Below are 57671 nucleotides of genomic sequence, written 5' to 3'. Positions count from 1 at the left end.
ACAAAAGGTCCGCAGGGCCTGGCTCATTCCCTTCATGACCGTGGCCGGAGACCATGTCCGCAACGATATTTCCGGCGACAAGCCCGACAGCTGGAAATCCCTGCTCGCAAAGAACGGGATCGCCTGCGAAACGGTTTTCTCGGGGCTTGGGGAATACCCGGAAGTCGTGGAGGTATGGATCGATCACCTGCGCGAAGCGTACGCGAAGCTGTGATCCCGCCGGAACGTCACGGCAGGTTCGGGGCTTCGTGGCTGCAAGGCACCCCGCACGCGCACTTGCCGCACACATCCACCAGGGGCAGGTCGGCATGATGCTTGTCGTTTTCAAGGCATTGCGCGTAACAGGCCCGGCGATCGAAGGGTTCCGCGCCCAGGGCATCCCGCATGCACTTGGGAACGCACGCCGAACACTCGATGCCCGCCTTTTCCAGGCAGAATTCCCGGTCGGGCCTCGAGGTCGGAGGCAAAGGCATGGTGGTGACCACGCTTCCAAGCCTTCCGCAGCAACCGGCGGACGTGATGAGCATGTGGTGTATCCCGAAGGTGCCCAGTCCGGCGATGTAGCCGAGATGCTTGTGGGACCAGAGGCTCACGAGCTTCACCGCATCGAAGTTGTGCGTGGCCGGCGTTACGGCTGAGCGATGCCCGGCATCGGCGAGATGGTCGGAGAGGCGAAGGCATATTTCCCCGATAAGGCTGTTCGTCGCCACGTAAGCTTCAGCCCAGCCGCGCGCGGCCATCCGCCCGGACGCGTCGTTGGCGTTTCCAACCTCCCGCCGAAACGGCAGAAAGAAGACAATCACCGATCTCGCCCCGGAGAGCAGGTCTCCGGGCATGGCGTGTTCGGGGTCGACCACCCGCGGCAGCAGGGCGAACATCGGGTCCTCGGCGGCGGCAACCCCCACCAGGGGAGAGCGCCAGTAATCGTCTCCGGGCCGCTCGCTCACCCATCGGCCCATGACGGATGCGATCGCGTCCCGCAACGGCTCGTGCTGCCGCTCGACTTCCGGCGCTTCAATCCTTTGATTCATTTCCCACCGTCACTTTCGTTGCCCCGGGATCGTCCTTTTCAGGAAGGCTCCGCCTTGCTCAGGGGTTTGACCCGTTCGGGGGCAGGGAAGAAGCGTTTGTAGAAGAACAGGCTCACCAGGATCGGGATGAAATAATAGGCCAGCCTGTAAATCAGCGTGGCCAGCAGGGCGGACTCGTAGTCGAGGCCCATCCAGTAGAACGATATGGCCATGGAGCCTTCCATGATGCCGATGGATGCCGGGGTGAGGGAGAAGAGCGACGTGAAGATTCCCATCGAAAAGCCCAGCAGCAGGGATTTGCTGTCCACCGGGTAGTGGACCGCCATGAACGAGAGCTTCAGGCAGAGGAACATCAACACCCAGTCCAGCAGGGCAAACGTTGCCGGAACGAGCAGGATGCCGGCTTTCCTCATGAGCAGGTTCATGCTTTCGTTGAAGTTGTCGAAAAAGGCTTCCGCCCGCTCCTCGTTGATCCAGTGAGGATGCTTGAGCGCGAGGCTGACGGCGAGGCCGGACCTGAGCAGAAACTTCCAGAAAACCTTGCGGAAGGCTTCATGCACCAGCGTTTGTATCGTGATCCAGGTGAGCAGAAATGCGACGATCAGGACCACGATGCCGAATTCCTTCTGCGCCGTGCCCATCTTGTATTCGCTGTAGAGGAAAAAAAAGCCCAGGTAAATGAACACCACCGCCACCGTGTTGGTGAGAAACCCGTGCACGATGGAAATGGACAGGGTGTTGCTCGGGGGAATCTTCTCCCTGGACAGCAGGTAGACTTTGGCGGCCACGCCGCTCAGTCCGCCTACGGCCATGAGGTAGTTCATGGTGCAGGAGAGCAGGGAAATCTTGAACGACGACGAAAACGACAGGGGATGCCCCACGCCCCGGAGCAGGCGCTGAAGCACGATGCCGATGCAGATGTAGCTGAGGGCGCTGGCGGCCAGGGCGAGAAAGGCCCAGAACAGGTTGATCTCGCCCATGTTCTGGACGAGTCTTTCCATTCTTGCCTGTCTGAGGGTGTACGCGAACACGAGTAGACCGAAGATTGCGGCCAACCAGAATCTCTTGCGGGTCGTTCGACCGATCAATGATCCTCTCCTCGGGGAGTACCCTCAATCGCTGCTGTCCTACGATCGTGTGGCGTTCAAAATAACAAAATCGGCCCGGAATGTGAAGGAGTAAGGCCCCGATGCGGTATCGATCGCCTCCGGAAGCCGCACGACATCGGCTTCCCGCTTCACGTGGAAAATTGAATCAGGCGGCCTCGGGGCCGGTTTTCATCGTATAAGGGTGTCCCCCCGGGAATGGCCGTTTGAGTGAAAATACCCTCGGCCGGCGCAGTTTCCTCTTTGGCTGTGCGCATCCGTTTCATGGAGGTTTGTGAAAAGTGTGGATTTGTGAAAAGTGTAGGTTTGACCCCGGAGGGCGGTTGCCGCAAACGATCTTTTGAGCTATGGATGGAGGAAAACCGGCCGGCGGGCGTCGTCGGCTTTCGATCACAAGGAGGATGCATTGCTCGAAAAGCTAAGGCGGGGAGTCGTTGCGGGCTTGGTTTTGCTCCTGGTCGCCTTTTGCGCGCTCGGCTTCGCGGCTGCGGCGCCGGGTAGACCGGGCGGAACGGGCGACCAGCCGATTCAGCCCGGCAACGAACTCGTCCTGAACGAGGACACCACCATATTGGACCAATTGGGTCAAATCCGCATTCCGGATCAGACCCGCCGAACGTTCACGGAACTCTACGCCCGGCACCAGGAAGAGCTGGACCGAATCCTGAGCGAGAATCCCGTGCTCCTGTGGGATTCCCTCGACGTGGTGCTGGATGCTCTGCCGGCCTTGCGGCAGGTGCCTCGTGACGAGGGCAGGCTGCACATTCACAAAAGGGTTTATGACAAGGTCGCGCACCTGATGGAACGAATCGTCTCGATGTCCGGCCCTCAGCTGACGCATGATCTCAGGCAATCCCGGAAGTACGTCGAAGACAGGATGACGGAAACCGGGCCCGATACCCTGGAGATCGATCTGAACTGATACCGGGGTGCGTTCAGGATCACACAACGCCTGCCCGGCCGCGGGCGGGTCGCGGGTCGTGCGAATCGACCGGGCCGTTGTCGAAGGGCGGCCCGTACCGTTTTCGATTTTGCTTCCGTTCAATTTCCCTGGAGCTTAAAGCGCTTGGTGATCTCCCGGTCGAGGGTGTCGGAAAAGCGCTGCTTTTCTTTTTGGCCGAACTGTCGGGGGCCGGGAGTGATCCCGCCGGCTTCCCGGAGATCCTGCATGAAATTCCTGATGGACAGCCGTTCCCGGATGTTCTCCTCGGTGTAGAGCTCCCCCCTGGGGTCAATGACGGTGACCCCTTTAGGCACGAGCACCGATGCCAGGGGGATGTCCTGGGTGATGGTAAAGTCGCCCGGCTCAGCGTGCTTCGCGATGTATTCGTCCACGATTTCCGGTCCCAGCTCGACACGGACTGTCGATACACAGGCAGAATCGGGGATGCTGATGAACTTGTTGGCGACGAAAACGGCGGGAATTCGCAGCCTCCGGGCCGTTCTGACGATCAATTCCTTGATCGGCGCCGGGCAGGCGTCCGCATCGACCCAGATCCTCATCTCTTCTCCCGAGTGCTTTGAATTCGACCGTGCCCCCGAAGCATCGCAAATCCTCGGTAGCCATTGTGTCCCTTGCCGACTCTCGAGTTCACAAGACCACCTCCGGGGACGGGTTTTATGCCCGCCCGTCTGTAAAGCCAATAGTGAGATACGCACTCAAATGTCTAAATTCCAGGGGGAGGGCCTCATGCCCGCCCGTCAGCACTGCCGCCTTGAACCCGGGCTCGCATGAACCGCTCACTGACCGTAAGCGTCGCGCAGGATCGCTTCGGCGCTGCGGCCCGACTTGGCCAGCGCCCCGGCCCGCTCCACGGAAAGCCCCCGGCCGTGCCCCCGGCCGATCCCCGTGAAATGCCATGCGTTCCGGGTTGCATCGTGGAGTATGGCGTCGGGGCAGGACGGCAGCTTCAGCCTGTTGCGGAAGACCTCGCAGGGAACGGTTTCTTCCTCCGCCGGATAGACCAGGTGAACCAGGACCGCTCCGCCCCTGGTGCGCTCGCGGCGGATGTCAAGTATCGCCGGTTCGCTCGCAAGACCGCTCAGCTCGACGGCCGGGATCGATTTCTCCCATTTTTCGTCCCCGCCCTTGGAAAACGGCAGCCAGTTCAATCCCGCGCGCGCCGCAAGTTCGTCAAGCCGCGTCAAAAGCCGGGGATCGGTGCGGACCGCCCGCCTGGGGGACTCTTTGGGGGCCATTCCCCGAAACACCATGCAATGCGTGGTGTCGCAGACGGAGGAACTGTCCTCGTGGCGCCTGCCCCCGCGAGTGCCGTTCCAGACGATCACCGCCCGCAGGGCCCTGGCCGCCTCGCCTTCGAGATGCGCGGCTTCGGCGGCCAGCGTCGCATCGGCATAAGTCTCGGGATCCGTTTCGAGCACCACCTGCCGGCCATCGGCGGAGCTTTCGACGATACCCCGGATGAGGCGTTCAGGGCGGCTGCCTGGGACGTTCGACACGATCCTGAACCGCCCGCAGGCGCTCACGCGCTCGGTCCCGCCGCTCCGGCCCGGCCGCTCGAAACTCGGGCATTCATCGAACACCTCCCACGATGCCCGCGGGACCCCCGCGAGCAGCCGCACCCGCACCCGGGAGTATTCGGTGGGATAGCGGGCGGACCATTCTTCGAGGAGCCGGGATGCGCGCTGGAGCGTGGAAGCCCCCTTCAACCCCGGACCGCGAAACACCGCGAGCAGGGTGGGATCGGGTGCCGGCCACGCCACCGCAAGGTGGCCGACCAGCGGGTTCCCCCTGGAGTCGGCCGCCGTGCCCGTCTTGGACATGGCCCTGAGTTTTGCAAGAATCCGCCTGTCCTGTTCGGGTTCCGCGAACAGGGTCGTTTTTTCGGCCCGGCCGTTCATGGAAAGCCCGGCAAAGCGGGAGGGTTTCATGAGCAGGGAGGCGCGCACGAGCCGCGCGAGCTCCCCGAGGTCCGCTTCGAGCGGGAAACCGCCGTCCGGGTCGCGTTCTCCCAGGTATTGGCGCCGGAAACCCTCGTCCCCGGATGCGAATTCTTCCGGCGTGATGTCCCGGGCGAGAACGGTGTTGCAGGACGAGGAAACCAGGAATCGCCAGGCAACCGGGTCGAGCTCGCCCCACCGCTCGAGCAGCCCTTTCGTATCGCTTGCCGCCAGCTCTTCCCCCAGGGGACCGTTGGGCGCGTTTCGGAGCGCGGCGGCGTAAGGTATCTTGAGGAGCGATCCCGGCGGATACCGGCTCTTCATGTCTCCCCCGGATTCGATGGTCCTCCCCGAAAGGAGGCTCACCAGGATATAGCTGAAGCCGGTTTCTGCGACCGCCGGGGGAGGGGTCGCCAAACGCCGGATTTCTTCCGACACCGCGCAGGGACTTTCCGGCCAGCCGTGCGCGGCGACGAGTCGCGCGAGCGTCCGGTAGCTCCGGGCATCCATGTCGGCGCCGAGGCGGATCCTGTTCCTGAGGTGATCGAGGTCGCCCGCGGCGAGAGGGACCGCCTGCGGCGGCGCGGAGGCCTCTCCGCTGAAGGCGATGGCGGCGGCCTCTTCGGCCCAGAGCGGCAGTCTGCCGGAACAGGTACGGAAGCAGGCTTCGTGCATCAGTTCGTGGCGCAGGTAGACTTCGGGGCCGGCGCTTCCCGCCGGGTCTTCCCTCAGGCTGATGATCCCCGGACGCCAGCCCCCGGCATGGGCGGAATCGAACGAGCCGGCGGTGGCCGCCGGGTACACGCGCGCAGGGTCCGCGCCGGTGGGGACGGTGTAGCCGCGCGCTTCGAGCTGCCGGAGCGCGGTCGTCCCCTCACGCGCAAGCTCCGCGTTATGGACGAGCGAGCCGAAAAAGAGGAGCGCCGCGCCGACCTCGAGGACCACGGCGCGACGCCGGAAACCGCCTGCGGATCCGAACATGCCCAAAGCTACTCCACGCGGATGCGTCCCGCTCCCGTGTTCCCCCGGACGCTTTCGTCGTACATGTCGAAGGCGACCGCGGGCGGCACGGCCGCCGTGCCGCCGAACGCCGCCTGCCAGACCTGGTAGATCGTGATCTCGCCGCGCGGCAGGACCTTGGCGATTCTGACCGTCCGGTCGGGATGGCGTTGCGTGTCCATCACCAGGCCCCAGTACGTTTCGTTTTCGAGCCGGATGCCGGCGTCCGCGAGGGCGACCCGGTCGTCGTCCACGGGCCGGGCGAGCGAAGGAACGGAGTCCTCGATCACCAGGAACCGGCTGGGAATGTAAGTGACTTCCTCAACGGGGTTGCGTCGGACCCGGATTTCGCTCACCACCGTGTCGCCCTTGCGGAGCGGCCTGGACAGGTCGAGCGGTTCGCTGCCGCCCGGCGTGATCCGCCGGAACGTGCGTTCCACGCTCAGGCCCGTGCTCCCCGGCGCCGTCGCCTCATACGGAACATCCACGGCCGTGGCGGAATACGCGGAGTCCGTCGGCCCCAGGCCCTCCAATCGTAGCTCCGAAACCTGTTCCGGAGTCCCGGGGTCGGCGAATGTGCCCACGAAACCCGCCGGGATGCGGGCGAGCTCCCCCAGCACCTGTCCGTCGGCTTTGCGCACGACGAGGGCGGGCCGCCCCGTTTTCGCCTCTTCGGCGACGGCTCGCGCCTGCTTTTCGAGGATCTTGCGCGTGTTGAAAATCACCTGCGCCGTGTCGAAAGTGGACGTCCAGTAGCCGTTTTTCATCCGTGCGAGCAGTATCCGCGTGAGCTTGGCCTCGAGCTCCTGCGGGAGCGCGTCGAGCTCCTCCATGACGCCCATTGCGGCCGAGACGATGCTCGGGACCCCGAACCCGAAACCCAGGGAATCGATCGCCTCCCAGTCCTCGCCCGCCGCTTTGAGATACACGTCGGGGTCGAAGGCTTCCAGCGCCTTCTTCAGCTTTTCGATCAGTTCCTCCATGGCCCCGCTGTCCTTGAAGCGCTCGTTGAAACGGTACCAGGAATTCTTCCTGTATCCGGCGAAAAGGGCCAGCCCGTTGACCAGGTCGGGCACGGGCACGGTCTTGTCTCCGAGGAGGTTTTCCACGTAGGCGATCTGTTCCTCGAACTGGGAATCGTAGAAACGCAACTCGGCAAGTCTCGCCAGTTCGTAGCCGACCACCGTGCCGCCCTGCCGCCTGTATTCGGGCGCCCGCCTGGCGTTCCGAAGCCAGTCCAGCGCCTTGAAATACGCGCCCTGTGCCCCTTCGACCTTCAGATCGCCGGCGAATTTGAGCGCGTAGAGCGCCGTCACGGTCACCCCGATGGACGGCTCGGGGTCCGCGGGCCAGAGACCGAAACCGCCGTCGGTCTTCTGGTTGCGGATCAATTTCCTTATGCCGAACACGGCGTTGGATTCAGCCCGTGAGAGGACGTCGGCAAGCGGCCCCAGGTCCTCCCGGGTGAGGCCCGCGCGCCGCACGAGATCCATGAGCACCAGGTTGGGAACGGTGGAGTGGACGAGCTGTTCGGTGCAGCCGTAAGGGTAGGCGACCAGGACCGCGGCCGCGTTCAAGGCCGCTCCCAGCAGGCCCGAGACCACCTGCACCTTCACTTCGCCGACTTTCCCCGCTTTCGGAAGCCTGGCGATCAGCCGGTCCTTGTCCGCGACGCCGGGGAAAACCAGCCGCGTCGATGCGGGCCGGAGCGGGATGTCGAATTCTTCCGCGCCCCCCACGTGAATGTCCTCCCTGGCCTCGGAAGCAACCCGGAGCGTCGCCGTTCCTTGCCCACCCGCGGCCTCGAGAACCAGGGGCGACAGCCGTTCCCCCTGTTTTTCAATCGTGAATTCCTCCTCCTGCCTGCCCTGTTTCAGGGAAACGCCGCCGTCGAGCTCGATCCTGGTCTTGAGCGATACGGTCCGATCCGCCTGGTTGACGGTTTTGAGGTGCACGAGCGCCTCTTCGCCCAGGCGCAGGAACTGGGGAGCGATCACCTCCCGGAGGATGTCCGTGACCGTTCGGAATCTTCCCGTCGCTTCGCCGACTCTCCCCGTCTTGTCCGCCGCGATGGCCGTGACCAGCCATTCGGTGACGTTTGCGGGCAGATCCACGGTGATCGAGGCGCGTCCCATGCCGTCGGTCACCACGTGCGGGAACCATCCGGCGGTGTCCCGCATGGCCTTCTTGGGCAGCTTGCTCCGGCTTTTGAGCGCGCCCAGGCTGAAGTTGGGTTTCTTGAGTAGATCCGCGTATCCGTACCCCTGCAGCTCATCCGAATAGAACGTGGCCAGGTTCAGCCTCGGCAGGGGATAGAAGAAGTCGAACACGCCGGGACGGAGCTCGGACTGCACCGCGTAGACTGCGCGGTCCACGATGGTCACGGTCAATTCCGTGTCGGGAGAAGGTCTGCCTTCGGCGTCCTTCACTTCGAGATCGATGCGGAAGGGCTTCAGAGGCTCCCATTCCTCGCGCTCGGGACGGATATCCACCGTGAGACGCTTGGCCCGGGGGATGATGCGAAATCCCAGGGTCTGCTCCCGGTATTTGCCGCCGCTCACCGGCACGGTGACCGTGTGGTAAAATCCGGTGCCGTATTCGGGCCGGGCTTCCACTTCGAACCACCAGCTTCGGCCCTGGCACTCCCTCGAATTGACCCCGTAGATTTTGCGCCCGGAAATGGTCTCCCAGACGGTGCCTTTCCCGTTCCTGCCCCAGTCGCCGGGAAGGAGCGCGAAGACCTTCGCCTTCTCGCCCGGGCTGAGGATGGTCCCGGCGGTGTAGAGCTCGAGCTCCCGGTTGTCGAGAACGGCTTCCCCCTGCGCTCCGCCGACGACCATCGCCACCGGCTGCGAGGCGGCCGGGTGCTTCATGGGCTTGCCGTCGAGCGTCTCCAGGGTGGCGACGGCGCGCAGCCTGCCGCGGCCGGTGAGCTCGGGCAGCTCGATGTCGCGGTTTCCCCGCGCGTCGGTGGTGAAGGGCAGCTTGACGAACCCGGCCGCCGGATCCCCTCCGCGCTCGATCCCGATATCGAGGACGCCGCCCGCGTTGGGGGCGGGCTTGCCGTCCGGGTAGGTGGATCGCACGGAAACCGTGAGCCCTTTTTCTCCCACCTGCGCGATGGTTTTTGAAAACCGGATCGACGGCTGGGCTTCCGAGACGGTCATGTAGATGTTTTCCGTGAGAATCGCCTGGGAGCCGGCGCGATCCAGCGCGCGCACCATGACCGTGTAGATCCATTCGCCCTGGGCCGCGGAATCGGTTTTGGGCACCGTGAACGAGAAGGAGGTCTCGCCGGATTCATCGATCAGGGGCGCGGAATCCCAGGTGTTCATGCCGTATTCGCGGGCCGCGTCGGCAAGCCGTTCCTCAACGGAGCTGTAAATGCGCCGGGGTTCCGTAAGGGCCGAGGCGGACCGGACCTGGCCGAAATAATCCGTGCCGGTTCCGAGACCCCCGCCGGCTTCGGCCACCCACTGCGGGGCTTCGAATTTCTTCTGGTAGAGATACACCTCGTATTTCACGTCCCTGGGCACGCCTCCGCTGTAGCGCCGGGTGCGGAATTTCACGGCGAAGGGCTCGCCGGGCACGACGGTGGGGCTGCGCTCGATCAGTTCCATGTAGAAGACGGGTTTCACGTAGTCGCGGACCCGGAATTCACCTCCGTAGGGTTTGCCTTCCAGCTCGGCGATGAGGCGGTAGAGCCCCGGGGTCTGGGCTTCATCAAGGCCGAAGCTGCCGCTGAACGAGGCGAAGTCGGTCACCGGAACGGCGGCCTGCAACCCCGTGTCCTTGCCGTCGGACCGGACCAGGGTGATCCGGGCCTGTTTCCCGGCGAAATCGGGGGTCTTGAGCTCCCCGTTCGCGAGCGCCCGTACCATGCCCTTGTAGAAAAAGGTCTCCCCGGGTTTGAAAATCGGGCGGTCGGTGACGATGAAGACCGAATCGTCGTTGGAGACGGCCGGCAGAAAATCTGTATCGGTCAGGGCCTGGCGCCCGTCCCCGGTTTGCGCCCTGACGAGGAGCTTCCCGTCGAGGTTTCCCGCGGGGTTGGAAAAAAAGACTTCCCCGGCCCCGTCGGTCTTGCGGCCGACGTCGATCCACTTGCCCCGGCCGTCCCGGTAGCTCACCGCCGCGCCCCGGACCGGCTGCTGCTCGCGGTCGATCACCCGCACCACCAGCTGCTCCGTGGACTGCTTCACCTGCGCGGCCAGGCTGCTCACCTGCATGAGGCACTGGCCTTCAGCGGTTCCCGACACCGCCTGGATGAGGTACACCCCGTCGGGCAGCGGGTCCAGCGCGATGGTTCGAACCTTGTAGCTGCGTTCCTGCCATCCGCTGTCCGCAAACCACCAGCCGATGTCCTTGGCGTCCGTTCCGGCGTGTTCGAGGTCCACGTAGTACTCACGGACCACGCCGAGACCCGTGGGCGGGCCGTGGACGACCTGGTGCGGCGGCGCGGCGAGGTCCCCCGGCGTGGTGTCGAGCAGGGCCTTGTTGAACGCCGTGTCCTTGAAGTTCTTTCGGAATTCGGCGCTCAGCATGCCTCTCCACGTCTTGAGAGGCGATTCGGCCTGGTTGAGCCCCTTCACGAAGTAGTGTCCCGGGTTCAGTTGCGACACCGGGCGTTCGTAGCTCCGGCTGACGTTGAACTGGCCATCCAGGAACCGGTCGAGATCCTTTGGACGGAGCACGCGCAGCAGCATGGGTTTCGACGGGTCGGTGTAGTCGATCCTGAGCTGCGGTTTTTCGTTGTGGGAGAAGCTGCGGTCGACGGTGAGGTAAAACGGGCTGCCCGCATGGGCCGGCGGCGCGGCAACGACGGGGAGCAGCAATCCGAGGACGGCGAAGAGGAAAACAAGTCGTTCGATCTTCATCGTGATGCCCCCTGTTTGACGATCAGTTCCCGCAACTCGACGGTCGCTGCCTTCGGCGTGGCGTTCCCCGCGTAGGCGACGATGGGGAGGCTGCCGAACACCTTTTCCCCGTCCCGGCGCATCGCTTCCTTGGCCTGTTCGTAATCCTGCTTCCACTGGGGTTCGAATTCCCCGAGCTCCCCGCTCTTGGCCCCGCCGGCGAGGAAGAGCTCCCGCATGGCCGTGCCCGGGTTCGCGAAAAGGAAGCACTGGGCGGATTCGTATTCCTTCGCCCTGGAGCCGCGCTCCCAGTTGAGCACGCTGAGTGACTGGCCTTCGCAGGATTCCTTCATGCGCACCAGGAGATCCCGCGACGTGGCGGCCAGGAAGACCGTTCCGCCGCCGCACGTTTCCGTCAGGTCGGGATCGGTGAAGTACTGCTTGAATGCCTCGACGTCGGCGGGGGTCTTCTGGTTGGCGATGACCATGCCCATGCGGGAAATGCGCTCGCCTTCGGACGCGATGTCCCAGAGCAGCGCGACGCCGCTTTCATCCGGGCCGCCCGTTTTCGAATCGGCGGGGCCCCGGGTGGCGAGCCGGCGCCATTCCCCGGCGCTCATTCCGGGCGGCAGGTGGAAGCTCACGGCGACGGCCGCGAAGGTGTCGTGGGGGATGCCCGCGAGCACGCCCTTGAACAGCCCGGGCTTCAGGTGCTCGGCATACTTTCCCGAGGGAAACCGGAGCTTGCCCGGGGTGTCGGGGGACGTTCCAAACCCGAAGTCCGCGGCCCAGGACCTGCGGCTGAAGAGCACGGGCAGGACATTGTCGAAGAAGGCTTCCGCCCGTACCGTCAGCACCAGCGGCGACTCGGGGAGGTCCCTGCCGGCCGGGCCGATGTTCTCGAGGGTGTTGATCAGCGCTTCGAGGCCGTTGGCGAGGTAGACCCGGTCTTCGTACTGGGTGAGAAAAACGCGCTGCGGGCCCATGCGCATCTCAAGCACGGGATCGCGCATCGCCGGGATCTTGAAGCCGCTCCGGGCAAGGGCCGGCACGATGACGGGCAGGGCCTTCGAGGCGAACGGGCATTCGCTTCTCACGAAGGAGAAGACGAACCCCTTCCTGCCGTGCGCCACGTCGTAGTGGAGCTCGGCGCGCGCCCCGAGCGCCTCCCGGATGAGCCGCGCCCAGAAGGCCCCGGAGAGTCCTTCCAGGTGGAGGTCTTCGGCCCGCACGCCGGCGCCGTGCAGCGGATCGTAGAAGAGTCCCTGGAAGAACCTGGAAGCGAAGAGCTCCTTGACCTGCGCGTTGTTTTCGAACAGGGCCAGGACCTTTGAGGCGTCCCGGAAATGGAGGGTGAACCCGATGGGATGCCGCTTGACCACCCACCTGGCCACCCGCGGGCAGCCCGATGCGGCTTCCTTTTCCTTGGCGGACAGGGCCGGGCTCGCGGCGGTGTCGCCCCCGACCAGCTCGGGGCAGCCTTCCGGGAGAGGCGCCGGGGGCGGCTTCTCGTCCCTGGCGGCGGCTTTTCCCAGGAGCCTCGAATCCTGGGGCATCACGGGATCCCCGTCGAGGTCGATGAATTCCAGCCGCAGCTCGAGCATGGGAAGATCGGCGCGCACGAGCTCGGCGATGCCGGTGGCGTAGAGCGCCCTGTAGGCCCAGAAGACCAGCAGCCCCACGCCGGCGGCCAGCGCGAGGACCAGGATCAGGACGTTTTTCGATTTCCCGGTTTGATGCGGTTCCACTCGTAGACTCCCAGAAAGTGAGGGTTATCGGCGCCGGGGAGCCAGACCGGGTCGGGGGACCGCATGAGGTCGCTCATCCGGACCACCCGGACTTGGGCTTCTTCTCCCCGTTCTCCGTTGTGGTAGACCGCCAGGTTCTCGGGGCGGTCTTCAACGAAAATCATCAGGTGATACGGCTGGTCGTCCTCGAAACTCTTTCGGAAGACGAGCAGGTCGCCGCTCGACGCGGCATCGAGGCTGCGGGCCTTCTTGCGGAAATTGAAACCGACGAGGGTCTCGGCGTCGGCGAACGGTCCGAAGCGCGGTTTCCCGTCGCTTTCGTACCCGGTCTGCCAGATGAAGGGATAGCGGGGGAAAAGCCTTCTCGACAATGGGGATACCGGCGGCAGGTGGAGGGTGGCGGGGATCCCGAGCTTTTGCTGCTGCTTTGGAGAACGGACCTCGATGGCTTCCCGGTAGGCGAAGCGCACGAGCCCCGAGCAGTCCCGCTGCCGCTCCTCCCAGCGCCGGCTGAGTTTTCTTGCCTGGAACAGCGCCAGGCGGGTCACCGACTCGCGGACGGCCCGTTCGTCGGAAGGGGCGAGATAGGCGTACTCATCCTCCTCGCGGGGCTCGCCCCTGCGCTTGTATTCGACCACTTCCGGGGGCATGTCGGATTCGGGATCCTGGGAGGGCACGTAGATCCGGGGGGCCTGGTTGTTCCCGCGGATGACCACGTAGGCGAGGGTCCGGGTTTCGCCGGGGCGGGCGAGCGGGGTCCGCACGCGCTTGCGACTCTCCGAGGGCAGCCCTTCGTCGGTGATGATGTCGAGGTTTGCGAGGGTGTGCTGCACGGCGCCGCCCGGCCAGTAGTTCACGTCGATGCGGAACACGCCCGCGGGTGGGGCCGGGTGCGCGTAGATGTACGGTCCGAAACCGGCGAGATCGAAGGACCCGTCCTGCTGGTTCAGGAAGAACAGCCCGCCGGAGGGGGAGTCGGTCTTGGCCCAGTAGACGTGGGTCTTGTCGGGTTCGTAGACGTGGAGGTCGGTGTACACGGAATCGGTGTCGCTGGTGAGCACGACCTTGAGGGGGATCGGGTTGATCATGGCTTCGACGGAAGCGGTGGCGCGGGCGACGCCCGCCTTGTTCGCGCATTCCACGATGACCGTGTTCCTGCCCCTGGCGGCGGGGAATTTTCGTGAGAATCGGCCGTCCTTCGTGCGGATGTAGTAGCGCACGCCGTTGATGTTGGCCGCGATGGGGTCGGCCGTCGGGTCGGAGCAACTCCCGGCGACCTCGACCTGCATGGAGGTGGTCCATCCGCCTTCGGGCCTGGCGAGCGTGAGCACGGGCATTTCCGTTCCCTCGCCGGCGATGGGCTTTCCCCGGTGCGCGAGGACCTCGGGATCGTCCGACGGGGTCCCGTAAACCGGGGCGGCGAGACACAGCAGCAGCCCCGCGCAGCAAAGCAGGGGTACCAGGGGATTGCATCCGATCAGCGGCTTCAGGCGGCGGAAGCAAGTGGGCCATTTCGGACGCTTGAAGCAAGCCCGCGATTCCAGGCGGTTGAGGCAAACCGGCGGATCCGGGGAGTTGTGACGGTCCCATGGCGGCTTCGGTGCCCCATCCGGCCGTCCGTGGCTGGAACAAACCGGCGATTTCAGGGAGCCATAGCGAATCCGTGATTCTGGGGAATTGTGGTGGATGGATGATTGCAGAGAGTTGCTCATGGCAAACGCCTCTTCATTCTGTGGGTCACATCACGCAAACCGGGGCAGGGGCTGATTCCAGCCATTGCCGTAGGGTGGGATGCGCGACAGCGCAGCCCACGGTCCCAATACCCTTCCTGCCGTCGCAGCCGACATACAAGGGTGGGCACGGCTTCAACGTGCCCGCGCGCGCCCCCGGCGTTCCTGCGAAGGACGGAGGAGCTACCGCTCTCGCCCATTACACCGGCGCAAGACAGGGGGGCCTGCCTCCCCGCGGGTGTCGGCAAAACCGCCGTCCGTTCCATTGAGCCGGGGCAGGGGAGGGTAGACGGTCGAAGATCATCGCCAACCGGCCGTGCATCCTTGTCGCCGGATTCGCCGGACAAGCTCCGGAAACCAAATTTCACGGAACGGAATGCCTTGCGTCATGCGGCGGAAACGAACGCCAACGCCGGACTTCGGATCGGGCGCTGTCCTGCCCGTCGGATGCGGAATCACCCCGGGATATCCCCGGGTCTCGGTTTTCATGTCATGTCGGGCGCAAAGCGCCCACGCGGGAACGTCCGGTTCGCCCGAAACCTCGCCGCCGCCTCACGCCTGGAAACAGGGCGGCGGCCTCGCGCCTCGGCCTTTCGGGCGGTTTGCCCTGCAACGAATACACACAACGAATTCTGCGAAAATTCTCAGGCGCTTCCAGGTTGGTGTCAAGAGGAAAAAATGAACCTCGATGTGGAACTTCCTGCCGGCGAAGCCTCAATCGCCCGAAGGCTCTACGCGTCTCTTCGACGGAGAGCGAAAAGCAATACCGTGTCAGCGACGGCTGTGAGTCTCGCTCTCGGGTCTTGCCCTCAGGATTGGTCCCGGATCCACTTGGCGAGCCAGGCTTCGTTTTCCGTGGAGATGGCGTGTTCGCAGTCGTCCACGAACCTGGCGATGCGGGCCGGGTCCGACCGGTTCGGGTCGCTCGCCCACCGGTCGCGCAGGGCGGTCAGGCGGTCGGCCGTGCCGAAGTAGACGATGGCTTCGTGATCGCAGCGGGAGGCCGCCAGGTGCGCGGTGACCGTGGCTCCGGCCGTGGTCGCCACGGCCACCCAGGGGCCGACCATGGAAAGCTGTGCGCACCCGGTCGCCGCCGCGGCGCTCGCCAGGGCGCCCATGACGAGAGCGAGCACGCCGAGCCAGAACTCCAGGGCGTGAAGACGTTTGGCCGCGAGGGCCTTCCCATGGCCCTTCGGGAGGTAGTAGCGCTCGACCTGGTCGTTCACGCGGGCTTCCACGTATTCGTCGACGGTGAGCGCGCGCGGCCGAGTCTTTTGCGGAGGCTCGACGGATGCGGCGTGCAGGTTCAGATCCTCCACTTTCTTCTTTATCTTGCCGCATCGCGCAACGAGCTCGCCGGGAGAAGACGCCGGCCCGAAGGGGCGGACTCCCACCAGGTACCTGTAGATCACTTCCTTGAGCGCCTCGGACGTCGAGCGGGCGCGAACCCAGTCCTTCACCCGCTCCTTCGTCACTTTCGTCCGCAGGACGTAGGGAACGACCGCGAGGATGATGGCGCCCGCAAGGGCGATGGAGGGGCGAAGCCACCACCACCTTTCGGCCGCCTTGAGCAGCGGCGAGGCGGCGAGCGTCTGGAGGAAGGCGCCCGCCACGCCCGCAATCGCCGCGCGGCCGCGCCACGCGGTGAGCTCGGCCTTGAGACGATCGGCCGCGCGGGACCAGACCGCCTGGTCCCGCCAGGCCGTCTCGACAATCCGTTCTCTGTCGGAGGCTGGCTCCGTTTGGTTCATTGGCGGCCTCCCGGTCGGGCGCGGCGGCGGTCATGGGCTGCGGCGTCCAACCTTTTCGTGACGTTTCGTTCCCTCGCGTGAGCCGCTCCTTTTTCGCGGCTGCGACGGCAGGGGCGAGGGCCGGCCTGCTCGTGGGCACGGAGGAACCGTGCCCACCCTACGGATCCGCACGGTCTCCGGGGCTTGTCCCGCCCGCGTCACTGACAGGCACATCGGTCCGTAAGGGCGGATTTATCCCAGCCCGCGTCGCCTCCCGACGGGCGGGTGTTGTGTCTCATCTTAAACGCACCTCGGCATGATCGCCGCGGGTGGAAGCGACCATCACGTCCGTTCCGCGCCGATTCCCGAATCCTTTAAAAGCCGCCGGCGGAAGCCTGCCTGCACGACCGGCCGGTTGCTCCCGGCTCCGGGGGAATGTCGGGGCACGTGCAATCGTAATCTTCCTTCTCCCCGACGTGATCCACCCATTCCCGCAGGGTGAGGTTGCGACTCACGGCGCGGCAGGCTTTCCGCGGAATGGATTCGTTTTCGACGCGCCAGACATGGACTTGCCCCCTCGTATCGCCCGCCGCAACGAGATCTCCGTCGGGACTGAACGCAACGGAGAGGATTTCCCCCCTGGCTCCTTCCAGAGTTTGGTCCTGGCGGAGGGAAACCCGCGGTTTCGCCCCCTCCCCCCCGGCTCCTTCCAGGGCCTGGTCCCGTCGGAGCAGATCCGGTGGCTTCGCCCCCTTCGAAAAGACCCAGAGGATGATCTTGCCGTCATTTCCCGCGCTGGCGAACACGTTTCCTCGGCACGCGCGGGGTCTTTGCGGTTTGCGCGCCTCCGCTTCGGAAGCGCCGCAAAAAGCGATGGACGTCACCCCCATGATGTGAGCGAAGCTGCGCTGGGAAACCCGCCAGGAGCCTTCCGCCAGGTCCGCGGTCGAGACGGCTCCCACGTAGCCGCCGCCGTTGCCGAAGGCGAGCATGCTCCCGTCCGGGCTCCAGGCGAGGGCCCAGACCGATCCCTGCGGAATCCACGCGGGGTTTTTCAATAATTCGCCGTCGATCCGCCCGGAACCATCGATTGCAAGCCGCCAGATCTCCAGCGCGCCGTCGTCGGTGCCGAGCGCCAGGTATGGAGCGGTCGGGTGCAGGGCGAGCGCCCAGACGCGGCTGCCGCGCGATCCGGGCAGAATCTGGGGGGTTCGGTCTTCGGGCGGGCCCCCGGCTCCGTCGAGCAGCCACAACCGGACCTTTCCCGTGTAATCCCCGCTCGCAATGAGGTCCCGGTCTCCCGTCCATTTCCCTCTCGCCCAGGCGACACTCCACAAACCCTCGGTGTCGGGAACATCCATGATCCAGGGCCGATCCAGGCTGCCGGTGCCGGTTTTCCGGTCGAGATCCATCACCAGGACGGAATGGACGCCTCCGGACGCTGGGGTTCGGCAACCTTCGATCACCCGCCTGTAGTCCTTGGCGACCACCGCCAGGCGCCGCCCGTCCGGGCTCAAGGACATCCTGCGATAGCTTCCCGTGTAACACAGCGCGTTGGAACCCTTGGGTTTTTCGAGAGTCTGCGGATTCACTTCAGGGAAGGTGAGATAGCTGGAACCCCCGGCGACAAGCATGCGCCCGCCGGGCATGAATCCCAGCGTCCAGATCACGTTGTCTTCGGGGCGCCCGTTGTCGAGCTTTACGGGAACCGTGGAATGCAGGTCTTTCACGAGGCCGTTGCGCAGCCACAAACGGGCATTGAGCTCGGCATCGAGCTCGGCGAGGACGCTCCCTCCCTCCAGGGCGCTCAATGCCACGATGGAAGCCTGGGACGGCCTGATCTCGCGGTAGCCTGCGTAGACGCGCGGTGGCGGGTTCGGCCCCTCCAGGTTCACCTGCTCTTTTTCGAAAGGATCGGCATAAAACGACCGGAGGTCCCATTCGCCAAGGAACTTCTCACTGCCGACGGCGAGCAGGCCCTCGTTTCCGATGAGAGCGGCCTCGAGGAACTTGGGAATTCGATGGTGGAACATGCTGGTCCTGCCGACCTGGAAGCCGGACTTCAAAACGGCTATGCTGGCCAGGGTGGGCCAGGCATAGATCATTTGAGGCTTTTCATCGAGGGCATCCGGAATCGGCACGATGCCGATCGGCCCATGCCGGAAAACGGCGATCAGCCGGCTGCCGTCCGGCATCGGCAGGAGCGCTGCGACCCCGTAGTCGAGCCAGCCCCGGAGTCTTTCGAGAAAATCTTTCGCCTCCTCGGGCCAGTCATCGAAAAGGTTCTCGAAGATCCGCGGGCTCTCAGGCTTTCCTGTCTCCAGCGGCAGCACGCTCACCCTGCCTTTTGCGCCTCTCGGCGCCTGCTCTCCCAATGCGACCCACCGGCCCTTGGGGTCGCACGCCATGGCCGTGACGGTGAAGCCGTCGCCGCCGTATTCGACGGGAAAGCCGGCGGGGCATGCCGCTACGTCGCCGACGCTGCGGCACTCGATGCGACCGCCTTCGGTTGCAGCGAAGAGGAGGGAGTCGTCCGCGGTCATGCAAAACGGCCCGCTCGGGGCGGCCGGCAACGGAAAATGGACGTCAGCCTTGATGGACAGGTTCGACTTCCCCGCGCAACGGAGCCTTTCCGCAAGAAACAGCTCGACGCCGGATTCGGTGGCGACCACCAGGTAGCGCCCCGCCGGGCCGGGCGCCAGGGACCGGATGCCGTCGCGGGTTTCGAGCACCGGTCGGGGGCAGTTTTCCCGGTCCCGCCTGAGCGGGAGGACCTCGATTTTCTTCTCGCCCGATGCCGTGGCGATGAGCCACTCATCGGGGAAGTTGGCAAGGAAGGCCGTCTTGCGAGAGTCAACGTGGTTCTTGAGGGCGCCAGGGAGCTGCGGGCTCAGCGTGAAGGGGCGCAGCAGCAGGGTGTTTCGGAGGTGGTTCATGATGCGCGATTTCACTTCCGGGGAAACCCCGATCCGCTCGGAGAATTTTTCGGCCTGGAGGGTCAGAAGGACGGAAAGCTCGTGATCCCAGTCCCGCCAGCGCGCCTGGGCGGCATCGGAGATGAGCCTGTGGACGCGCGCATCGGTCCGGGCCACCAGCGCATTGTGTCCGAAACGCCACAGCCCCGCGGCCGCCAATGCCAGAAGCACCAGGATGGTCCTGACGGCCCAGCGGATCACTTTCGACAGGCGGGCCTTGTCCTGCTCCCTTCTCCTGTTCTCGCGGCAGGCGTCGAGATAGTCTTTCTCCGCGTCCGAGAGCGATTTCACGTTCGCGGCGGCCCAGGTTTCAACCCGTTCGAGCGGTTCTCCGGCGAGGAACCGGCTCTCGGCGAGATCCGATGCCCGGCCCCCTCGCTGGGCCCCGTATCGCTCAGCGCCGTCTCTCAGGAGGCGCATGGATACGTCCTGGGTGCCGTACCACGCGCGGTTGTCGGACCTGACGGCCTCCAGCAGCCTGTCGTGGGCTATCTCGTACCAGATGGTTCCGCGCCGGCTTTCCGAACGCAGGAGATACCGTTCCTCCAGCGCCTCGGCGACCGGGTTGGGCAGGCTTCCCGTGAAGGTGCCTCCTCGCTGCAGCTGGTCGCGCAACCCGGCGGGCGAGATCAGCTCGCGCTCGAACCAGTCCCGGATCCGCTTTTCGTCACACCCCGTCTCTTTCACGGCGTCCTGCCGGAGGGCGCCTTGAACCGCGCTCCGGTAGAACCCTTCGAGGGCTTCGGCAACCGTGCCCGCAGTGTCCACGAGCTTCGGGCCCACCTCGGTCGTGCCGTCGGGCAACCGCTGCCACAGGCGGTCGCACGCCAGTTGGAGGTGGAGTGGTTCCACGTAGGGGGTCTGGTACGGCTCGACACCGGTTTCGCGCACCACCGTGAGCTCGTGGATCAGCCTGTCCAAAGCCCGGGCATGGTAAGCCACTCCGACGGACTCCGCGGGGCCGGCGACGGCTTCCCGCGCCGTTTCGTGGGTCAGCAAATCCAGCCGGTAGCGGGCGGCGAGGCGGGTCGGCACATAGTCGAGACAGGGGTCGAGAGCGGCGATGTGTTCCTCGCGCATGGCGATGACGGCCCACCTGTTGCGGTCCCGCAGCAATATTCCCAGCTGCCGGAAAAATTCGTTCCTGGCATCCCGGTCCAGCGGGTTTCGCGTGATGATCTCTTCGAACTGGTCGAGGATGAGAACCTTCGGGCCGGGATCGTTGCGTATCCACGAACGCTGCGTCAGGTAACCGGCGAGGTCGATGCCGCCCAAATCGTCGATGGGACGGACCTCCTTGGGGCGAGCGTCTTCCCAGTAGTGAATGAGGCTTGCCGCATAAGGGTTCACGACACCGCCGCCGGAACGTTGAGCCGGCGCCCCCGAAACCCTCGCCGGACCGAGCACCTGGAAGCCTTCTTTCTCGAGAAAAGGTGCCAGGCTCGCCGCCAGGAGGGAAGACTTCCCGGCTCCCGACGGCGAATAGAGCAGCACGATGCGCTCGGCCAGGACCAGGTTCAAGAGGTCGCGCGACTCCCGGTCGCGCCCGTACAGCCGTTCTCCGTAACGGTACGCACGGGGGCCCACGTAAGGGCTGTGCTTTTCCATGAGAATCACCCCCCGAATCCATCCCAGCGTCTTTTGAGCTCCTGCAGGAAGTCCTCCGCGGAACCCCAGTAGACGTTGATGTCGGCTTCCGCAAAATCCGAGAAGTAGTTTTCCAGGTAATCCCGCGCGCGCTCCGGATCGACCACCTGGTCGTCATCCGGGTCGATCTGCACGGCCACGTGCATGTGCCTGGAGCGGCGCTTGGCTCCCTCCTGCGACAGGAGGCTGCGAAAGAGCACCCGGAAATCCCAGTGGTGCATCCTGAAACCGAGAAAAATGAGGCTCGTGTTGATCAGCGCCGCGCGCACCATCCGCGGGATGGACTCCTTGTCCTTCCAGAAGTGGATGAGGAAATCGAAGTAGTTGTCTTCCGTGAGCACGGTTTCGCGAAGCCTGCCGAAGTGACCGAACAGGTGGTAGACGAGAGGCTGCTCCGGGGACGGTTCGGACCGGAGCCGAACTCCGGCGGGCTCTCCAAGACCGAGCACGACTTCCTGCGGCGCCTTTCCCGAACGGCGCAGCGCGTCGCTCAGGAAGGAATTGAGGCTTGCCGTGACGTACAGGCGAAAGGGGAGGTCGGCCAGGATCTTGTGCGGCTCGTCATCCCTGCGCCCCAATATCATCTTTCCGACCTCGGTGAGAAAACGGTCGAGGGGGAGCTTGCGATGCTCGGAGTCGATGCGCGCGCCGTAGCGGCGAAGCATGATCTCCCGGATTTTCTGCTCATAATGCGAGTAGACGAAATCCTCCTTGTACATGCTGGCCACGTACTGAGCCACCTGCGGCAGGCTGATCCGCTCGTGGAAAGCCATCGGGTACTGGTAGCTCTCGGCCTAGGCCAGCGCGATCTCCGTGCGGAGCCTGGCGATGGTGCTGTTGAGCCCCGGGCCGATCATGGGTGTGCATTCGCCGTTCCTGATCTTGAGCAGGAGGGTGTCCCAGGTCTTGTCCACCGGAGTACCCTCGGTGAACCGGGGTTCGTACCATATGCGCGGAGTGCGCAGGCAGGAGATCAACACCGGAGCCCACGGTCGACCGGAAGTCTTGAGCGCCGCGCGAGCCGCGTGGAGAGCGTGGTCCATTCGCCCGTTTGGAGCGAGGTTGTCGAGGAACGCCTTGAAAAACGCGTCCCACGTGGAATCATCGAGGACCGCCTGGAGCGTGAGAACGCCGAGGACTCCGGATTGGGCCAGCTCATAAGCTTCACGCAGGATGGAAAACCACGTGGAATGCGATTCCGCCGCCTCGGGACGCCTACCGCGGACAACGGGGCACAGGATCACCATCCGCGGCGGCGTTTCGATGTCCCGGAACGCCTCCGCAATCGGCAGATTCACGAGCCGTGACGCCCACCACTCCACGCCCACGGTTCCCAGCTCGATGGATTCATCGGTTTGGGGAAGGTCGACGCACAGGTAAAGGATGTCGGGCGCGGTCGCCCTGAGCTCGCTCCGGAAGGCGTCGCCGTTCAGGTATCCCAGTGTGTGTGCGGTCGCCAGCCCGGACGCTTCCAGGATGCTTTCGGCCCGCGCGCACTTTTCGATTCCCGGGTCCCCGGCATCGGTGGACCGGACCGAAGGCTTGAACCAGTCCGTCAATCCCGCGACGAGCAAGGCGCGCAGGGGCCGTTTCGGCCTGTGCTGAATGTCGCGCCAGCTGCGGGCATCCGCGGCCGCGTAGCGCGCGAGGCATGTGGATTCGAAGGAGAGATCGTTTTCCCCCGATCCCCCCTGGATCAGGAGCTCCCACCGCAGCCAGTGCAGCTCGCGGGCACAGGCGGAGATCGACATCCGCAGCTGCAGCGGCACCCGGAGCTCCGCGGCGGAGTCTTGCGCCGTTCGAAGAAAATCCCTGTGCGACGGTTCGGCGAACAGGAGATTGCGGAGCCGGCGCGCGTACTCCAGATTGTCCCGGGTTCCGATGAGTTTCGGCAGGTCGAAGGAGACGAAGTGGGTCAGGGGGAGGGGAGGGGCGGAATCGCCGGAGTGGGTGAAGCCGAGCTCCACGCAGTACCGGTCCCACTCCCGGTGGCTCAGCCTGACGTCGAGCAGCGCGTAGGCGTCATGCCGGGCCGCCGGCCGCGTGACGACCCTCTGCCCGGGCGGAGCCGTGACGGGTTTCCTGCCGCCGGGGGGCTGCGGCGCCTCCGGCACAAGAAGATTGGCGATCTCGACGGTGAGGTCGCGGAGGTCCCTTTCCTGGTCCGCCGGGCTTCCGTCCGCCACGGAATCCCGGTGCTTGGGCCGGGGTTCGACCTCGCGCAGGATGCTCTGCCCGTAAGGGCACGGGGTCACGATCAGCGGGAGGATCTTCAGGCTGCCGCTACGCCATCGGTCGATCAGGACAGGCACTTCCTTCTGCATGATGAATTTCGAGCTCGTGAAGTTCGCGGACACGAGAAGCACTGCGATCTTCGCGCTGTCCATGGCCTCGCGGATTTCGCGCGGCCAGTCGTCCCCCGGCCTCAGGTTCTCGTCGCTCCAGGCTCCCACGTCGCCTTCCTGCTCGAGCACGCCGAGGTGAGCCGAAAGTCGGGAGAGCCATTCCCTGTCCTTGTGACTGTAACTGATGAAGATGGATGAGCGAGCCATGGCCTATGACTCCCTGGAGGGTAACACGAACGCCGTTCAACCCCGGGGAGACGGTCGGAACGCGGGCGACTTGTCGGTTGTGAGAATCCGCTGCATAGAATGAGCTTTCGGATGCGGTCGTTCACCACATCCACCCGGGTGATCAATAGACAGGTACTCGAACACCGTTCTGATAATCATATATATAATACACTAAAGCGAATTTGTACACGATATTGGATCAATATTCTCGTTCGTCATTGCATTGTAAATTCAATTTAAGCAAGCCGGATGTCGACAAAAATGTTGACGATTGCGCAAGGATAACCGCGTGTCACCATTTTAGTTCATATTTGAGGACCATTTCGTCAGGCTATGAACCTGCATACGGATTTTCGAATCAAAAACACGAATGCCCAGCCATCGCAAGTGTAAATCCTGAATGGGTTTTTTCTCTTCCGGGCTTCAAGATTTCTATGTCTGATAGCCAAGTGCATTCAAGATGACACAACACCTCTTGCCGGGCATTTGTTGTCTAATCTTGGACGTACCTCAGTATTTGACGATTATGGGGAAAGAAGACACCGGATCGGAGAGCTTCGGATTGAATCCCGAAGCCGAGTTGAGTCCGTCTGTCGGATTGACTCCCGACAGTCGGATTGACTCCCGATTGACACCGTCGGGATGTCCCACTATCCTACCTCCGCGCCGTTCATGCGCGTGGTCCGAAAACGGGCCGGCCGGTTCCAGGTTGGGGGCACCGGAGGCGGGTCCGGGCCGGGACTGCTCCCGTGAGCGGAAGGCAAGATTTGGGACGGCCGGTGCGCGGGGGCTTGAATGGCGGCCATTCTTCCCCGTGCGAACAGGTTTTGGGCCGTGGTGGCATACATCCCGCAACCCAATACCCACTCTTCCCTGCGCGAACAGGTTTTGGGATATGGGGGCAGGAAGGTCCAACGGTCCTTTTCGGGCACCGCGGCCGATGGGTCCACTGCACGAGGCAATCCGCGATCGCTCCCGTGCGGCAGGCGCGTGGAGCGGGACTTTCCGTTCATTTACGATATGGAGAAACCACTATGTCCGATGAGTCTCCCGCTTCGGTTTTTCCCGGCGACGGCATGATTCCGGAGAAGGTTCGCATCCCTTCACCCATCGAGCAGCGCGAGTACCTCAGCGACGGCGTCATACGGGAATGGACCGGCCCGCAGGAGGACGTGGCGTCCCCGATATGCCGGTCAATCGACGGTGTTTTTCGCCGGATGCGAATCGGAAGCTTCCCGTTGTTGACGGAAGCCCAGGCGCTGGAAGCTCTCGACGCGGCCTGTAGGGCCTACGATCACGGACGAGGGCCGTGGCCCACGATGTCGGTGGAAGAGCGGATAAGGCACGTGGAGGCGTTCACCTTCCGGATGCAGGAACAGCGTGAGGAAGTCGTCAAGCTCCTCATGTGGGAAATCGGCAAGACGCTTCCCGACTCCGAGAAGGAATTCGACCGGACGGTCGAGTACATCAGGGACACCATCGACGCCCTGAAGGATTTGGACCGGTTGTCGTCGCGTTTCGTCATCGAGCAGGGCGTGATCGCGCAGATTCGCCGCGCGCCGCTCGGCGTGGTGCTCTGCATGGGTCCCTACAACTACCCGCTCAATGAAACCTTCACGACCCTGATCCCGGCGCTCATCATGGGCAATGCCGTGATCTTCAAGCCTCCGAAGCTGGGGGTCCTGCTCCATCGGCCGCTTCTCGAGGCCTTTCGGGATTCCTTTCCAGCGGGCGTTATCAATACCGTCTACGGGGATGGACAGGAAATCGTCGGGCCCCTCATGAGGTCGGGAAGAATCGATGCACTGGCGTTCATCGGCAGCAGCCGGGTTGCGGACATCCTGAAAAAGCAGCATCCGAAACCGCACCGCCTGCGCTGCATACTCGGCCTCGAAGCCAAGAACGCGGCCATTGTTCTTAAGGATGCGGACATGGACAATGCGGTGAAAGAGTGCGTTTTGGGCGCTCTTTCCTTCAACGGCCAGCGGTGCACGGCGCTCAAGATGATCTTCGTTCACGAGGGGATTGTCGATGCGTTCCTGGCGAAATTCTGTGACGCGGTCGGCAGGCTCAAAGGGGGGATGCCCTGGGATGAAGGGGTCCAAATAACGCCGTTGCCGGAAGTCGATAAAGCGAAGTATCTTAAGGAGTTGATCGAGGATGCCCGCGCCGGGGGCGCGCGCGTCGTCAACCCGAACGGGGGCGCCGTGGAAAACACCTTCATGACCCCGGCAGTCGTGTATCCCGTTGGACCCGGCATGAGGCTGTACTCCGAGGAGCAGTTCGGCCCGGTTGTCCCGGTTGCCGCCTTTTCCGATATCGAAGAACCCATGAAATACGTGACCGAATCCGATTACGGTCAGCAGGTCAGCTTGTTCGGAAGCAGCGCCGAATGCATCGCCGACCTGGTCGATCCCCTGGTCAACCAGGTGTGCCGGGTCAACATCAACAGTCAGTGCCAGCGAGGCCCCGACGTTTTTCCGTTCACCGGCAGAAAGGACTCCGCCGAAGGCACGCTGTCCGTTTCGGACGCCCTTAGGGTCTTCGCCATCCGGACGCTTGTCGCGGCCAAGGGGACCGACGCGAACAGGTGGATCGTCAAGTCCATCATCACGGAACGAAGGTCTCGATTTCTTTCCACCGATTTTATCCTGTGAGCGGGAACCTTCACGCGGTCCGAGTGCGGGTTCCGGTGAGGGCGCGGAGTCGCGCCCGATCCGCGACGTCGGGCGGCGAACGGGCATCCGGCGCCATCAATGAGCAGGGCTTTTCCGCCGTCGATCGTCGTTCGGACTCCGGAGACGCGGCGGTGCAAACATGACCAACCGTGTCTTCTCATCCCTGCGTTGGCGCGATTCCAAGCGCCGCCCGGCACAGGTTTTCCCGCTTCCCCGCCGCTCGTAAGCAGCCGTCTCCCTTTGCTCGATAGCCCGCCAAGCTCTTGGAACACCAAGTTAAGAAAATGACGGTGGCACTTCCTGGATTCCTCGAGGTGGAAGCGGCCGCGAACTTCGGGGGAGCGCTCTTTCGCGCAAGCTCCCCGGCCGCCGTGAGCGGTTCGAGCCTTCCGGAAATAGGGATTGAAAAATTGGAACAAATGTTCTAGATATTGGAACATTTGTTACGAACAGGCGATTCCACGCTTTGGCGGTACCTCTTCGCAGGGAGGATTCATGGAGGCTCATCGAGCTTGGGATGAAGGAACCAGGAAACGGCTGATCGATGCGGCGGGACAAACGTTTGCCCGGCAGGGCTTTCGGGCTGCCACGATCAGGGAAATCTGCAGGCGTGCCAATGCCGGCATCAGTGCGGTGAACTACCACTTTCGGGACAAGCAGGGTTTGTATGAGGCCGTGTTCGAATATTCCCATCGCTGGGCGGTGGAGAAATATCCCCACGATCTGGGCCTCGATGACGGTGCGACTCCGGAGGAGCGTCTTCGCGCATTCATCCGTTCTTTTCTTTTGCGGGGGCTCGGGGACGGCTTCCCAGCCTGGCACGGAAAGCTCATTGCGCTGGAAATGGCCAACCCGAGCGGTGTCTTGAGCAAGGTGGCGCAGACGGCCATTCGGCCCATGGATGAGATCCTGGAAGGAATAGTCCGGGAGCTGTTCCGGAAGGATAATCCGTCTCGAGAGCCGGACGAGCGCTCAGTCCGGACATGCAGGCTGAGTATCGTCGGGCAATGTATCTTTCAGATCCATGCCAGGCAGTTCATGCAGCTCGATGAGCCGAAGGTCCTCGATCCCCCGCGGATTGCGGCCATTGCCGACCGGATATACCGGTTTTCCATGGGCGGCATACGGGCGATTGCCGCGGAGGAGCAACCTTGAGAACCGCTCCGATGCGCTCACGAGCAGCACGACGGGCGGGGAGACTCAAATGGGGGCGACGGATGATGTTCCGGCGTGGAACGGCCCGCATTCCGGCGGCACTATGGATTCCGATGGCGCTCGCGATCATGATCGTTACGGGGTGCGCGGCTGTGGGTCCCGATTATGTGCGCCCCGAGGTGCCGGTATACGAGGCCTGGAATACCCGGCTCGATGGAGATGCGAACACCGGGGAAACGGATGTGCGGACCCTGGCGGCGTGGTGGACCACGCTCGACGATCCGAAACTGTCCGAATTGGTCGGGCGCGCCGTGAAAGGCAACCTCGATCTGAAGAAGGCCAAGGCACGGGTTCGCGAAGCGCGCGCCCGTCGGGGCATTGCCGAAGCCGACCTCTTTCCCTCGCTCGACGCCGCCGGCTCGGCCACCTGGAATCGGATCATCAGCGACACGGGGACCGACACGACCGGGGACCTCTACACGGCGGGCTTCGATGCGGCATGGGAGCTGGATGTTTTCGGGGGGGTCCGTCGGTCGGTGGAGGCGGCGGACAGGGACCTTCAGGCATCCGAGGAGGATTTGCGCAACGTTCTCGTTTCCCTTCTCGCAGAGGTGGGGCTTAACTATCTCGACGTCCGCATCTATCAGGACCGGATCGCCGTGGCGGAGGACAACCTCGCGTCCCAGGACGAGACCTGCCGGCTGACCGAGTGGCGGTATCAGGCGGGTCTGAGCGATGAACTGGCGGTGCAGCAGGCGCGCTACAACCGCGAAAACACGCGTTCCCAGATACCGCTCCTGATCACCGGGCTGGAGGCGGCCCTGAACCGTGTTGCCGTGCTCCTCGGAGAACAGCCGGGCAGAGTTCATACGGAGCTTGAGCGTCGGGAACCCATACCTGTCCCGCCTCTCCAGGTTGCGGTGGGTGTGCCCGCGGATCTCCTGCGACGCCGGCCCGACGTGCGGCAGGCGGAGCGGCAGTTGGCCGCGCAGACGGCCAGGGTCGGCGTGGCCACGGCGGATCTCTATCCCAAATTCACGCTGAACGGTTCCATCGGCCTGGAAGCCCTTGCGCTTAAGGATCCGGCCTCCGCCAGTCTGCTGCTTTCGGGGGGGCCCGCGATCACCTGGGCGATTTTCAAGGGCGGAGCCATCCGCCAGAACATAGAGGCCCAATCGGCACTTCAGGAACAGGCCCTGATCCAGTACGAGGCCGTTATTCTCGGCGCGCTGGAGGAAGTGGAAAATGCGCTGGTCGCCTATGCGCAGGTGCAACTGCGCAGGCAGGCACTGAGCGAAGCCACGCAGGCGGCCCGGAAGGCGGCGGAGTTGGCGCGGCACAAGTACGAGGCGGGGCTGACGGATTTCACGAACGTGCTGGACGCGCAGCGTTCGCTCTTGTCGTTCCAGGAGCAGTTGGCCCTGAGCAACGGCAACGTGACCGGCAACCTGATGCGCCTGTATAAGGCCCTGGGTGGCGGCTGGACGTCACCGGCGGGCAGCGGGCGGGAACATGGAACGTGATGCCGCCGAAGGCTTTTTCGAAAATCCGGGCAGGGCTTCCGGAAAAGCCGATTCCTGATGGAGCGACAATCAATGAGAGAAGAATCGAACGATAAACCCGATATTGCCGAAACCCTGGGGATCGATCGAGCCTCCGGCGACGGAAAGAGCGGAAAGCGATGGTTTGTTGTGGGGATCCTGGCCGTGTTGGCTGTCGGAACGGCGCTTGTCGTCTGGAAAGGGTCGGGTTCGTCCGACGGCGTGCGTTACAGGACCCAGGAAGCGCAACGTGGAGATCTGACGGTCATCGTCACGGCCACGGGGACTCTGCAGGCAACCAACCAGGTGGACGTGAGCAGTGAGCTTTCCGGCATCATCAAGACGGTTGAAGCGGATTACAACAGCAAGGTGAAAGTCGGACAGCCCCTGGCGAAACTGGACACATCGAAACTCGAGGCGCAGGTGACGCAATCGAAAGCCGCTCTGGAATCGGCCAAAGCAAAGGTATTGCTGGCGGAGGCAACGGTCAGGGAAACGCGCAGCAAGCTGACGCAACTGCGGAAGGTGAGGGCGCTGAGCGACAACAAGGTCCCCTCTCAAACGGAAATCGATGCGGCGGAGGCCGCGCTCGACAGGGCACTGGCCGACGTTGCCAGTGCAAAGGCGACGGTTTCCCAGGCCCAGGCCACGCTCGATGCCAACCAGACGGATCTGTCCAAGGCCGTTATCCGGTCGCCGGTCAACGGCATTGTTCTCACTCGCAGCGCGGAGCCCGGCCAGACCGTGGCCGCGACGCTCAATCCCCCGGTGCTGTTCACTCTGGCCGAGGATTTGACCAAGATGGAACTGGTCGTGAACGTGGACGAGGCCGACGTGGGTCATATCCGGGAGGGCCAGCAGGCCACCTTCAGCGTTGCCGCCTATCCGAACCGAACCTTCGAGGCTCAAATCGTCCAGGCCCGTTTCGGTTCAAAAACGACCTCGGGGGTCGTGACCTATGAAACCGTGTTGAAGGTCGACAACGTGGACCTGGCTCTGCGGCCGGGCATGACGGCAACCGCGGACATCATCGTCAAGAGGATCGAAAATGCCGTTCTGGTACCCAGCGCGGCGCTGCGCTTCGTCCCTCCGGTCCGGGAAGAAAAGAAAGCTCCCACGGGGCTGCTCGCCAGGATCCTCCCGCGACCGCCCGGTTCCGGAACGCAACGACGGGAGGACCCCGCCGGCAGGAAGGAGCATCGGGTCTGGACGTTGAAGGATGAGCAGCTTGTAGCGATCCCCGTCAAGATCGGGGCGACGGACGGCAGTATGACCGAAGTCGCAGCCGGTGAGATCCAACCCGGAATGGCGGTGGTGGTGGATACCGCCGGTTCGGTGGAATGAACATGGTCGCTTTTGCCCAAACGGACAACCAGCCTCTTATCGAGCTGCGGGGAGTGACGAAGGTCTACGGTACCGGGCAGGCGGCCATGCATGCCCTGCGCGGCGTCGATCTTCGCATCTTCGAGGGCGAGTTCGTGGCCGTGATGGGACCGAGCGGTTCGGGCAAGTCCACCTGCATGAACATCCTTGGGTGTCTGGATACGGCAACCGCGGGGACATACCGGTTCAAAGGCATTGAAGTGAACCGGCTGACCCGCCAACAGCGCACGAAATTGCGACGCTTCTACCTGGGTTTTGTCTTTCAGGGCTTCAACCTGTTGAACCGTACGTCCGCGCTGGAAAACGTGGAGCTTCCCTTGATCTATCGCGGCGCATCCGCCCATGAGCGGCGGGAGCATGCCCTTCAGGCTCTGGACACGGTGGGGCTCAGAGGATGGGAATCTCATACGCCCGGCGAGCTTTCCGGAGGACAACAGCAGCGGGTGGCCATTGCCCGGGCCATCGTGACCCGCCCCACCGTGTTGTTTGCGGATGAACCCACGGGAAACCTGGATTCGGCGCGCAGCCACGAAATCATGGAACTGCTCACCGGATTGAATCGCAACCGGGGGGTCACCGTTGTCATGGTCACTCACGAGCCGGATATGGCGGCCTACGCAAAGCGCGTCATCCGCTTCGTCGACGGCCTGGTCGCATCCGATGAACCGAATGGGGGAAAAACCTGATGCCCTGGAAGACGAAGCCCGTGCGCAGCGGAAACCTGGTGCTCTGGAACACCCTGCTCCTCGCATTCCGTGAAATCCGGCGCAATGTCATGCGTTCGGTGCTGACCATCCTCGGCATCGTCATCGGCGTTGCCGCCGTGATCGTCATGGTCACCATCGGCGGGGGCGCCACGGTGCAGGTCAAACAGCAGATCGCGAGCATGGGCAGCAACCTGCTCATGGTCACGCCGGGGAAAAGACTCGGTCCGGGCCAGTCCACCGGCAGTATTCCCTTCAAGGAATCCGACGCCGCGGCCATCGCCAGGGAGGTCAACGCCGTCAAGGCGGTGGCCCCGCTTTCGACCCAGTCGGCCAAAGCCGTCTTCGGGAACCAGAACTGGTCGACCCAGGTTGCCGGGAGCAACAACCGGTATCTACAGGTCACGAACCGCTCAATCCAGTCGGGCAGGCAATTCACCGACAGCGAAGTGCGCAGCGGCGCGGCCGTCTGTATCATCGGGGAAACCGTTCGAGCAAAGCTCTTCGGAGGGCAGGGGGCGATCGGGGAAAAGATCCGGCTGCACGGCACCAGCACCAGTACGAGTACCAGTGCCGGTACGAGCACCAGCGGCAGCACCGGTACCGGCAGCAGCAGCGGGAGCAGCGGCAGCGGCACCAGTACCGGCGGCACCACCACCACCACGAGCACTAACCTTTCCTGCGAGGTGATCGGTCTTCTGGCGGCAAAAGGACAGAGCACCATGGGCACCGATCAGGACGATTTCGTTGTGATCCCTCTGGCCGCCTATCAGCGACGCCTTGCCGGGAATCAGGATGTCGGTATCATCCAGGTTTCCGTCGAGGAAGGCGTCTCTACGGAAAAAGTCCGGCAGGATATTGTGCGCCTGCTGCGGGAGCGCCGTCATCTCTCGCCGAGCGACGATGACAATTTCAATGTCATGGACATGAAGGAGATCGTCAAAATGCTCACCGGGACCACTCAGATGATGACGGCCCTGCTCAGCGCCGTGGCGGCGGTGAGCCTGCTGGTGGGTGGGATCGGCATCATGAACATCATGCTGGTGTCGGTGACCGAGCGCACCCGGGAGATCGGCATCCGCCTCGCCGTCGGCGCGCTCGAGAGCGAGGTGCTCATGCAGTTCCTTGTGGAGGCGGTTGTTCTTTCCTCCTTCGGCGGTGTGATCGGGATCGTGCTGGCGCTCACCACCTCCGTCTGGCTGGCCGGAGTCTTACACGTCCCCTTTGTCTTCAATGCGGGCATCGTGGTGCTTGCATTCCTTTTTTCCGCGGCGGTGGGCGTGATCTTCGGTTATTTCCCCGCGCTCAAAGCCGCCCGCCTGGATCCCATCGAGGCTTTGCGGCACGAGTAATACCGGTTCGCGTTCAACGGTCGGCTGAAAAACGTCATGGATTTTCGACCTGTCCCACATCGGCCCACTCGGCAAGCATCGCGGCATGACCGGGTTCGAGATGATCCGTGGAGTAAGCGTAAAGATTACCGATCGAAGTGGTCAGGTGCGCAATGTCCCGATAGGGGAGCAGGCCCGTCATCTCTTTCAGGCAGAGGGCGATGTCGTCGTCGCTCAAGCTGAAAGGGGCGCATCGAAAGAGGGCGAGAGGGACCGGACGCGGATAGACTCGTGAATGTTCCCGGATCACTTCAGCCATCATTCCCAGCGGCCCGCGGCCTTTGAGCAGTTGGAGCCGGGCGTAAGCAACGGTCATGGACTGTTCGGAAAAATACCAGGCGCCGCCGGAGTCGTCCGGGATCATTTGTATGTCAGGGTGGCTGATCATGGCTTCCCGGATGAGCGCGGGGATGTCGGGCGGCTCTGTTGCCCCGCCGGAAACGGGGATATGGCGATCTGCAATCGCGGCTTCAAGATCCGCCGATGCAAGCAGTTCTCCCGACTTGGTACGTTCCCGTATGAGCTCGGCAAGCTCGGCGGCTTCCATCACGCGGTCAGCCTTTTCTTGGCCAGTTTCTCCTCAACGTCAGAGAGCCCCAGCCGGCGATAGGTTGCCCCGGTGGGGACGCCGGTCTCCTTGTCCCAGCCCGCTTCTTCGTAGAACATCTGCATCGCCTTCCGGATGTCGTCTTTGTCCATCTGAATCGTGCCCTTGGTGAAGGGGATACGGTCCTTGTCGTCCCCATAGACCCAATCCGGGATGGTATCGTGTTTTGCGCGCATCTCCCTGGTTCCCATGCCTCGGATGGTCAGGGCGCGGTGGAGCACGAATATCCGTTCGGCGACCTCGTCGAGTTCCCGGGGCGACTTCCTGTCCCCGGTCACAAGACTGTAAAGCAGCGACTCCAGGGTATCGTCCCCCTTATACCCGCGCTCCTTGAGCGGTGATGAGGACCATGGCCCCATCCAGTTGCAGAGGGAAATCGAGTCGTGCAGTTCCTTTCTCAACAGCGCCCATTTTGCCATTTTGGCCTTATAGACGTTCATGGGCGTGAAGTCCCCCGCCGCATCGACCGCGGCATCCGAACCCCAAAGGTCGGCGGCCAGCCTTTTCTGGATCTCCAGCGGGAGCCCGTTTCGAGTGAAATTGGTGTGGGAATGGCACTGAGCGTCACGATTGTATTGCGTGTTGATAATGACGCCGCACTGGCCCGCATCCTCATTGGAATGGTGCTTGGGGTGCCCCAGTTTCCAGTATTGGAGGGTGCGATCGCTCTTCCATGCCTCTTCGGAAATTCCCCACCCTTCCAGCATGAATCCGGTCCCCAGGCCAAGAGCCGACGCCAACTCACCGTCCTTGCCGGCAATCCTCGGAAGCAGTTCGAACAGGAAGGCGGGATCACCTTTTTCAAACTTATCCCAGGAGTACCTCCGAAATTCCTTTTCGCCCACTTTGCTCTGAAAAATTCCTTCGCTGTAACACTTCTGGAAATCGCGCTGAAGCTGTCCGTAGTTGTCCCACAACCCGAGGTCGTCGGCAAGGTGCATGCCGACCATGGCCGCCTCGATGGAAGTCTCGCCCAGGGGACCATCCGGGAAGCTCTTGAAAAACCACTTGCCGAAGATCATGCGCACACAGGTGCTCTGCCCGATTTCCGGGATCCCGTACTTCGAAGCGACTGTGGGGACTTTGATCATGGTGTGGCACCGTATCGGACAGCCGGTGCAGCCGTTGCCTCTCACCGTGTATCGCCAGGCCTGCTCGCCGAGGAAAAAGGCGGCGTTGTTCGTTCTATAGGCAATTCGATTGAGGTTTTGCGGTTCGCATGACCCGGTTTCGATGGGCGGGTTTGCGGCACCCCAGGTTCGCCCACGCGAGGCGACCCATCGGCTGCCCGGGTTGTAATGTTCCGCCCACGGCTGCGGACTGCTGGGCACCACGATCTGGTTGTTGGCCCCGATAAGCGACAGATGGTATCTGACGGCCTTTTCCCATTCCTCCCTGTTCCCGGCGATACGGATGCTGCCGGTGCCTCGGACGCCGATGGCCTTGAGGTTCTTAGAACCCATCACCGCGCCGCCTGCGCCCGAATGGGAAACCGAATTGATGATGACGGACATCGGGACCATGTTTTCCCCGGCCTGGCCGATTGCGGCCACCACCGCCTCGGGACCCATCTGCCTGGAGATTTCAAGGGTGGTCCGCCGAATGCCCTGTCCCCAAAGCCGGCGGGCATCCCTGATTTCCACCTTGCCGTCGGCAATGGCGAGCCAGACCGGATGGTCGGCCCGGCCTTCAACGATGACGCCGTCGAACCCGGCATATTTCAGCTCCGCCGCGAAATGGCCGCCCATGTGCCCTGAACCGACCAGGTGTTTCGGCCAGCAGGTCGGCCACAGCGTGGTGATGGCGGTCCTTCCGTTGCAGGGCGCGCTGGTGCCGGCCAGCGGACCGGTGGCAAAGACGATCTTGTTTTCGGGGTCGAAAGCCCTGGTCTCCGGCGCGACTTCGTCCCAGAGGACCTTGTATCCCAGTCCCGTGCCACCGATGTAGTCCTTGTATTTTTCGACGGTGTCTTCCGTGGTGATACGACCGGTAGACAAGTCAACCCGCAGCACCTTTCCCGCCCATCCGCCATATTGAGGCATTTTGCCCATGCTTTCCTCTGCTCTCACTTGTGGCAATCGATGCATGCCACGGATCGATTCGAAACGGGAGTCGTCCGGGACGGGACCTTGCCGGTCAGGTCAACCCAGGACACGTACGTCAGCGCCTCCGCCGGACATGCCTCCACGCATTTCGGCTTGCCTTCGCACAGAAAACACTTGGTGGCCTTGTTTGTTTCCGGATCGAACGACATCATCTCCCACGGACAGGCTTTCAGGCATACTTTGCAGCCGGTGCACCTGTCCGGGTTGACGACCCTGGCGTTCACGGGCGGTTTCACTTCGATGGCTGCATTGGGACAGGCGTCGGCACAGGGAACGGGATGGGGACACTGCTTGCAAAAGTCCTGAACGATCAGGCCGCTTCCCCAGTTCCCGTCGGTGCATTGCCCGGTGTAGAGCCCCGCGGGGCCGAAATTCAAATTTCGCCTCACCTTTATCCGGGCTGTCCCGGGGGATGATTTTCCGTCGTTGAACTCGGTGCAGGCAAGTTCGCATCTGCGGCAGCCGACACATCTCGTGGGATCGGCGACCACCAGTCCGCCGGCCTGTTCCGTGATGATCAGCGGAGCACTGATTCCGCCGCCCATTCCAAAGAAGTGCCACGAAGCCATCCCGGCGATCGTGGCCCCGCAAAGCTTCAACACCCTCCTTCTCGAAACGGGCTGCCCGGGTGCTACAACGTTCAGGACTTGCTCAACGATTCCGTCGGCCTCAATAAGCGCTTTCATCTCGATGATTTCTCCCGGCGAATTCCTCTCCAGACACATTCACGAAATGCTGAAGTACAACAACCCTGCACAACTGCCTCGCATTGCTCCGCAGTCACGGCCGGAACCCCGTGACAGGTTCTCGAATACTGCCCCGGAAAACGCACGTTTCCATGCTTCGCGGTGTCCCGCGACCTGAGCATTACCTCGGGAATGTTAGACGAGTTGGTGTTTCAGGAGCAAGAACCTTTTTTGTATAAGGAGCGTGGAAAGAATGAACCTGATGCGGTCGGAAGGCTGCCGTGCCTCGTCTCCGCTCCCGACGGAAACAAACGATGAGCCTCACAATGAGCCTCTGGAGACTCGATGTTTTTTCGTCAATATGGGCGAACGCCCACCTCAGAGTGGTGCATAATGCGAGAGGGTCCGCAAAGGTCAACAGGAATGAGGACCCATCCTATGTCGTGTGATCGTGCCCTCGACCTGAGGGATTTTCATGTTGCGTTGCTAGCCTTCGGCCGGCTCATGGAGAAATGTGAAAAGTGTAGGTTTGACCCCGGGCCTATTCGATAATGGAATCGATCACCACCGGGTCGCCGTTCCCGAGGTAGAAGATGCCGGGGTAGCCGGGAGTTTCGAATCCAAGGCTGGGATTGTTTCGCAACACCGATTTCCTGATGGTCAGCGTGCCGCTGCGATCGTTGCTGACGAAAAAGATGGCGCCTCCTCCTTCCCGGGCGCGGTTGTTCTGGATCTTTGTCCCGCACAGTCTGAGCCTGAACAGATTCCCGTCGTTGTAGATGGCCCCGCCGCTGCCGCCTCCCGGGGTGCCGGGTTCCTTCGGATTGGCGCCGTAACCGATGGCCCTGTTATGCGTGAAAAGTGAATTTATAACCGTGTAGGAGACCCCGATGCTGCTTATTCCGCCGCCGTTGGAGCCGACATTGCCGTAGCCCGCGGCCCCGCCGAAGGTGCTTTTCACGATGTAGACCGGTTTCCCCATGTACTGGCTGAACACCCGCACGGCCGCGCCGCCCACGTCAGGCCCCGTGGAGGCGCAGACGTTTCTGAAAAACCGCGACTTGACGATCTTGAACCGTCCCCCCCGGACCCAGATGGCCCCGCCGCCGTCATAAGTCTTGTCGGCTTTGGAATTGCCGTCCACGAAGGTCAGGTTCTGGACGGTGAGCTGCGGATGATCCTGGTTGTCGCAATGATCGGTGGTCCAGACCTGGTTGGGGTCACACGTGTTCATATACAGGATGCGCCGGGCGCCGTCGCCGCTCAGGGTGACCTTTCCGCCGCCGTCGATCACGATCCGGGGTCCGGTGTCGTTGAACACCTTGGCCGTTCTCTTCATAACGATAGTGACCGGCTCCGGCCCGCAGTTGAAGGTGATGACGCCTCCCCTGGCCACCGCCGCAACGACGGCGGTGCTCGTGCAGCTCCGGGGGGTCCCGTTGCCGATCACACGGTCCGGGTGGGAAACATCCTCCTCCCTGGCCGCCTCGGGGATGGAGCATCGCCCGTCCGGATTGCCCGTGGGAGGCTCGGAAGCCTGCAGAATGTCCGGTATCGAGGACGAGAACAGAGGCGTGAAATCGTCGGCAAGACAATAACCGTTTTCATCGCCCGTTTCGTCTGCTGCCGGGAAGCGCTCGCCGGCATAATCGTTCGAGGCATCGCATCGACCCGAAAAGGCCTGGCCTGCCGGCACCGCCAAAACAAAGACCGTCAAGACAAGGATAAACCAGGAGCACTTTCTCACGCGGCAACCTCCATTCGCATCATGTGCAGAATAAACGGTATACCGGAATAAACGGCACAATGAGAGCTTATTATCAAGTTAAAGAAAATTCAGGAGTTAAAGGTGAATTGGCGTCCAGGAAGACCGCGCAGGCGGTTTCTGTGCCGATTTACGTTCAAGACGGGCAAGAGAGCCATCGCTCCTGTCAAAAGGAAACAGGAATAATTCAAATGCCGTTAAGTTCGCGCCTGAGGGTCACTCTTCAGTTTTGGCCTTCGAGGAAGCCGTCGAGGCGGCCGCGGCAGGGGGGTCGAGCCCCAAAGGCGCGGCCGCGGGGGCTTCCCGGGTAAGCGCATCCGCCCTGTTCACCCAGCCTCCTCCCATGACTTTGTAAATATTCACATACGCCGCCATCAAGGCGGTCCTCACCTCGGAGGTGGTGAGCTCCGCGGGGAAAAGCTGCGTCTCGGCGGTGAGTACCGTGAGGTAAGGCGTGTATCCCCCGTTGTACTGCAGCCAGGCCAGGCGGTCGTATTCCTTGAGCGTCCTCACGAGCGCCTCCTGGGCCTCCAGTTGTTCCGAGAGCTTCCGGCGCGCGACGAGTGCACTTTCGACATCGCTGAATGCGTTCAAAATCGCATTTTGATAGCTCTCAAGAGCCGCCTTTTGCATGGCTTCGGCCTGCTTCACCTGTCCGGCGATGGCCCCGGCCGTGAAAATCGGTCCCGTGAAAGACCCCGCGTAACTCCAGGTTCTTGCGGGTCCCTTGAAAAGATCGGAGAGCTCGGAGCTCTGGGTGCCTAGGGCGGCGGTGAGCGAGATGGCGGGAAAGTAGAGAGCCTTGGCCGCTCCAATTTGAGCGTTGGCGGCAATGAGGTTCTGCTCGGCCTGCGCCAGGTCGGGGCGGCGCTCCAGCAGCTGCGACGGGAGTCCCGAAGGGATAGCCGGCGGTGTCAACTCGCGAATGGATTTCCCCCGATCGACGGGGCCGGGGTTTCGGCCGAGCAGGGTGGACAGACCGTTTTCGGTCTGAGCGATCTGCGACTCGATCTGCGGGATCGTGGCCGCCGCCGTCTCGTACTGCGAACGGGCCTGCTCCACGGTCATTTGCGAGACCTGCCCATGGGCGAACTGCAGCTCGAACAGCCGGAGCGACTCCCCGTAAACGGCGAGCGTGCGCCGTGAAATCTCGAGTTGGTCGTCGAGTCCGCGAAGCTGAATGTATGTGCCCGCAACGGAGGCCACCAGGGAGAGCACCACCCCGCGACGGGCTTCCTCGCTCGCCAGCAGGTTCGCCCGCGCGGCCTCGGACAGCCTTCGGATGCGTCCCCACAGATCGATCTCCCAGTTGGCCCCGGCCAGCAGCTCGAAGGAGTTCCGAGGGTTGGAAACAAAGCCGGACAGGACGTCGGAACCGCGTTCGCTCGCTCGCCGCCGCGTTGCGCTCCCGCTGTAGCTCACCTGGGGAAAGAGCGGAGCGCGGGTCTGCATCAGCACTCCGGCCGCCTGATCGATGTTGGCGGCGGCGATCCTGACGTTCCTGTTGTTGGCAAGCGCTTCGGCAATGAGCGAATCCAGCACCGGGTCCTGGAACTCCTTCCACCAGTCGGTGTTGGCCGTGTCGCGCGTTTCCCGCTCTTCGAAGCGGTAGGACGGCATGACGTCCACGGCGGGGCGGCGATAGTCGGGACCGAGCGTACAGCCGGCAAGGAGGACGGCAAGGGCCGTGAGGGCGAAACGGCGCATATCAGTTGACCTCCGGGCTCTCATGGAGCGTGGGCGGCGGCGATCCCTCCCCGGGTGAGGTCTTCTTCTTCCCCGAGGAGCGTTCGGCGAGCCGGTCGAAGATATAGAAAAAGAGCGGCACGTAAAGCATGGCCAGAGTGGTTTCGCCGATCATGCCGCCCATGATGCCCGTGCCGATGGAGTGGCGGGCGTTGGCGCCCGCTCCCGTGGCGATGGCCAGCGGAAGCACCCCCAGGATGAAGGCGAGCGAAGTCATGATGATCGGTCGCAGCCGCTCCTCGCCCGCCTTGATGGTCGCGTCCATGATCGACAATCCCTGTTGACGCAGCTCGACGGCGAAGGTCACGCGAAGGACCGCGTTTTTGGCCCCGAGCCCGATGAGCACCAGGAGACCGATCTGGAAATAGACGTCGTTTTCCAGGCCCCGCAGCCAGTTGAACGCGAGCGCGCCGAGGATCCCGAAGGGCACCGCCGTCATGACCGATCCCGGAAGCGTCCAGGACTCGAACTGGGCGGCCAGCACGAGAAAAACGATGATCAGGCCGAAGGCGAAGGCGGCCATCGAGGTCGCGCCCGCCTTCTTCTCCTCGAAGGCCATGCCCGACCAGGCGAAGTCATAGCCGTCGGGGAGCACCTCGCGCGCCGTCTCTTCCATCACCTTGATGGCGTCGCCCGAGCTGTAGCCCACGGCGGCGGAACCCGTGACCTGCGCGGCGGGGAAGCCGTTGAAATGCGGCACCAGATCGGGGCCGGTGACATACCTGGTCTCGACCACCGCCGAAAGGGGAACCATCTGGTTGTCCCGGGACCTCGTGTAGAGACGCGTGATGTCCGACGGGTCCTTTCGGTAAGGGGCGTCGGACTGGAGGACCACGTTCCACACACGGCTGAACTGGTTGAACTGGCTTACCGTGATCGAACCGAACTGAGCCTGCAAAGTGCTGTAGACGTCCGCAACCGGAACCCCGAGAAGCACGGATTTGGACCGGTCGACTTCCGCGTGGAGCTGCTGCGAGACGGCCCGGAATGTCGAGTTCAGGCCGCTCAGCTCGGACCGCCGGCGGGCTTTGGCGAGAAATTCCTGCGTTACGTCGTAGAGCCGCTCCGGAACTCCGGCCTTCTTGTCCTGTATCCAGAATTCGAAGCCTCCCGTAGTTCCGATGCCGGGGATCGCCGGCGGAGCGATGGGAATGAACACCCCCGTATTGATCTTCCTGCGCGCATCCGACAAAGCCTGCAGAAGGACCGCTTTGGCGTTTTCCCTTCGGGCGCGCTCGATGGAGGAGTAGCGTTCCTTGAAGTCCTTGAGCGGCACGAATATGGTCGCAACGTTTGTCTTGTACTGACCGTCGATGAGGCTGTAGCCGTTCACGACCGCCCGGTCGGCCACGGCGGGATTTTCGGCGAACAGGCCGTCCACCACCTCCGTGGTGCGGGAGGTGCGGTTGAGGCTGGCGGCATCGGGCATAACGATCATGGACATCAAATAGCCCTGATCTTCATTGGGCACGAAACTCGTCGGGGTGGTCCGGAACAGGTATGCGAGCCCGCCGATCAATACGGCGAGCAGCACGAAGGCCACCCCCATCCGCCTGATCATGAACACCACCGCATTGCCGAAGGCAACGGTGAAGCGGTCGAACTGCCGGTTGAACCAGGCAAAGGGGCCGCGTTGCGGAGGGGGCCTGTGCTTGAGCAGGATCCCGCACATGGCCGGGGTGAGGGTGAGCGCCACGAACCCCGAGAGCGCCACCGAAATGACGATGGTGATGGCGAACTGCTTGTAAAGCTGCCCCGTGGTGCCGGGCAGGAATGCGGCCGGGATGAAAACCGATGCCATCACCAGCACCACGGCGATAAGGGATGTGCCGATCTGCTCCATCGCCCGGATCGTCGCTTCCCGGGGCGCGAGGTGATACTTCACCATGTTGCGTTCGACGTTTTCGACCACGACGATGGCGTCGTCGACCACCATCCCGATGGCGAGGATGAGGCCGAACAGGGTCAGCAGGTTGATCGAGAATCCCATAGCGAGCATGCCGGGGAAGGTGCCGATGAGCGCCACGAAGATGGCGACCGAACAGATGACGGTGGCGCGAAAGCTCTGGAGAAAGAGGTAAACGACCAACACCACGAGGATTATGGCCTCAATCAGGGTGTGAATGATCTCCTCGATGGAGAGCCGCACGAAATCGGTGGTGTCGAGAACCACTTGGTATTCGATGCCGTCGGGCATCGTGCGTTTCAGCTTCTCCAGGGTCTGGCGGACGGCCTTGGAAACATCGAGGCCGTTTGCGCCCGGTTGCTGATAGACGGCGATGAGAGCCGAGGGAGCGCCGTTCAACCTGTTGTCGTCGACGTAGGCCTTTCTGCCGACTTCGGCGCGGGCGACGTCCTTGAGTCGGACAATGGCACTGCCGTCCCGGCTGCCGCGCAGAATGATGTCTTCATACTGCGACGGCTGGACGAAGGGAGGCTGGGTCACGACCGGGAACGTGAGCTGAATGTGGCCGGCATTGGGCTGCTGGCCGATCTGGCCGGCACCGAACAGGGCGTTCTGACGAGTCACCGCGTTTTGAATATCCGTTGTCGTTATCCCCAGGGAGGCCATCCGGTCCGGGTTCATCCAAATGCGCATCGCCTGGTCGGGCACTCCGAAAATCTGCGCCTGGCCCGCTCCATTGACCCGTTTGACCGCATCGAGCACATAAACATTGGCGTAATTGGTGACGTATTCCGAGCTGAAACGGCCGTCCTTGTTGGTCACTCCGATGATCATCAGCATGCTCGACGACTTTTTCTGCACCGAAACCCCATACTGCACCACTGCCGCAGGCAGCTGCGGCGCGGCGAGGTTCACCCGGTTCTGGACCTGTACCTGGGCGATATCCGGGTCGGTGTCGAGGCTGAAGAAAACGGTGATCGTCAGCTGGCCGGTGTTGGAACTGGTCGAGGTCATGTAGAGCATGTTGTCGACGCCGTTGATCTGCTCCTCGATGGGAGCCGCCACGGAGTCCCCGACCGTCTTCGAGTCCGCGCCGGGGTAAGTGGTCGTCACCTGGATCTGCACCGGCGTGATGGTGGGATACTGTGAAACGGGCAGGGCCTTCATCGATACCAGGCCTGCTATCACGATGATGAGCGAAACGACCGTGGCGAAAATGGGCCGTTCGATGAAGAATTTGGAGAACATGGAGTGGTGGCCTCCCGAATCCAGCCGGTTTTGCCCTTTACCGGGGCGTCACACATTATTCCGATCGAGGACCGGGCCGGGATACTCGCCCGGTTTGTCAGGCGGAATCTCTTCTTTCCTTGCCTGCGAGCGTTCGGCGAGCCGGTCGAAAATGTAGAAAAAGAGCGGCACGTAAAGCATGGCCAGGGTGGTTTCGCCGATCATGCCGCCCATGATGCCGGTGCCGATGGAGTGGCGGGCGCTGGCGCCCGCTCCCGTGGCGATCGCCAGCGGAAGCACTCCCAGAATGAAGGCGAGGGACGTCATGATGATCGGTCGCAGCCGCTCCTCGCCCGCCTTGATGGTCGCGTCCATGATCGACAATCCCTGCCGGCGCAGCTCGACGGCGAAGGTCACGCGAAGGACCGCGTTTTTTGCCCCAAGCCCGATGAGCACCAGGAGGCCGATCTGGAAATAGACGTCGTTTTCCAGGCCCCGCAGCCAGTTGAAAATGAACGCGCCGAGGATTCCGAACGGCACCGCCGTCATGACCGATCCCGGAAGCGTCCAGGATTCGAACTGAGCGGCGAGCACGAGGAAGACGATGATGAGACTGAAGACAAACGCCGCCGTTGAGGTCGCCCCCGCTTTCTTTTCTTCGAAGGCCATGCCCGACCATGCGAAATCGTATTCCGCGGGCAGCACCTCGCGCGCCGTTTCCTCCATCGCTTCGATCGCATCTCCCGAGCTGTGGCCCGCGGCGGCGCAGCCCGTGATCTGCGCGGCGGGGAAGCCGTTGAAGTGGGGCACCAGGTCGGGGCCCGTAACGTATTCGGTTTTGACCAGCGCGGAAAGCGGAACCATTTGATTGTCGTTGGATCTCGTGTACAGGCTGGTGATGTCCATGGGGTCGCTCCGGAAAGGAGCGTCGGACTGCAGGATCACGTTCCACACGCGGCTGAACTGGTTGAACTGGCTCACCGTGATCGAACCGAACTGGGCCTGCAACGCGCTGTATACGTCTTCGATCGGAACCCCCAGAAGCACGGATTTGGACCGGTCCACTTCCGCGCGGAGCTGCTGCGAGGAGGCGCGAAAGGTCGAGCTCAGGCCCGCGAGCTCGGACCGCCCGCGCGCCCTGGAAAGGAATTTCTGGGTAACCTCATAAAGGCGCACCGGGTCTCCGGCCCCCGTATCCTGGATCCAGAACTCGAAACCGTCCGTCGTTCCGATGCCGGGAATAGCCGCGGGGAAGAGCGGCAGGAGCACCCCCGTAGCGAATCTGCTCCGCGCCTCGGCCGCGACGTTCTCAAAGACCGCCCGGGCGCTCTCCTTGGCGGCGCGATCCCCGGAAGCATAGCGCTCCTTGAAATCCTTGAGCATGATAAAAAGGGTGGCCGCGTTGTTCTTGGTCTGGAGGTCGAGCACGCTGAAGCCGTTCAGAACGACCCTGTGCTCCACGGCGGGGTTCCGGGCGAACAACTCGTCCAGGATTTCGGTTGCCGCGGAGGTGCGGTTGATACTCGATGCGTCGGGCAGAACGAACACGGGAAACAAATAGCCCTGATCTTCGTTCGGCACGAAGCTCGTCGGGATGGTCCGGAAAAGGTATGCAAGCCCTCCGATGAACACGGCGAGCAGTACGAACGCCACTCCCATGCGCCTGATCATGAACACCACCGCATCGCCGAAGACAGCGGTGAAACGGTCGAATTGCCGGTTGAACCAGGCAAAGGGGCCGCGCTGCGGAGGGGGCCTGTGCTTGAGCAGGACCCCGCACATGGCCGGGGTGAGGGTGAGCGCCACGAACCCCGAGAGCGCCACCGAAATGACGATGGTGACGGCGAACTGCTTGTAGAGCTGTCCCGTGGTGCCGGGCAGAAACGCGGCCGGGATGAAAACCGATGCCATCACCAGCACCACGGCGATCAACGAGGTTCCGATCTGCTCCATGGACCGAATCGTGGCCTCTCGGGGCGTAAGGTGATACTTCACCATGTTGCGTTCGACGTTTTCGACCACGACGATGGCGTCGTCGACCACCATGCCGATGGCGAGGATGAGGCCGAACAGGGTCAGCAGGTTGATCGAGAATCCCATGGCGAGCATGCCCGGGAAGGTGCCGATGAGCGCAACAAAGATGGCGACCGAACAGATGACGGTGGCGCGAAAGCTCTGGAGAAAGAGGTAAACGACCAGCACCACGAGGATTACGGCCGCGATCAGGGTGTGAATGATCTCCTCGATGGAGAGCCGGACAAAATCCGTGGTGTCGAGCGCGATCGTGCACTCGATGCCGCTGGGCATCGTTCTTTTGAGCTCGTCCAGGGTTTGGCGGACCGCCTTGCAGACAGCCAGGGCGTTGGCCCCCGGTTGCTGGTAGACGGCGATGATGGTCGCCGGTATCCCGTCAAGGCGGGTATCCTGGATATACTGCTTGCGGCCGACTTCGACGCGGGCGACGTCGTTGAGGCGGACAAGGGCGCTGCCGTCCGGTCCGGCGCGCAAAATAATGTCTTCATATTGCCGCGGCTGGATGAAAGGAGGCTGGGTCACGACCGGGAAGGTCAACTCCACGGATTCGTCCGAGGGCTGCTGGCCGATCTGGCCGGCGCCGTACAGGGCGTTTTGCTGGGCCACCGCCTGCTGGATGTCCGATGTCGTTATCCCGAGGGAGGCCATCCGGTCCGGGTTCATCCAGATGCGCATCGCCTGGTCCGGCACGTCGTAATAAACTTGGCTCTGGCCCGCTCCATTGACCCGTTTTATGGCGTCGAGCACGTAAACGTTGGCGTAATTGGCAACGTAATCCGGGCTGTAACGGCCGTCCTTGTTGCTCACCCCGATGAGCATCAGCCATGTGGTGGAGTTCTTCTGAACCGCGACGCCATATTGCGCCACCGCCTCGGGCAGTTGCGGCATGGCGAGGTTCACCCGGTTCTGGACCTGCACCTGGGCGATGTCGGGGTCGGTGTCGAGAGTGAAGTAGACGGTGATCGTCAGCTGGCCGGTGTTGGAGCTGGTCGAGATCATGTAGAGCATGTTGTCGACGCCGTTGATCTGAGCCTCGATCGGCGCCGCCACGGAATCGCCCACCGTCTTCGAGTCCGCGCCGGGGTAGGTGGTCGTCACCTGGATCTGCACCGGCGTGATGGTGGGATACTGCGAGACGGGCAGGGCCTTCATCGATACCAGGCCGGCTATCACGATGATCGATGAAACGACGGTGGCAAAGATGGGCCGCTCGATGAAGAATCTGGAGAACATGGGGTGGCTCCTGCCGCGCCGACACCTGTGAGAGAACGGCCGGCAAAAAGAGCTATCGTTTCCCGGTTGCTTCCCGGCTTGCGCTCTTTTCGGGATCGTTCGCAGCCGGGCCTCCGCCGTCCGGCTTCGTTTTGTCGGACAATGGCGACACTTTCAGCAAAGAGCCGGGACGAACGAGAAGGACGCCGTCGACCACCACCTGATCGCCTCCATGCAATCCCTCGTTGATGAACCAGTCGTTCTCGTGCCACTGCCCGACCGTTACGGGACGGGGCTCCGCCTTGCCGTCCTTGCCGACAACCCAGACCGTGTGCCCCTTGGAAGTCTGCTGGACCGCGCGTTGGGGCACAAGAACGGCATTGCGCCGCACCGCCCCTTTCAAGCGTACGCGCACATACTGGTTCGGCCGCAACCGGCCGTCGGGGTTGTCCACCGTGGCGCGGATCAGGAACGTGCCCGTCCGGGGGTTGAAGGAAGGATCGGCGAAAGTGACCTTCCCGGTGTGGGGGTATACCGCGCCGTCGGCGAGAACCGCCTCGGCAAGAAAAACCTTGTCGTCGGGTTCGACCACGTTTCCCTTGGCAACCTGATCCCTGTATTTCAGCCAATCGTTTTCGGAAATGCTGAAGTTGATGTAAGTCGGCGAGATGACCGCCACGGTGGTGAGCTGGCTGTTGGAGGAATGAAGATAGGTCCCGTCGGCCTGCTGGGCATAGCTCGAGATACCGGTCACGGGAGAAGTGATCACCGTGTAGGAAAGATTGAGCTTCGCCTGCTCCACCTGGGCTTTTGCCCCCTCCACCGCTGCCGCGGCGGACTGGAACTGGCCGATCGCATCGTCCAGATCCTTTTGGGACAGTGCGTTCAAAGCGGTCAGCGGCTTGACGCGGGCCAGGTTCAGGCGCGCCACCTCGAGGGCGGCCTCGTGCTTGGCGAGCGCGGCCCGGGCCTGATCGAGCTGTGCCTTGAAGGGTTTCTGGTCCATCAGAAAGAGGGTCTGTCCCTCCTTGACCATCGATCCTTCAGTGTAAACCCTCTTGTCCAGGAACCCGCTGACACGGGCCTGGATGTTTACCTGCTGGGAGCTTTGCACCTGGGCGATGAACTCGTAGGTGAGCGGCACGTCCCGGGGGGTCACGGTGACCGCCGTCACCTCCACCGGGCGTTGGTCGGAGCGGGTCGACTCATGCTTTTCGCAGCCGGACGGAATGAATGTCATGACGCAAAGAGCGGCGAGCAGGAACCGTTGCCATGAACGGCTTCCGCACAATGACAGAGCACACCCCGAGTAGATGGCGAACGGCACGGACATCCCCCTGTTCTCTTCGCAAAATATTAATTTTATCGTTATCTTACAATGCAGGTGGTGGTTCCATTACACCGCTCTGATGCGGATGAATACCGCAAAATTTTCCGATCAGCAAGAAAAATAGCAGCGCATCCGGCAGGGCAGCCGGGCGGAGGGCGTGAAGTGGTGTCGTGGAGTGGTGGACAATCGTCTGCAGATGTGCTAAACGCCAAGCGTCCAGCGTTCAGCTTCATAAGGGAATGGTTCTTCCCCCTCCCCCGGAGCCTGTCAACCAGAAGGTGTCGGAACCGACTCGTTCCATCGGCGGGTGGACTTTATGTCAAGACGCGGAGGTCGGCCTCATGAAGAGCGGGTTCGAGAACCGCGACGGTCGCCCAGCCGCGGGGCGCCGTCCATTTATTTTTGCCCTCGGAACCGGATGACGCCGCCCGTAATCGGATTGGCAGCCACGGGAGTGCATGGCGCTGCGGCAAGGACCACACGGGACGCCGGGAGCATGGAATGAAGGCGGGGCGGCGTATGGGGAAACGCGGAGGTCCCTCGGGCATGGCAGGAAACGGAGCAGGCATGATCGATCCGGTTGCGTTCGACAATGAATTTTATATCCGGGAACAGACAAGATGCATTCTTGACCGCGTGGAGCGTTTCGACCGTAAGCTCTATCTCGAATTCGGAGGCAAGCTGCTCTACGACTATCACGCCGCCCGGGTTTTGCCCGGATACGATCCCAACGTCAAGATGCGGCTCCTGCAGCAATTGAAAGACCAGGCCGATATCCTGCTGTGCATCTACGCCGGCGACATCGAGCGGAAAAAGATCCGGGCGGATTTCGGCATCACCTACGACACCGACGCGATGAAGCTGATCGACGATCTCAAGCCGTGGGGGATCGATGTGCTGGGTGTCGTCATCACCCGTTTCGACAGCCAGCCGGCGGCCATGCTGTTCAAGAACAAGCTGGAACGGCGAGGGATCAAGGTTTATTGTCATCGCTTCACCAAAGGCTATCCCACCGATGTGGATATGATCGTCAGCGACGAGGGGTACGGGGCCAACGAGAGCATTGCGACGGAGAAGCCCCTCGTGATCGTGACCGGTCCGGGGCCGGGCAGCGGCAAGCTGGCCACCTGCCTCTCCCAGTTGTACCACGATTACCGGCACGGCCGAAAATCGGGCTATGCCAAGTTCGAGACCTTCCCCATCTGGAACATGCCTTTGAAACATCCCGTGAACATCGCTTATGAGGCCGCCACGGCGGACATCAGGGACTTCAACCTGCTCGATCCCTATCACTTCGAGGCCTACGGGCAGACCGCGGTCAACTACAACCGGGACGTGGAAGTCTTTCCCGTGTTGCGTCGAATCCTGGAGAAGATCACCGGCGGGGAATCATTCTACAAGTCTCCGACGGACATGGGCGTGAACCGAGCGGGGTTTGCCGTTGTGGACGACGCCGCCGTGCAGGAGGCCGCCAAGCAGGAGGTGCTGCGGCGCTATTTCCGCTACCAGTGCGAATATGCCATGGGGTTTGCCGACAAGGAAACCGTTCAGCGCGTGGAGCTTTTCGTCAGGAATTTCAATCTCGACCGCAGCTACCGCAAGGTCGTCTCGGCGGCGCACCAGGCCGCAACCGAGGCCCAGAACCAGGAAGGCAAGGGCCATAACGGCATCTACTGCGGGGCGGCCATCCAGCTCAGGGACGGCACCATCGTCACGGGCTCGAATTCGCCGCTCATGCACGCGGCATCGAGTCTGATCCTGCACGCCGCAAAGCACCTGGCCGAGGTGCCTGCCAAGATCAAGCTGCTCCCTCCCAGCATTACGGATTCCATCAGCCGCTTCAAACAGGAAATCCTGGGCGAGAAGGCCGTGAGCCTGGACCTCCAGGAAGCCCTGATCGCGTTGAGCATCAGCGCCACGACCAATCCCGCCGCGCAACTGGCGTTGGAGAAGCTCGGGGAGCTCAAGGGCTGCGAGGTGCACATCACGCACATTCCCACCCCCGGGGACGAGGCGGGCCTCAGACGCCTGGGGGTGAACGTGACCAGCGACCCCAACTTCGCCACCAAGAATCTTTTCATCACGTGAAAAGGAGCCGGGAAACCGACGGAATCGGGTGGTGAGGCGGCGGGATCATCGGTCAATGCCCTCGATGGCGGCTTGCCTTGAAAACGGATTCCCGGGCGATTGGATTGGCATGCTTAGCGGGTGTGGCGGGTCTCATGGTCGATTGGGTTCCCGACGCCTGCATCGGGCGCGAGGAGCACGAGGCCCCGCCCCGCAATTGCGCCGGTCGCGTGCGAGGGGGAGGATTCGTCACCGTCCGCCATGCCTTCCGCCGATCCGGCGTTCTCCGAGCTTTCACGCGAATCCGGCATGGCCTTCCCGGGTTCGGGGTGAATGCCGCAGGCTTTTCAATTCGACCATATATCCCACTGCTGACGGTCGTTCATAAAATCCCTTATCTCACCTTAGCCGTCGGATGCCGATCCATTGTCTTCCCGGCGCGGCTGTTGCCCTTGAGAAGATCGGATCGATGTTCGTCGGGGCGGCGCTCCATTCGAGGTGTTGCCCGTGGCCGGCGCCGAGACCTCCGATCGCATCAGGCGTTCCGTGTAGACAATTCTTCGTTTCCATTCATCTTTATCTACTGAAGAAAGAGTCCTCCAAGCTTGCGGGTTCCCGTTTCCATGCTCGGAGGAGGTCCGGATGCGAGTACGGACGTGTTCCGTCAAGGATACGTCGTTTCGGGGAATTTCCGGGAAACGGAGGTGCGTCGTATGAAGAAGGGGAAGTTCTTGTTACTCATTATCGTGTGTGGAATTCTCGGCATGGCGTCCGCCTCCTTGGCCCAGACGGAGTACCAATCCGAGGTGGAGCAGGAGGTGACGTACAGCCGGCAGGCCGAGTCGCCGGTGGTGAAGCTGCATGGCCCGGATGCGCTCACCGACCTGGCGGCGCAGGCGATTCGGGAGAAGCGCCCGGGTGTAACGATCGAAAGGCATCATAAATCGCTCAAGAACAAAGTGTGGATTGAGGGGACGACCGGGTCTGATTATATGGCGCTTTCACCGAAAAGAGTGAACCGCATGCGGGCGGCAAGAGACAAGGGGGAAAGCGTCTATTCGGCGCTCTGCGCCCAACAGAAGGACGTGATTGAACAGACGGTGGGGACGGAGGATGCGTCCCGTCATGTTGAATGGAAAATGTATCGAGAACGGCGTCGGGCTCGGGCCATATGCCCCCCTCCACGGGCGGTTTGCGTTCCTCGGGCCAATGTGGGAGTCGTCGTTGGCGGCTATCGTCCGGTTTATCGGTACGGAGCCTACGGCTGGTGGAGGGGCGGTCGATATCCCTACTATCACGGAGTGAGAGGCTACCGTTCTTTTCACTATGGGTACAGAGGTCATTATCCTTCGAGGGTCGTCAACCGGCGCCCCCGGTAAAGTTTGGCGCAAGACGGCGAAGCCTGCCCGGTGAATCCCGGCTTTGCGGAAGGCGGTCGTTGCGCGCCGAGTGGTCGAGCACGCTTGTCCCGTGATGATTCTTCGAGTGGGAAGACGTTGACGGGCAAGCGTTGCCCCCGCATTTTCCGGCTGACCGGCGCGGCTCCGCTCGACAGTCCGTTGCCGAAATACGATGAAAGCTCCTCGCGTCGCTTCTTCCGAAAACGGCAATCCCGGCTTCTCATCAGCCCGATGAAGCAGTAATTCATATCATATACACCTCAAGCCTCCAACCATTTCAGCTGTTTGCGGGTCTGTCGGCATAGCAAAAGCTGATTCTTCAACATTTTCCATAAAAATCATTTACAGATCTATAGATTCAGTATATATTTAGTTCAGGATGTTCTTATTATTACTGCTGAAAATGTTCATTATATTATGGAGTGATGAGGCAAATAAGTTCCACTAATCTTGATTTTGTTTTACTTATTTTTTTCTTCAATTAATTAGTGCGGCTTTGCACGTTCCACTTGGCCCGATTTTCCAAGGGCTGCTCACGGCACTGTAATCGAACAGAAAAGGAGAAGGCCATGCCGGAAATAGCCATAAAAGAAAATGTTTTGGGCGGAGAACAGTTTTGTGCCATGTGCGGGGGTTTCATGGCGTCGCACCTGGGCCCCGATCTGTTCATGGAAGGTACGATGCAGCTCGTTTGCCGTGACTGCGGGCGGGAATATGCACCCCATCTCGTCAGTCTGCTGGATCTCGGCGCAAGCATGGTTCACAGTTCTTAGTCATCCGCGCGTACTGCATCTCATACCGATTTGCAATCAAGATCGTAATACTGACGGGAGGGCGCTAAACCCTCCCGTGTCCGAGCCGCGCACTCCCGCGCGAGATTTCTCCAGCGTGGGGACATCGCATGACACGCCCGCCCACAACCTGGCGAACCGATGTTTTGTAATCTTCAACGCGAACGGATATGGAACGGACAGGCCATATCTGGCTGAATCTCCCCTCGAGAAACAGTCCGGCAAACATATCGGCGGATTGCGATTCGGGTCTCATACGGATCCGCGTTCAAGAGGATACTCTAAAAGCGTGGGGGACGTATCCCCCACACCCCCTCGCCGCTTCGCGGCTCCGTGTGGCGCTGCGGCGGCGGCCTTCGGCCAGTCGCCGACAGCGCCGAGCACTCGGCCTCACGCGCTTGCGCGTGTGGCCGAAACTTGGGGGGTGCGGGGGAATCATTCCCCCGCTCTTTTGTGCTTGAAAGATCCATCTTGAACGCAATTATCCATGCCCCCGGCGACACCCGCGAAGCATGAAAACAGACTCACCCGGGAATCTATTTTCTAGGTAACTTCGTATCAAACGGACCGCTTTGTGTCGCCGGCATCGATGGCGTGAGGCTTTCGGGTGTCGCATTTCCTGAACAACCGTATATAATGAAGGCTTGCGAAAGGTCTTTTCCGGGAAACGTGTTCGCGCAAGGTTCCCGACGGATAGGTTCTTTTGGGGACGGCGTGTTTTCCTGCCGTCGTTTTGAAGGGAGCCCGGCGAAGGACGTCCGATGCGCTCGGCCGGACGCCGGTCTCGCGCCCGAAACACTGAGGAGATGATCGACCATGAAAAGGCTGGCGGTTCTGGTTGCGGTGCTGATCCTGGTATTGCCGTCCGGCATCGATGAGCCGCTGCGGCAATTTCCCGGGTACGAACCGATCCCTCCCGGATCGGATACCACAAAGAGCCCCCGCAACGACGCTTTCGGAACGCTCGGTGAGGCCATGTTTCACATGGCGAGCCACATCAACGCCGTATCCATTGCAACGAATCAGGAATATGGAGGCATTATATTCGTCAATCAAGATGGGTCATATGGTTATTCATTGCCGATTCGCGGACTCAATAACATGTGTTTTCCCACGCTGAGCCCAATTCCATATGAGTCCAGGAAGATTGGATATTACCATACACATGGAAGGCTTGAAAGTGAATCCAATTTACATTTTTCTCATGATGATATAATGCTTTCCTTCATTTTTGGCCGCATTGAAGTTCTTGTAAATCCCCGTGGAGAGCTTAAAATATATGTTCCTTATAATGTCCCCTTCAAGAACGAAAGTTATAGATTGGCAACGATTTATCCATGGGAACATGTTGGAAGATACTGATTTGGATCATGCGGCCGTTGATCCCGGCTCCGAAGGGGTCATTCCCATGGATGTCCGGCCTGCGGCGGATTGCCCGGATGGAATCCGGCGGCGGCCCTGTTGCCGTAACGCTTGCGGTCAGGAACCCGGCATCTTTCCCCCGAGGTCCGTTACCAGCCTGTTGAAGGATTCCTCCGAGTAGAGGAGCTTGCCGGCCACCTCCCGCAATTTGTCCACTTGGTCTTCAGGAAGGGTGAGGGCCGTTGGGATTCCTTGAAAGTATTCCCGTTGCGCCTTGTCGGGAAGCGAGGCGAACGTGACGTGGGTAATATAGATTTCGATGGGTTTGTCGTCGGACGCCGCATCCTTGTCGGCCCAGTCCTGGGCGTAACGTCGCAGCAAATCCATGGTCTCATAATTGTACTTGTTGACCATGATGGTAGAAGAGGCCCCGAGGACCGCCGCAAGGCCGGGGATCTCGTCAAGAAGTCTCCAGCGCGGTTTGTCCTGTGCCTGGGCATCGACGATAATGAAGACTACCCGACGTGTTCTTGCAAGTCTTTCATCCTTGATGACATCCCGGATGCCGCCGTGGGCCGCGATGGTTTCTATGATGCCTCGAATGCCGAGATTGTCCGAAACGCCTCCGTCGATCAGGTGAATGTAAGGTTTTGCATCCCGTTCAAGATAAGTTCTCGTCATGACGGCCTTCTGATAGGTGCGGCTTGCGGGGTCGGGCTTCGCGAGGGCATTGGTTACCCATGCGGGGACCCTGCTGTGGCACTGCCCGGCGTAGTTCTTGAGGACGATCGGCGTCAGGGGGCCGGGGAAAGCCGCCGAGGCGGCAACGGCCCTGGCCAGGGGGAATTTTTCGAAATCCGAGCAGATGAGGGCGAACTGGCTTGGAATGAAAGGGAACACGATGCCGTCGTTGGCATCGGTGGCCAGGATAATGACGGCGGGGCCCTTGCCGTTTGCCAGGTCGCCCAGAGTGGCGCCGTGAAAAATTTTCCTGTCGTAGTATTCCTGCGCCATGTCGCTTCTTCCGAAGTGAGGAGACCATAGCCGGACCCAGTTCACGGGGTTGAACAGACCGCCGATGAGCCCGGACTGGAGATTCTGCAAAAGGACAGTCTCCTTAAAATCCCTGAAAGCGTTCCTGGCGTGCAATCCAAAATAAGCGGCGGTAAAGCTCCCACCCGAAACCCCGGTGATCAGGTCCACTTCATCGAGCAGCGTATGCCTTGACGATGCTTCATGCGAGGCTTGTGTTGTCTTCGATACGGGAATTTCAATCCGGTCAAGGGCCTCGAGAACGCCGTAGGAGAGAGATGCCGCGCGAGTTCCCCCACCGGAAAACGCGAGGATAAGGAACAACTCGTCGGACTTCGTCGGGGATTCCAGCTTGTCGCGGAAGGGGTTCTCCCGTACCTTGAAATCCAGTTTCGGATTCACGGCATAGTGGGCGGTGCACGACACGAGTGAAAGAAACCCTATGACGACTATCGATACTTTCAGCAATGACGAAACAGCAGTGCGTCTCACGTTCACTTTCCTTTGAAACGGCGATGCCCGGGGAACCTCGACGACAACCGTCTATCCCCGAAAAGGAATGCGCCGTGGGCGGACCTTCAGGAAACACCGTAGGGGAGGCTATCTCCGGGCACAATCATATGATTGTTACAGTCGAAAATGCAACGAATATGAAAATGCGCGCGGCCCGCGCGCGTGCGGGCTTCCTGACTCACCCGGCCGCACGGATGATTCCTCACGCATTCGGATGACGATCTGAAAGATAGTCTTTCTTTCCGGCAGGTTCGGGTCTGTCAAAGTTTGGCGAAAGTCGGACGAATTCTCCTCCTTGGAAGAAAGTCCGGGGAACGGTCGGGGAAACTGGTCAAGAGCCGTGACCGGTGGTATAGTGCACAGCGGACAAGATTTAGTAACATAGTGTTACGTTTTTTCTTGACGGCTGATCCCCTCGGAGATTATCCTTTTGAGTGAGCCGCTCAGTTCTTCGGAGGGGATTACTCGTATTCGGGAAATCGCCAGATGCGGTGATCTACAGACCACTTCGCACTGCCGAAGGAGGATGATCGAGAGGAATTTTCATTTTCAGGATCTCCTCTCAGTGCTGGTCAACGGAGAGATCACAGATCAACCTGAATGTGATGAGAAACACGACCAGTTCAAGTACAGGGTGCAGGGTACAACCATCGATGGAGACTCTGCCGTCGCCGTCACGGTCATCCTGAGTCTTTGTTCTGTTCTGGTCGTAACCATCTTTGATGGAGCCGACCTTGAGTCGTTATGAAACATGTCCCACTTGCGGAAGCACCGAGATCATTTTCAAGAGGGGGCATCACCATTTCCTTGAGAGCGGACTGGAGAACATCCACTTGAGCAATGCGGACATCTGGCGATGTAACGCTTGCGGAGAGGAGATTGTCTCAATCCCCCGTTCCATGGAACTCATGAAATCAATCGCCGAAAGCATTTTGCTAAAGCCCATCAGCCTGTCAGGGGCCGAAATACGATTCTTTCGAAAGAACCTTGGAATGAAGATCAAAGAGTTTTCTCAGTTACTCGGAGTAGATCGGGTCACGGTGTCCAGGTGGGAAAATGGGCACGAAAAACCATCGAAATCGGCAGACCGATTGATCCGCTTGACATACGCCGTCGAAGCGAAGGTGCCTGAAGCTGTTATGGAGCAATTGCGAAGGAGCCTCAGAAAAGACATTGTGGATTCCGAAGCGGACTGTTTTGTATCGCTTCCATTGGTATCATGAAGGTTCCTTTCGCGGAGGAGTCGGCCCCAGTGCTGCCCGGTTGAGTGAAAAGGGGGAGGTCTGAGTTCTTCCTTTTTGATTTGCGGTGAGAAAGCCAATTCAATGGTCTGGCTTCGTTTTTTCGGTATGAAGCAAAGGGGTGAAATTTACACTCTCAACTCGGTTATTCTCTTATTGAAGTTTTTCTCGTGAGAATCCGGAGATGATGGGGGAAGGCGATTACTCTGGCACTCTTTTCGATTTCCGGGAGTTCCTGACAGCAGTGTTGGGGGAATATCTCGAGTGATCTTCACTGCAGCGCATGAAATGGTTGGTTTACACCTAAAAAAGCCTGCCTTTCCGGATATGCCGGCGCATGTGCCGGCCGGGGTGTGATGCACAAGTAGGGGTTCGGAGACCATGATTTCATGCCCGTTTTCCAGTGAGAATGTTGGGGATACTGTTGGGGAAGGGGCTTGTATATCGTGCGGGCAGGTTTGAAAATAGGCTTCCATCAAGCATCTAGCCATAAAAAAACCTGGAGCGGGAGACGGGCTTCGAACCCGCGACCCTCAGCTTGGAAGGCTGATGCTCTAGCCAGCTGAGCTACTCCCGCTCACAGTGTGTAGGTCTTTAACACGAGTCGCCGATTGTTGGCAATCAAAATCTCAAGCCGCGAGCGGCTCCGTGGCGCCCGACGAGCCGCACCGCCGCGGCGCGGGCGATACCCGGCGGCCCATGGATGTGCAACCGTCGCAACGACGGGTCCGGGATCGGAGGCGGGAGAAAACCCGGACCCTCCGGGCGGACTCTCCGGATTTCTGGAATCTGTCCGGTCCATGGGGGACACCCCCGCATACTGTAAGGGATCTCGTCGCTTGCAAGGGCAGGGGGGAGACCTCGCGATACGGGTTTTCCGGCTGCGGATCGCTTGAAAGATGACCTTCTTCGGCTGAAGGCCAGGCTGCGCTAAGGGTCTTCAGCCATCGTTTCCCTGCCGATTCCCCGACACGCTCCCGGCAGCCCGCCAAACGACCCGTCAACCCACCAGTCCGCAAGACGCCTCGCGGGCAACCCGCCAAACCGCCGCCCGTCCAGAGGGCAGGTCGTCACCAATCGGCCCGTCAGCTTTTAGGCTTTGCGGGCCTGCGCCGCCTGCTCGATCACCACGCGGTCGACGCCGTCCTTTTCCTTCAGGAGCACGTTGACCTGTTCGTCCGACCGGGTCTTGAGCTCAATGCCGATGAATTGCCCGCAGATGGGCAGCTCCCGGTGCCCGCGGTCCACCAGCGCCGCGACCTGCACGCGCTTTGGGCGGCCGTAATCGATGAGGGCGTCGAGGGCGGCTCGAATGGTGCGTCCCGTGTACAGGACGTCGTCGACGAGCACGACGTCCCGGTCGTCCATGGGAAAGGGAAGATTCGTCGCCCGAACCACGGGCTGGGTGTGAAGGCGGGTCCAATCGTCGCGGTAGAGCGTGATGTCGAGCGTCCCCACCGGTATGGAGTGCTTGAGTTTCTTCGAGATGAGCGTTTCCAGCCGCTTGGCCAGGAACACGCCGCCCGTGTGGATGCCGACCAGCGCCAGGCCGTTCGGGTCCACGGGTTGTTCGACGATCTCCCGGGCGAGTCTTTCCAGAGCGCTCCGGATATCGCGGGCTTCCATGACGACACGGGACCCATTCTCCACCATGATGCACCTGCCTTCCGCGTTTCGGGGAAAAAGAGAAAACAAAAGGGCACCTTTCGGCACCCTTCTGATGGATCATGCCATGCCGGGTTCGCGAGTCGATCGCCGGATCAATCCCCGACAAACGGCACAAGAAAAATCGTTCTCCCGCACTTTCGAGCGTGCCCGAGAGTCGATTCTCCCCCGATCCGGCCGGACCGCCGACGGCATCATGAGCCGACCGTGACGCACGGCTCCGATCGCCGGGCCGGACCACCGCACATCAACCGGGCGCGGATCCGCGCGCACCGGCCATACCATGTCAAAAGAGCCGCTTCACCCAGACGAGGCTGAGATGAAGGTTGACGTCATACTTGCAGAACCGCTCGATCCCGTTGAAATCGGAGGTGTGCTTCAAGTCCAGCAGCCGGTCGAAGTCCTTTTCAATGACGATGTTGCAGAAATCCACCGGTATGGACCGCACGAAATCGAGCTCCTCCGCGCTCCACAGCTCGTCGGCGATATCCCCGACGCTGTTTTCCAGTGAATGGTTGCCGCACACCTTGTAGCATGCCCCACAGTTGCACCGGTGAATGGAATCGAAATCCGTGGGCACGGGGTGGCCGTTCTCGCAAAAAGGACAAACGATGATGTGAGTCTGCACCAGGCGTTTTTCCGGTCTGTGCTTGAAGGATGCCGAGCGCAAAAGGTCTTTCATCATCATTTCATTGATCTTCATCATCGGTCTCTCAGTCTTCGTCACGCCATATGGAAACCCCGCAACCGGCAGCTCCGTCGCCGCCAACCGTGCAATGGCCGGTCCCCGACGCAATCGGCCCCGAGCTCCGGTTTGGGAACAGGCTTATTATA

36 protein-coding genes and 1 tRNA gene (1 of these 37 only partly in view) are annotated in these 57671 nt (G+C 61.9%); 14 read left to right on the top strand and 23 right to left on the bottom strand.

Going from position 1 to position 57671, the window contains the following annotated elements:
• Positions 1 to 214, top strand: partial view of a sirohydrochlorin cobaltochelatase gene (locus tag SFUM_RS05725; RefSeq protein WP_011697965.1) — the final stretch only. The gene continues 671 nt to the left of window position 1, outside the view; the window shows 214 of its 885 coding nt (coding positions 672-885); its start codon lies off the left edge, out of view; the stop codon is at positions 212 to 214.
• A gap of 13 nt (positions 215 to 227) precedes the next feature.
• Here the strand turns inward: SFUM_RS05725 and SFUM_RS05720 are convergent, their stop codons facing one another.
• Entirely contained in the window at positions 228 to 1031 is an 804-nt protein-coding gene (locus tag SFUM_RS05720; RefSeq protein WP_011697964.1) for an epoxyqueuosine reductase, read from the bottom strand.
• Positions 1032 to 1069: 38 nt separating this feature from the next.
• Positions 1070 to 2119: a lysylphosphatidylglycerol synthase transmembrane domain-containing protein gene (locus SFUM_RS05715; RefSeq protein ID WP_011697963.1), complete on the bottom strand. Its 1050-nt coding sequence runs from the start codon at positions 2117 to 2119 to the stop codon at positions 1070 to 1072.
• A 424-nt stretch (positions 2120 to 2543) separates the two neighbouring features.
• Here SFUM_RS05715 and SFUM_RS05710 point away from each other — a divergent pair, with 424 nt between their 5' ends.
• The gene (locus tag SFUM_RS05710) at positions 2544 to 3059 is read left to right on the top strand and encodes a hypothetical protein (protein ID WP_011697962.1); all 516 of its coding nucleotides are present in this window, start codon (positions 2544 to 2546) and stop codon (positions 3057 to 3059) included.
• A gap of 119 nt (positions 3060 to 3178) precedes the next feature.
• On the opposite strand, the gene SFUM_RS05705 is transcribed toward SFUM_RS05710, so the two are convergent.
• The 9 genes from SFUM_RS05705 to SFUM_RS21465 all read right to left on the bottom strand — a co-directional run bounded on the left by SFUM_RS05705 (position 3179) and on the right by SFUM_RS21465 (position 23275).
• A complete protein-coding gene (locus SFUM_RS05705) occupies positions 3179 to 3640 on the bottom strand; it encodes a YaiI/YqxD family protein (protein WP_011697961.1) in 462 nt (153 codons plus the stop codon).
• A gap of 237 nt (positions 3641 to 3877) precedes the next feature.
• The gene (locus tag SFUM_RS05700) at positions 3878 to 6019 is read right to left on the bottom strand and encodes a hypothetical protein (RefSeq protein WP_011697960.1); all 2142 of its coding nucleotides are present in this window, start codon (positions 6017 to 6019) and stop codon (positions 3878 to 3880) included.
• Between the two features lie 8 nt (positions 6020 to 6027).
• Positions 6028 to 10914, bottom strand: coding sequence for an MG2 domain-containing protein (locus SFUM_RS05695; protein ID WP_011697959.1), 4887 nt, complete (start codon positions 10912 to 10914; stop codon positions 6028 to 6030).
• Positions 10911 to 12641: a hypothetical protein gene (locus SFUM_RS05690; RefSeq protein ID WP_011697958.1), complete on the bottom strand. Its 1731-nt coding sequence runs from the start codon at positions 12639 to 12641 to the stop codon at positions 10911 to 10913. Before SFUM_RS05690 ends, SFUM_RS05695 begins: the two co-directional genes overlap by 4 nt.
• Positions 12602 to 14353: a DUF1175 family protein gene (locus SFUM_RS05685; RefSeq protein ID WP_011697957.1), complete on the bottom strand. Its 1752-nt coding sequence runs from the start codon at positions 14351 to 14353 to the stop codon at positions 12602 to 12604. Before SFUM_RS05685 ends, SFUM_RS05690 begins: the two co-directional genes overlap by 40 nt.
• An 827-nt stretch (positions 14354 to 15180) precedes the next feature.
• Entirely contained in the window at positions 15181 to 16122 is a 942-nt protein-coding gene (locus SFUM_RS05675) for a DUF4231 domain-containing protein (protein ID WP_041439969.1), read from the bottom strand.
• Between the two features lie 353 nt (positions 16123 to 16475).
• The gene (locus tag SFUM_RS05670; protein ID WP_011697955.1) at positions 16476 to 20684 is read right to left on the bottom strand and encodes an NACHT and WD repeat domain-containing protein; all 4209 of its coding nucleotides are present in this window, start codon (positions 20682 to 20684) and stop codon (positions 16476 to 16478) included.
• A gap of 5 nt (positions 20685 to 20689) precedes the next feature.
• Positions 20690 to 21496, bottom strand: a complete 807-nt coding sequence (locus SFUM_RS05665; RefSeq protein WP_011697954.1) for an SIR2 family NAD-dependent protein deacylase — start codon at positions 21494 to 21496, stop codon at positions 20690 to 20692.
• A gap of 21 nt (positions 21497 to 21517) precedes the next feature.
• Positions 21518 to 23275 (bottom strand): toll/interleukin-1 receptor domain-containing protein, encoded by a 1758-nt coding sequence (locus SFUM_RS21465; RefSeq protein ID WP_011697953.1) that lies wholly within the window; start codon positions 23273 to 23275, stop codon positions 21518 to 21520.
• A 1055-nt stretch (positions 23276 to 24330) separates the two neighbouring features.
• Between SFUM_RS21465 and SFUM_RS05650 the strand changes: the two genes are divergently transcribed.
• The 6 genes from SFUM_RS05650 (at position 24331) to SFUM_RS21460 (ending at position 32109) form a co-directional block, all read left to right on the top strand.
• The gene (locus tag SFUM_RS05650; protein WP_011697952.1) at positions 24331 to 25953 is read left to right on the top strand and encodes an NADP-dependent glyceraldehyde-3-phosphate dehydrogenase; all 1623 of its coding nucleotides are present in this window, start codon (positions 24331 to 24333) and stop codon (positions 25951 to 25953) included.
• 516 nt (positions 25954 to 26469) lie between these two features.
• Positions 26470 to 27129, top strand: coding sequence for a CerR family C-terminal domain-containing protein (locus SFUM_RS05645; RefSeq protein ID WP_011697951.1), 660 nt, complete (start codon positions 26470 to 26472; stop codon positions 27127 to 27129).
• A gap of 113 nt (positions 27130 to 27242) precedes the next feature.
• Entirely contained in the window at positions 27243 to 28652 is a 1410-nt protein-coding gene (locus tag SFUM_RS05640; RefSeq protein ID WP_244148096.1) for an efflux transporter outer membrane subunit, read from the top strand.
• A gap of 72 nt (positions 28653 to 28724) precedes the next feature.
• Complete coding sequence (locus tag SFUM_RS05635) at positions 28725 to 30014, top strand: efflux RND transporter periplasmic adaptor subunit (RefSeq protein ID WP_011697949.1); 1290 nt, start codon at positions 28725 to 28727, stop codon at positions 30012 to 30014.
• A gap of 2 nt (positions 30015 to 30016) precedes the next feature.
• Positions 30017 to 30739, top strand: a complete 723-nt coding sequence (locus SFUM_RS05630; RefSeq protein ID WP_011697948.1) for an ABC transporter ATP-binding protein — start codon at positions 30017 to 30019, stop codon at positions 30737 to 30739.
• Entirely contained in the window at positions 30739 to 32109 is a 1371-nt protein-coding gene (locus tag SFUM_RS21460; protein ID WP_011697947.1) for an ABC transporter permease, read from the top strand. Before SFUM_RS05630 ends, SFUM_RS21460 begins: the two co-directional genes overlap by 1 nt.
• A 34-nt stretch (positions 32110 to 32143) precedes the next feature.
• Here the strand turns inward: SFUM_RS21460 and SFUM_RS21455 are convergent, their stop codons facing one another.
• From SFUM_RS21455 to SFUM_RS05585, 8 genes are all read right to left on the bottom strand, one after another.
• On the bottom strand, positions 32144 to 32695 hold the full coding sequence (locus SFUM_RS21455; protein WP_011697946.1) for a YdhW C-terminal domain-containing protein: 552 nt from the start codon (positions 32693 to 32695) through the stop codon (positions 32144 to 32146).
• Entirely contained in the window at positions 32695 to 34806 is a 2112-nt protein-coding gene (locus SFUM_RS05615) for an aldehyde ferredoxin oxidoreductase (RefSeq protein ID WP_011697945.1), read from the bottom strand. The genes SFUM_RS21455 and SFUM_RS05615 overlap by 1 nt, the downstream gene beginning before the upstream one ends.
• Before the next feature lie 14 nt (positions 34807 to 34820).
• Positions 34821 to 35546, bottom strand: a complete 726-nt coding sequence (locus SFUM_RS05610; protein ID WP_011697944.1) for a 4Fe-4S dicluster domain-containing protein — start codon at positions 35544 to 35546, stop codon at positions 34821 to 34823.
• 541 nt (positions 35547 to 36087) lie between these two features.
• A complete protein-coding gene (locus SFUM_RS05605; RefSeq protein WP_083764183.1) occupies positions 36088 to 37116 on the bottom strand; it encodes a hypothetical protein in 1029 nt (342 codons plus the stop codon).
• A 411-nt stretch (positions 37117 to 37527) separates the two neighbouring features.
• Positions 37528 to 39018: an efflux transporter outer membrane subunit gene (locus SFUM_RS05600; RefSeq protein ID WP_011697942.1), complete on the bottom strand. Its 1491-nt coding sequence runs from the start codon at positions 39016 to 39018 to the stop codon at positions 37528 to 37530.
• A gap of 1 nt (position 39019) precedes the next feature.
• On the bottom strand, positions 39020 to 42211 hold the full coding sequence (locus SFUM_RS05595; RefSeq protein WP_011697941.1) for an efflux RND transporter permease subunit: 3192 nt from the start codon (positions 42209 to 42211) through the stop codon (positions 39020 to 39022).
• Between the two features lie 48 nt (positions 42212 to 42259).
• Positions 42260 to 45457, bottom strand: a complete 3198-nt coding sequence (locus tag SFUM_RS05590) for an efflux RND transporter permease subunit (RefSeq protein WP_011697940.1) — start codon at positions 45455 to 45457, stop codon at positions 42260 to 42262.
• 52 nt (positions 45458 to 45509) lie between these two features.
• Entirely contained in the window at positions 45510 to 46769 is a 1260-nt protein-coding gene (locus SFUM_RS05585) for an efflux RND transporter periplasmic adaptor subunit (protein WP_150109440.1), read from the bottom strand.
• A gap of 564 nt (positions 46770 to 47333) precedes the next feature.
• Between SFUM_RS05585 and SFUM_RS05580 the strand changes: the two genes are divergently transcribed.
• From SFUM_RS05580 to SFUM_RS05565, 4 genes are all read left to right on the top strand, one after another.
• Positions 47334 to 48854 (top strand): DUF1846 domain-containing protein, encoded by a 1521-nt coding sequence (locus SFUM_RS05580; RefSeq protein ID WP_041441805.1) that lies wholly within the window; start codon positions 47334 to 47336, stop codon positions 48852 to 48854.
• A gap of 692 nt (positions 48855 to 49546) precedes the next feature.
• Positions 49547 to 50212, top strand: coding sequence for a hypothetical protein (locus SFUM_RS05575; RefSeq protein ID WP_150109439.1), 666 nt, complete (start codon positions 49547 to 49549; stop codon positions 50210 to 50212).
• A 590-nt stretch (positions 50213 to 50802) separates the two neighbouring features.
• The gene (locus SFUM_RS05570) at positions 50803 to 51006 is read left to right on the top strand and encodes a hypothetical protein (RefSeq protein WP_041439959.1); all 204 of its coding nucleotides are present in this window, start codon (positions 50803 to 50805) and stop codon (positions 51004 to 51006) included.
• A gap of 834 nt (positions 51007 to 51840) precedes the next feature.
• Positions 51841 to 52386 (top strand): DUF4329 domain-containing protein, encoded by a 546-nt coding sequence (locus SFUM_RS05565; protein ID WP_041439956.1) that lies wholly within the window; start codon positions 51841 to 51843, stop codon positions 52384 to 52386.
• Positions 52387 to 52503: 117 nt separating this feature from the next.
• Here SFUM_RS05565 and SFUM_RS05560 read toward each other — a convergent pair whose 3' ends face one another.
• A complete protein-coding gene (locus SFUM_RS05560) occupies positions 52504 to 53910 on the bottom strand; it encodes a patatin-like phospholipase family protein (RefSeq protein WP_011697932.1) in 1407 nt (468 codons plus the stop codon).
• A 451-nt stretch (positions 53911 to 54361) separates the two neighbouring features.
• Here SFUM_RS05560 and SFUM_RS05555 point away from each other — a divergent pair, with 451 nt between their 5' ends.
• Both SFUM_RS05555 and SFUM_RS22370 read left to right on the top strand, forming a co-directional pair.
• On the top strand, positions 54362 to 54679 hold the full coding sequence (locus SFUM_RS05555) for a DUF4258 domain-containing protein (RefSeq protein WP_011697931.1): 318 nt from the start codon (positions 54362 to 54364) through the stop codon (positions 54677 to 54679).
• Positions 54654 to 55154, top strand: coding sequence for a type II toxin-antitoxin system MqsA family antitoxin (locus SFUM_RS22370; RefSeq protein ID WP_083763954.1), 501 nt, complete (start codon positions 54654 to 54656; stop codon positions 55152 to 55154). The genes SFUM_RS05555 and SFUM_RS22370 overlap by 26 nt, the downstream gene beginning before the upstream one ends.
• Before the next feature lie 518 nt (positions 55155 to 55672).
• On the opposite strand, the gene SFUM_RS05545 is transcribed toward SFUM_RS22370, so the two are convergent.
• From SFUM_RS05545 to SFUM_RS05530, 3 genes are all read right to left on the bottom strand, one after another.
• Positions 55673 to 55749 (bottom strand) — tRNA-Gly (locus SFUM_RS05545).
• 515 nt (positions 55750 to 56264) lie between these two features.
• Complete coding sequence (pyrR, locus tag SFUM_RS05540; RefSeq protein ID WP_011697929.1) at positions 56265 to 56825, bottom strand: bifunctional pyr operon transcriptional regulator/uracil phosphoribosyltransferase PyrR; 561 nt, start codon at positions 56823 to 56825, stop codon at positions 56265 to 56267.
• A gap of 298 nt (positions 56826 to 57123) precedes the next feature.
• A complete protein-coding gene (locus SFUM_RS05530; protein WP_041439947.1) occupies positions 57124 to 57543 on the bottom strand; it encodes a hypothetical protein in 420 nt (139 codons plus the stop codon).
• Between the last annotated feature and the right edge of the window lie 128 nt (positions 57544 to 57671).

This window comes from Syntrophobacter fumaroxidans MPOB (assembly GCF_000014965.1).
Classification (GTDB): Bacteria; Desulfobacterota; Syntrophobacteria; order Syntrophobacterales; family Syntrophobacteraceae; genus Syntrophobacter; species Syntrophobacter fumaroxidans.
This window is presented reverse-complemented; position numbering and strand designations above follow the sequence as displayed.

Bases quoted from the DNA above. Each gene is read 5' to 3' on its own strand.
- SFUM_RS05720 (WP_011697964.1), bottom strand. From the start codon at position 1,031: ATGAATCAAAGGATTGAAGCGCCGGAAGTCGAGCGGCAGCACGAGCCG.
- SFUM_RS05705 (WP_011697961.1), bottom strand. From the start codon at position 3,640: ATGAGGATCTGGGTCGATGCGGACGCCTGCCCGGCGCCGATCAAGGAA.
- SFUM_RS05700 (WP_011697960.1), bottom strand. From the start codon at position 6,019: ATGTTCGGATCCGCAGGCGGTTTCCGGCGTCGCGCCGTGGTCCTCGAG.
- SFUM_RS05695 (WP_011697959.1), bottom strand. From the start codon at position 10,914: ATGAAGATCGAACGACTTGTTTTCCTCTTCGCCGTCCTCGGATTGCTG.
- SFUM_RS05685 (WP_011697957.1), bottom strand. From the start codon at position 14,353: ATGAGCAACTCTCTGCAATCATCCATCCACCACAATTCCCCAGAATCA.
- SFUM_RS05675 (WP_041439969.1), bottom strand. From the start codon at position 16,122: ATGAACCAAACGGAGCCAGCCTCCGACAGAGAACGGATTGTCGAGACG.
- SFUM_RS05670 (WP_011697955.1), bottom strand. From the start codon at position 20,684: ATGGAAAAGCACAGCCCTTACGTGGGCCCCCGTGCGTACCGTTACGGA.
- SFUM_RS05665 (WP_011697954.1), bottom strand. From the start codon at position 21,496: ATGGCTTTCCACGAGCGGATCAGCCTGCCGCAGGTGGCTCAGTACGTG.
- SFUM_RS21465 (WP_011697953.1), bottom strand. From the start codon at position 23,275: ATGGCTCGCTCATCCATCTTCATCAGTTACAGTCACAAGGACAGGGAA.
- SFUM_RS05650 (WP_011697952.1), top strand. From the start codon at position 24,331: ATGTCCGATGAGTCTCCCGCTTCGGTTTTTCCCGGCGACGGCATGATT.
- SFUM_RS05645 (WP_011697951.1), top strand. From the start codon at position 26,470: ATGGAGGCTCATCGAGCTTGGGATGAAGGAACCAGGAAACGGCTGATC.
- SFUM_RS05640 (WP_244148096.1), top strand. From the start codon at position 27,243: ATGGCGCTCGCGATCATGATCGTTACGGGGTGCGCGGCTGTGGGTCCC.
- SFUM_RS05635 (WP_011697949.1), top strand. From the start codon at position 28,725: ATGAGAGAAGAATCGAACGATAAACCCGATATTGCCGAAACCCTGGGG.
- SFUM_RS05630 (WP_011697948.1), top strand. From the start codon at position 30,017: ATGGTCGCTTTTGCCCAAACGGACAACCAGCCTCTTATCGAGCTGCGG.
- SFUM_RS21460 (WP_011697947.1), top strand. From the start codon at position 30,739: ATGCCCTGGAAGACGAAGCCCGTGCGCAGCGGAAACCTGGTGCTCTGG.
- SFUM_RS21455 (WP_011697946.1), bottom strand. From the start codon at position 32,695: ATGGAAGCCGCCGAGCTTGCCGAGCTCATACGGGAACGTACCAAGTCG.
- SFUM_RS05615 (WP_011697945.1), bottom strand. From the start codon at position 34,806: ATGGGCAAAATGCCTCAATATGGCGGATGGGCGGGAAAGGTGCTGCGG.
- SFUM_RS05610 (WP_011697944.1), bottom strand. From the start codon at position 35,546: ATGAAAGCGCTTATTGAGGCCGACGGAATCGTTGAGCAAGTCCTGAAC.
- SFUM_RS05600 (WP_011697942.1), bottom strand. From the start codon at position 39,018: ATGCGCCGTTTCGCCCTCACGGCCCTTGCCGTCCTCCTTGCCGGCTGT.
- SFUM_RS05595 (WP_011697941.1), bottom strand. From the start codon at position 42,211: ATGTTCTCCAAATTCTTCATCGAACGGCCCATTTTCGCCACGGTCGTT.
- SFUM_RS05590 (WP_011697940.1), bottom strand. From the start codon at position 45,457: ATGTTCTCCAGATTCTTCATCGAGCGGCCCATCTTTGCCACCGTCGTT.
- SFUM_RS05585 (WP_150109440.1), bottom strand. From the start codon at position 46,769: ATGTCCGTGCCGTTCGCCATCTACTCGGGGTGTGCTCTGTCATTGTGC.
- SFUM_RS05580 (WP_041441805.1), top strand. From the start codon at position 47,334: ATGATCGATCCGGTTGCGTTCGACAATGAATTTTATATCCGGGAACAG.
- SFUM_RS05575 (WP_150109439.1), top strand. From the start codon at position 49,547: ATGAAGAAGGGGAAGTTCTTGTTACTCATTATCGTGTGTGGAATTCTC.
- SFUM_RS05570 (WP_041439959.1), top strand. From the start codon at position 50,803: ATGCCGGAAATAGCCATAAAAGAAAATGTTTTGGGCGGAGAACAGTTT.
- SFUM_RS05565 (WP_041439956.1), top strand. From the start codon at position 51,841: ATGAAAAGGCTGGCGGTTCTGGTTGCGGTGCTGATCCTGGTATTGCCG.
- SFUM_RS22370 (WP_083763954.1), top strand. From the start codon at position 54,654: ATGGAGCCGACCTTGAGTCGTTATGAAACATGTCCCACTTGCGGAAGC.
- pyrR (WP_011697929.1), bottom strand. From the start codon at position 56,825: ATGGTGGAGAATGGGTCCCGTGTCGTCATGGAAGCCCGCGATATCCGG.
- SFUM_RS05530 (WP_041439947.1), bottom strand. From the start codon at position 57,543: ATGATGAAGATCAATGAAATGATGATGAAAGACCTTTTGCGCTCGGCA.